At 48.4% G+C, this 57487-nt stretch carries 56 protein-coding genes and 1 riboswitch (1 of these 57 cut by a window edge); of the genes, 39 read left to right on the top strand and 17 right to left on the bottom strand.

What is annotated here, in order from left to right:
- Both H9L42_RS09555 and H9L42_RS09550 read right to left on the bottom strand, forming a co-directional pair.
- A protein-coding gene (locus tag H9L42_RS09555) for an HDIG domain-containing metalloprotein (protein ID WP_187303180.1) crosses the window boundary here: on the bottom strand, nt 1-114 show its 5' portion. It extends 450 nt beyond the left edge of the window; the window shows 114 of its 564 coding nt (coding positions 1-114); it begins with the start codon at nt 112-114; the stop codon falls past the left edge of the window.
- Nucleotides 115-127: 13 nt separating this feature from the next.
- Nucleotides 128-1057, bottom strand: coding sequence for a DMT family transporter (locus H9L42_RS09550; RefSeq protein WP_187303179.1), 930 nt, complete (start codon nt 1055-1057; stop codon nt 128-130).
- A gap of 185 nt (nt 1058-1242) precedes the next feature.
- Here H9L42_RS09550 and H9L42_RS09545 point away from each other — a divergent pair, with 185 nt between their 5' ends.
- From H9L42_RS09545 to cysK, 7 genes are read left to right on the top strand one after another with little or no spacing between them, the layout of a single operon-like run.
- Entirely contained in the window at nt 1243-1644 is a 402-nt protein-coding gene (locus H9L42_RS09545) for a hypothetical protein (protein ID WP_187303178.1), read from the top strand.
- On the top strand, nt 1641-2756 hold the full coding sequence (gene cobT / locus H9L42_RS09540) for a nicotinate-nucleotide--dimethylbenzimidazole phosphoribosyltransferase (protein ID WP_187303177.1): 1116 nt from the start codon (nt 1641-1643) through the stop codon (nt 2754-2756). Before H9L42_RS09545 ends, cobT begins: the two co-directional genes overlap by 4 nt.
- A complete protein-coding gene (locus H9L42_RS09535; RefSeq protein ID WP_187303176.1) occupies nt 2756-3286 on the top strand; it encodes a bifunctional adenosylcobinamide kinase/adenosylcobinamide-phosphate guanylyltransferase in 531 nt (176 codons plus the stop codon). Before cobT ends, H9L42_RS09535 begins: the two co-directional genes overlap by 1 nt.
- A 12-nt stretch (nt 3287-3298) precedes the next feature.
- Complete coding sequence (locus H9L42_RS09530; RefSeq protein ID WP_187303175.1) at nt 3299-4102, top strand: adenosylcobinamide-GDP ribazoletransferase; 804 nt, start codon at nt 3299-3301, stop codon at nt 4100-4102.
- Nucleotides 4103-4104: 2 nt separating this feature from the next.
- Complete coding sequence (locus tag H9L42_RS09525) at nt 4105-4479, top strand: P-loop NTPase family protein (RefSeq protein ID WP_187303174.1); 375 nt, start codon at nt 4105-4107, stop codon at nt 4477-4479.
- 10 nt (nt 4480-4489) lie between these two features.
- Nucleotides 4490-5110 (top strand): histidine phosphatase family protein, encoded by a 621-nt coding sequence (locus tag H9L42_RS09520; protein WP_187303173.1) that lies wholly within the window; start codon nt 4490-4492, stop codon nt 5108-5110.
- Between the two features lie 9 nt (nt 5111-5119).
- Nucleotides 5120-6037: a cysteine synthase A gene (gene cysK, locus H9L42_RS09515; RefSeq protein WP_187303172.1), complete on the top strand. Its 918-nt coding sequence runs from the start codon at nt 5120-5122 to the stop codon at nt 6035-6037.
- Between the two features lie 334 nt (nt 6038-6371).
- Here cysK and H9L42_RS09510 read toward each other — a convergent pair whose 3' ends face one another.
- From H9L42_RS09510 to H9L42_RS09495, 4 genes are read right to left on the bottom strand one after another with little or no spacing between them, the layout of a single operon-like run.
- The gene (locus H9L42_RS09510; protein ID WP_187303171.1) at nt 6372-6518 is read right to left on the bottom strand and encodes a hypothetical protein; all 147 of its coding nucleotides are present in this window, start codon (nt 6516-6518) and stop codon (nt 6372-6374) included.
- Nucleotides 6519-6523: 5 nt separating this feature from the next.
- On the bottom strand, nt 6524-7669 hold the full coding sequence (locus H9L42_RS09505; RefSeq protein WP_187303170.1) for a glycoside hydrolase family 3 N-terminal domain-containing protein: 1146 nt from the start codon (nt 7667-7669) through the stop codon (nt 6524-6526).
- Nucleotides 7670-7715: 46 nt separating this feature from the next.
- Nucleotides 7716-8255: a biotin transporter BioY gene (locus H9L42_RS09500; protein WP_187303169.1), complete on the bottom strand. Its 540-nt coding sequence runs from the start codon at nt 8253-8255 to the stop codon at nt 7716-7718.
- An 11-nt stretch (nt 8256-8266) separates the two neighbouring features.
- Complete coding sequence (locus H9L42_RS09495) at nt 8267-9238, bottom strand: biotin--[acetyl-CoA-carboxylase] ligase (RefSeq protein WP_187303168.1); 972 nt, start codon at nt 9236-9238, stop codon at nt 8267-8269.
- A gap of 172 nt (nt 9239-9410) precedes the next feature.
- Here H9L42_RS09495 and H9L42_RS09490 point away from each other — a divergent pair, with 172 nt between their 5' ends.
- From H9L42_RS09490 to abc-f, 5 genes are all read left to right on the top strand, one after another.
- A complete protein-coding gene (locus tag H9L42_RS09490; protein ID WP_187303167.1) occupies nt 9411-10514 on the top strand; it encodes a response regulator in 1104 nt (367 codons plus the stop codon).
- Between the two features lies 1 nt (nt 10515).
- Nucleotides 10516-10872, top strand: coding sequence for an Hpt domain-containing protein (locus H9L42_RS09485; protein WP_187303166.1), 357 nt, complete (start codon nt 10516-10518; stop codon nt 10870-10872).
- Complete coding sequence (locus H9L42_RS09480) at nt 10872-13400, top strand: hybrid sensor histidine kinase/response regulator (RefSeq protein ID WP_187303165.1); 2529 nt, start codon at nt 10872-10874, stop codon at nt 13398-13400. The genes H9L42_RS09485 and H9L42_RS09480 overlap by 1 nt, the downstream gene beginning before the upstream one ends.
- 14 nt (nt 13401-13414) lie before the next feature.
- On the top strand, nt 13415-14380 hold the full coding sequence (locus H9L42_RS09475; RefSeq protein ID WP_187303164.1) for a P1 family peptidase: 966 nt from the start codon (nt 13415-13417) through the stop codon (nt 14378-14380).
- Nucleotides 14381-14715: 335 nt separating this feature from the next.
- Entirely contained in the window at nt 14716-16185 is a 1470-nt protein-coding gene (abc-f, locus tag H9L42_RS09470; protein WP_187303163.1) for a ribosomal protection-like ABC-F family protein, read from the top strand.
- A gap of 50 nt (nt 16186-16235) precedes the next feature.
- Here abc-f and H9L42_RS09465 read toward each other — a convergent pair whose 3' ends face one another.
- The 3 genes from H9L42_RS09465 to H9L42_RS09455 form a co-directional block, all read right to left on the bottom strand.
- Nucleotides 16236-16511, bottom strand: a complete 276-nt coding sequence (locus tag H9L42_RS09465) for a metal-sensing transcriptional repressor (protein ID WP_187303162.1) — start codon at nt 16509-16511, stop codon at nt 16236-16238.
- 93 nt (nt 16512-16604) lie between these two features.
- Nucleotides 16605-18050 carry a carbon starvation CstA family protein gene (locus H9L42_RS09460; RefSeq protein ID WP_187303161.1) on the bottom strand — a complete coding sequence of 482 codons (1446 nt, stop codon included), beginning with the start codon at nt 18048-18050 and terminating at the stop codon, nt 16605-16607.
- A gap of 217 nt (nt 18051-18267) precedes the next feature.
- Nucleotides 18268-20895 (bottom strand): cation-translocating P-type ATPase, encoded by a 2628-nt coding sequence (locus H9L42_RS09455; protein ID WP_187303160.1) that lies wholly within the window; start codon nt 20893-20895, stop codon nt 18268-18270.
- 384 nt (nt 20896-21279) lie between these two features.
- Here H9L42_RS09455 and H9L42_RS09450 point away from each other — a divergent pair, with 384 nt between their 5' ends.
- Nucleotides 21280-22542, top strand: a complete 1263-nt coding sequence (locus H9L42_RS09450; RefSeq protein WP_187303159.1) for an MFS transporter — start codon at nt 21280-21282, stop codon at nt 22540-22542.
- A 164-nt stretch (nt 22543-22706) separates the two neighbouring features.
- Here H9L42_RS09450 and H9L42_RS09445 read toward each other — a convergent pair whose 3' ends face one another.
- From H9L42_RS09445 to purB, 5 genes are read right to left on the bottom strand one after another with little or no spacing between them, the layout of a single operon-like run.
- Nucleotides 22707-23126 carry a DUF4430 domain-containing protein gene (locus tag H9L42_RS09445; protein WP_187303158.1) on the bottom strand — a complete coding sequence of 140 codons (420 nt, stop codon included), beginning with the start codon at nt 23124-23126 and terminating at the stop codon, nt 22707-22709.
- A 14-nt stretch (nt 23127-23140) separates the two neighbouring features.
- Complete coding sequence (locus H9L42_RS09440; protein ID WP_187303157.1) at nt 23141-23794, bottom strand: TetR/AcrR family transcriptional regulator; 654 nt, start codon at nt 23792-23794, stop codon at nt 23141-23143.
- A 14-nt stretch (nt 23795-23808) separates the two neighbouring features.
- Nucleotides 23809-24945 carry an alanine racemase gene (alr, locus tag H9L42_RS09435; RefSeq protein WP_187303156.1) on the bottom strand — a complete coding sequence of 379 codons (1137 nt, stop codon included), beginning with the start codon at nt 24943-24945 and terminating at the stop codon, nt 23809-23811.
- Nucleotides 24946-24993: 48 nt separating this feature from the next.
- Nucleotides 24994-26283 (bottom strand): adenylosuccinate synthase, encoded by a 1290-nt coding sequence (locus H9L42_RS09430; RefSeq protein WP_187303155.1) that lies wholly within the window; start codon nt 26281-26283, stop codon nt 24994-24996.
- Between the two features lie 16 nt (nt 26284-26299).
- On the bottom strand, nt 26300-27736 hold the full coding sequence (gene purB, locus H9L42_RS09425) for an adenylosuccinate lyase (RefSeq protein WP_187303154.1): 1437 nt from the start codon (nt 27734-27736) through the stop codon (nt 26300-26302).
- Between the two features lie 229 nt (nt 27737-27965).
- Between purB and H9L42_RS09420 the strand changes: the two genes are divergently transcribed.
- Nucleotides 27966-28280 carry a nucleotide pyrophosphohydrolase gene (locus H9L42_RS09420; RefSeq protein WP_187303153.1) on the top strand — a complete coding sequence of 105 codons (315 nt, stop codon included), beginning with the start codon at nt 27966-27968 and terminating at the stop codon, nt 28278-28280.
- A gap of 22 nt (nt 28281-28302) precedes the next feature.
- Here H9L42_RS09420 and H9L42_RS09415 read toward each other — a convergent pair whose 3' ends face one another.
- Entirely contained in the window at nt 28303-28452 is a 150-nt protein-coding gene (locus tag H9L42_RS09415; protein ID WP_187303152.1) for a CDIF630_02480 family spore surface protein, read from the bottom strand.
- A 447-nt stretch (nt 28453-28899) separates the two neighbouring features.
- Here H9L42_RS09415 and H9L42_RS09410 point away from each other — a divergent pair, with 447 nt between their 5' ends.
- Nucleotides 28900-29259 carry a winged helix-turn-helix transcriptional regulator gene (locus H9L42_RS09410; protein ID WP_187303151.1) on the top strand — a complete coding sequence of 120 codons (360 nt, stop codon included), beginning with the start codon at nt 28900-28902 and terminating at the stop codon, nt 29257-29259.
- Nucleotides 29260-29346: 87 nt separating this feature from the next.
- Here the strand turns inward: H9L42_RS09410 and H9L42_RS09405 are convergent, their stop codons facing one another.
- Nucleotides 29347-30501, bottom strand: coding sequence for an FprA family A-type flavoprotein (locus H9L42_RS09405; protein WP_187303150.1), 1155 nt, complete (start codon nt 30499-30501; stop codon nt 29347-29349).
- Between the two features lie 311 nt (nt 30502-30812).
- Between H9L42_RS09405 and prfA the strand changes: the two genes are divergently transcribed.
- The 14 genes from prfA to H9L42_RS09335 all read left to right on the top strand — a co-directional run bounded on the left by prfA (nt 30813) and on the right by H9L42_RS09335 (nt 46341).
- Nucleotides 30813-31874 (top strand): peptide chain release factor 1, encoded by a 1062-nt coding sequence (gene prfA, locus H9L42_RS09400; RefSeq protein WP_187303149.1) that lies wholly within the window; start codon nt 30813-30815, stop codon nt 31872-31874.
- 12 nt (nt 31875-31886) lie between these two features.
- Nucleotides 31887-32891, top strand: a complete 1005-nt coding sequence (locus tag H9L42_RS09395; RefSeq protein ID WP_187303148.1) for an L-threonylcarbamoyladenylate synthase — start codon at nt 31887-31889, stop codon at nt 32889-32891.
- A gap of 13 nt (nt 32892-32904) precedes the next feature.
- Entirely contained in the window at nt 32905-33336 is a 432-nt protein-coding gene (gene rpiB / locus H9L42_RS09390; protein WP_187303147.1) for a ribose 5-phosphate isomerase B, read from the top strand.
- Nucleotides 33337-33432: 96 nt separating this feature from the next.
- Nucleotides 33433-34062, top strand: a complete 630-nt coding sequence (gene upp, locus H9L42_RS09385; RefSeq protein WP_187303146.1) for a uracil phosphoribosyltransferase — start codon at nt 33433-33435, stop codon at nt 34060-34062.
- Between the two features lie 12 nt (nt 34063-34074).
- Nucleotides 34075-35406, top strand: a complete 1332-nt coding sequence (gene tyrS, locus H9L42_RS09380; RefSeq protein WP_187303145.1) for a tyrosine--tRNA ligase — start codon at nt 34075-34077, stop codon at nt 35404-35406.
- 50 nt (nt 35407-35456) lie between these two features.
- Nucleotides 35457-35626: riboswitch (Lysine riboswitch) on the top strand.
- Nucleotides 35627-35741: 115 nt separating this feature from the next.
- On the top strand, nt 35742-37070 hold the full coding sequence (locus tag H9L42_RS09375; protein ID WP_187303144.1) for an APC family permease: 1329 nt from the start codon (nt 35742-35744) through the stop codon (nt 37068-37070).
- 12 nt (nt 37071-37082) lie between these two features.
- Nucleotides 37083-37784: a cysteine hydrolase family protein gene (locus H9L42_RS09370; protein WP_187303143.1), complete on the top strand. Its 702-nt coding sequence runs from the start codon at nt 37083-37085 to the stop codon at nt 37782-37784.
- 34 nt (nt 37785-37818) lie between these two features.
- Complete coding sequence (locus H9L42_RS09365; protein WP_187303142.1) at nt 37819-38385, top strand: DUF6652 family protein; 567 nt, start codon at nt 37819-37821, stop codon at nt 38383-38385.
- Nucleotides 38386-38593: 208 nt separating this feature from the next.
- Entirely contained in the window at nt 38594-39022 is a 429-nt protein-coding gene (gene rplM, locus H9L42_RS09360; protein WP_187303141.1) for a 50S ribosomal protein L13, read from the top strand.
- A gap of 17 nt (nt 39023-39039) precedes the next feature.
- Complete coding sequence (gene rpsI / locus H9L42_RS09355) at nt 39040-39435, top strand: 30S ribosomal protein S9 (protein ID WP_187303140.1); 396 nt, start codon at nt 39040-39042, stop codon at nt 39433-39435.
- Nucleotides 39436-40212: 777 nt separating this feature from the next.
- Entirely contained in the window at nt 40213-41115 is a 903-nt protein-coding gene (locus H9L42_RS09350; RefSeq protein ID WP_187303139.1) for a proline iminopeptidase-family hydrolase, read from the top strand.
- 97 nt (nt 41116-41212) lie between these two features.
- Nucleotides 41213-42673, top strand: a complete 1461-nt coding sequence (locus H9L42_RS09345; RefSeq protein ID WP_187303138.1) for an oxidoreductase — start codon at nt 41213-41215, stop codon at nt 42671-42673.
- 6 nt (nt 42674-42679) lie between these two features.
- The gene (locus tag H9L42_RS09340; protein WP_187303137.1) at nt 42680-45295 is read left to right on the top strand and encodes a response regulator; all 2616 of its coding nucleotides are present in this window, start codon (nt 42680-42682) and stop codon (nt 45293-45295) included.
- Nucleotides 45296-45453: 158 nt separating this feature from the next.
- Nucleotides 45454-46341, top strand: a complete 888-nt coding sequence (locus tag H9L42_RS09335) for a substrate-binding domain-containing protein (protein ID WP_243235736.1) — start codon at nt 45454-45456, stop codon at nt 46339-46341.
- Here H9L42_RS09335 and mutM read toward each other — a convergent pair.
- Nucleotides 46336-47163 (bottom strand): bifunctional DNA-formamidopyrimidine glycosylase/DNA-(apurinic or apyrimidinic site) lyase, encoded by an 828-nt coding sequence (gene mutM / locus H9L42_RS09330; protein ID WP_187303136.1) that lies wholly within the window; start codon nt 47161-47163, stop codon nt 46336-46338. The two genes, H9L42_RS09335 and mutM, sit on opposite strands and share 6 nt — an antisense overlap.
- Nucleotides 47164-47326: 163 nt before the next feature.
- Here mutM and H9L42_RS09325 point away from each other — a divergent pair, with 163 nt between their 5' ends.
- The 10 genes from H9L42_RS09325 to H9L42_RS09280 all read left to right on the top strand — a co-directional run bounded on the left by H9L42_RS09325 (nt 47327) and on the right by H9L42_RS09280 (nt 57380).
- Nucleotides 47327-47626, top strand: coding sequence for a YciI family protein (locus H9L42_RS09325; protein WP_187303135.1), 300 nt, complete (start codon nt 47327-47329; stop codon nt 47624-47626).
- Between the two features lies 1 nt (nt 47627).
- Nucleotides 47628-48671: an alcohol dehydrogenase gene (locus H9L42_RS09320; protein ID WP_187303134.1), complete on the top strand. Its 1044-nt coding sequence runs from the start codon at nt 47628-47630 to the stop codon at nt 48669-48671.
- Between the two features lie 266 nt (nt 48672-48937).
- Nucleotides 48938-49471 carry an RNA polymerase sigma factor gene (locus tag H9L42_RS09315; RefSeq protein WP_187303133.1) on the top strand — a complete coding sequence of 178 codons (534 nt, stop codon included), beginning with the start codon at nt 48938-48940 and terminating at the stop codon, nt 49469-49471.
- The gene (locus tag H9L42_RS09310) at nt 49452-50207 is read left to right on the top strand and encodes a hypothetical protein (protein WP_187303132.1); all 756 of its coding nucleotides are present in this window, start codon (nt 49452-49454) and stop codon (nt 50205-50207) included. Before H9L42_RS09315 ends, H9L42_RS09310 begins: the two co-directional genes overlap by 20 nt.
- Nucleotides 50198-51076 (top strand): ABC transporter ATP-binding protein, encoded by an 879-nt coding sequence (locus tag H9L42_RS09305; RefSeq protein ID WP_187303131.1) that lies wholly within the window; start codon nt 50198-50200, stop codon nt 51074-51076. Before H9L42_RS09310 ends, H9L42_RS09305 begins: the two co-directional genes overlap by 10 nt.
- Nucleotides 51073-52311 (top strand): ABC transporter permease, encoded by a 1239-nt coding sequence (locus tag H9L42_RS09300; protein ID WP_187303130.1) that lies wholly within the window; start codon nt 51073-51075, stop codon nt 52309-52311. The genes H9L42_RS09305 and H9L42_RS09300 overlap by 4 nt, the downstream gene beginning before the upstream one ends.
- A gap of 665 nt (nt 52312-52976) precedes the next feature.
- Nucleotides 52977-54965: an McrB family protein gene (locus H9L42_RS09295; protein WP_346726305.1), complete on the top strand. Its 1989-nt coding sequence runs from the start codon at nt 52977-52979 to the stop codon at nt 54963-54965.
- Nucleotides 54946-56262 (top strand): 5-methylcytosine restriction system specificity protein McrC, encoded by a 1317-nt coding sequence (locus tag H9L42_RS09290; RefSeq protein WP_087345810.1) that lies wholly within the window; start codon nt 54946-54948, stop codon nt 56260-56262. The genes H9L42_RS09295 and H9L42_RS09290 overlap by 20 nt, the downstream gene beginning before the upstream one ends.
- 100 nt (nt 56263-56362) lie before the next feature.
- Nucleotides 56363-56710, top strand: coding sequence for a plasmid mobilization protein (locus tag H9L42_RS09285; RefSeq protein WP_087345813.1), 348 nt, complete (start codon nt 56363-56365; stop codon nt 56708-56710).
- Nucleotides 56711-57023: 313 nt separating this feature from the next.
- Nucleotides 57024-57380 carry a hypothetical protein gene (locus H9L42_RS09280; RefSeq protein WP_187303128.1) on the top strand — a complete coding sequence of 119 codons (357 nt, stop codon included), beginning with the start codon at nt 57024-57026 and terminating at the stop codon, nt 57378-57380.
- Nucleotides 57381-57487 lie beyond the last annotated feature (107 nt).

Genomic DNA, 57487 nt, shown 5'->3' with positions numbered 1-57487 from the left:
GTATTTTTCGGCGAAATAGCGCATAACCGCTTCCACTGTAAGCCCGTGCCGAATATGAAAATCCTCCTTGTTATATTGTTTCAGCAGAGTAAGTGCATCTTCTCTTGTAATCATAAAGCGTACCTCCTTATTTTGAGTCTTCTGCGGCTTCCCGTTCTGTTTTAGACGGCAGCTGCGCGATAATAATGGCCGCGAACATGAGAACGCATCCTGCGAGCTCTCTGGGAGCAAGCTGCTCATGCAGGATAATCGCGCCTGCGATGGCGGCGAAGACCGATTCCAGGCTCAGCAGCAGAGACGCTACAGTCGGATCGGTATGTTTCTGAGCAAGAATCTGCAGCGTATAAGCGACGCCGCAGGAAAGAACTCCGGCATATAAAATCGGAATCCAACAGTCCAGAATCGCGGACCAGACCGGCGTTTCCGCCAGAAACATAGGAAAGAGGGAGAGAATCCCGCAGACAAAGAACTGGATGCAGGATAATGCTACGCCATCAGTTCTTGGTGCGAAATAATCGATCACCAGAATGTGGATGGAAAAGGCAAAGGCGCAAAGCAGCACCAACAGATCGCCCTGGCCCAGGGAAAGGCCATCCGTCATACACAGCAGATACAGACCGGCGACAGCAAGTATGACGCATAGCCAGACAATGGGCTTTACTTTTTTTCGGATAAAAACTCCAAGAATCGGAACCAGTACGATATAAAGAGCCGTGATAAATCCGGCTTTGCCGGCGGTGGTATATACCATGCCGATTTGCTGCAGAGAACTGGCCGCAAACAGAACAATTCCGCATAAGATCCCGCCCAGCAGCAGTGTTTTCTTCCCCGCCTTTTTTTCATCTTCCGTCAGTTCCTCTTTTTTCTCCTGCGCTGTTTTATTTTTGGAAAAGAGAAAAATGACAGGAATTAAAACCAGTCCGCCAATCAAAGAACGAATTCCGTTAAAGGTGAAAGGGCCGATATACTCCATGCCCGCGCGCTGCGCGACGAAGGATGATCCCCAGATTAACGCTGTCAAAAGCAGCATCATAGTACCTTGCAGTTTTTTGCCCATAAAACCGTCCCCTTTCCACTAAAGCTGTATTTATTCTACCGAGTTTCACGGAAAGTTGCAAGAGGAAGCGGCGGATTGTAAAGTTGACGAAATCTAATATTATCATATTTGGAATCTGTACTTCCATTCTTTGCTATGTTAAAATGATCCCGTATGTGAAAATATTTTGAAAATGAGGAAAACGGATGAAAGACAGGCTTTATATCGCCAGCGTTTCGCAGAATGCGCCGGACTTGGCAAAAGCGTACGGGATCGGTCTGGAACTGGATTATTACTGTATGGCAGCGAATATGGACGAACCGCTCTTTGAGAAAACCAGGGAGCAGGTCGCCCGAGAGCTGGAAGCTGCGGGCAGTCCGCGGCTGATCTTTCATGCTCCGTTCAACGAGTTGTATCCGGCAGCAATTGATCCGCAGATACAGAGAATTGCTTATAAACGATATGAGCAGGCATACCATCTGGCGAAAGGTGTGTATGGAATTGAGAAAATGGTGGTCCATTCCGGCTATGTGCCGCGGATTTACTATAAGCAATGGCATCATGAAAAGTCGCAGGAATGGCTGGACAAGGAGGGTTATTTAAAATGACAGTACAGGAATTACAAGAGCGGATTCTTCAGATAAAACCTCTGGATGAAAAAGCGATGGAGGAGGCAAAGGTCCGGCAGGATGCTCTGGCAAAACCGCCGGGGAGCCTGGGGCTTTTAGAGGATATTTCCATACAGATGGCTGGAATCACCGGTTCGGTGAAAAATGAGATCAAAAAGCACTGTGTAGTGGTGATGTGCGCGGATAACGGCGTAGTGGAGGAAAATATCGCCTCCGCTCCTCAGAGCGTTACCTTGGCTCAGACCATCAATTTTACCAGAAGACTGACCGGAGTCGGAGCTTTGGCAGAGAGCTTTGACAGCGACCTTCTGATCGTAGACGTGGGGATCAACGGTAAGGTGCCGGAAGGGCTTTACACAGAGGAACCTTTCTCCGATACACATAAAATTGTAAACCGCAGAATCGCGGACGGAACGAAGAACCTGGCAAAGGAAGATGCCATGAGCCGGGAGCAGGCTCTCAGAGCGATTGAAATCGGCCTTGAAATGGCAGAGGCGGTAAAGGCAGGCGGATACAGCGTGTTCGGGATCGGTGAGATGGGAATTGGAAACACCACCACAAGCGCGGCCATTTTATCCGCTGTTACCGGTCAGCCCGCCGCGAAAACGGTAGGAAAAGGCGGAGGTGTCGTGGACAGCAGCTTTGCCCGCAAAAAAGAAATTGTAGACAAAGCATTAGAAAAATGCGGCGGAAAGGATATTCTGACAATTCTTTCCCAGGTGGGAGGTTTTGATATCGCGGCTATGGCGGGAGCCTTTATCGGAGCGGCGATTCACAGAATTCCGGTTGTGATCGACGGGTACATATCCGCGGTGGCGGCGCTGACAGCGGCAGAGCTTGCGCCGGCCTGCAAAAGTTATATGTTCGCGTCCCATAAGTCTTACGAACAGGGATATAATCTGGCGATTGAGGCTCTGGGGCTGACGCCGTATCTGCATATGAAAATGCGCCTGGGAGAAGGCAGCGGATGTCCTCTGGCCTTTAAAATTATGGAAGGAGCCTGCGGCGTGATGAACCGTATGGCAACCTTCGCGGAGGCGGAGATTAATGACGATTATCTGGAAGAAATCCGTAAAGGAGATTGTTTTTAATGAATCTGTTTATCAGCGGCGGCTGCAAAAACGGCAAATCTTTTTTTGCTCAGGAGGAAGCGAAAAAACAGGCAGAGGAAAAGGGCGTGCCTCTGTATTATCTGGCGACCATGATCCCTGCGGATGACGAGGACAGAGCCAGGATAAAGAGGCATCTGGCCGAGCGGGATGGCTGGGGGTTTACAACCATTGAACAGGGGCGGAATATCTGCGGCGCGTTGGAAAAGGGAGAGCCGGAGGGCGTTTTTCTATTGGACAGTGTGACGGCCCTCTTGTCAAATGAGATGTTTCTCCCTTCCGGAGAGGCAGATCTGGAAGCTCCGGCAAGAGTTTGTGAAGAACTCAGGACCTTTGCCCGGCGGACAGGGAGTACGGTGTTCGTATCGGACTTTATCTATTCGGACGCGCTGCGGTACGATTCTCTGACCGAAGCGTATCGAAAGGGCCTTGCCTTGTGTGACAGAGCGCTGGCCCAGGTATGCGATCAGGTGGTGGAAGTATGTTATGGAAACCGGTACTTTTTTAAGTAGAAGGGGGCGGAAATGAAAACAGTAACAGGTTTTTTTATGGCATGGGGAAATTTCTGCGCGATTCCGTGCCCCTGCAAAAAATGGGATGAAAAAGCGAGAACTCATATGCTCGTAATGTTTCCGATTATCGGTCTGATGATGGGACTTTTATGGAGCGCGTTGTTTTGGGCAGTGCTTTTTTTAGAACTGCCGGTTCCGGTATCCGCGGCGCTGCTGACGGCGTATCCGTTTGTTGTGAGCGGATTTATTCATCTTGATGGGTTTATGGACTGTAATGACGCCATTTTATCCAGAAGGCCTCTGGAGGAAAGGCAGCGTATTCTGAAGGATTCCCGGGTGGGCGCCTTCGCGGTTATCACAGTCGTACTTCTTTTTATGATGGTATTTTCCGGAATGTGGGCAATCGTGGAAGAGGGCGCTTTGTGGATTTCCTGGTGCCTGATGGGAATTCCGGTCTTTTCCAGGGCAATGTCGGCAGATTCGGTCATGGGGCGCAGGCCCCTTTCCACCAGCCAGTATGAGCCGTCTTTTCATCCGCAAAAAAACAGGGGCTTTCGGATTTGTAACGGCGCCATATGGCTGCTGGCAGCATTGCTTCTTGTGATCGCCGGCGCTTTCGCGGCCTCTCGGGCGGGTGAAGCAGGCGCGGCGGTATTTATGAAATCCGCGCTGGTTATGATCGGAGCGCAATTTGCGGCATCGCTTTTAAGCGGTATTTACGCGAGAAAACAGTTAGGAGGAATGAGTGGTGATATTGCCGGATTTATGCTGGTGTGGAGCGAACTTGCGGCAGTATTCGCCCTTGCGGTAATATAGATATGAATTTGATTATTGGAGGCGCATACCAGGGAAAACTGGAATATGCGGAGAAAGTCTTTGGAAAACAGGAAGTCTTTACTTGCAGTCCGGAGCGGGCAGAGCTGGATTTTTCAAAACCCGTTCTGTATCATCTGGAAGATTTTGTACTGGCCTGTGTCAGAGAAGGAATCGAGGCGCGGGAGTACCTGCGGCAGCACAGGCCGGAACTTGATGGTAAAGTGATCATCTGTACGGACCTCTCGCAGGGGATCGTTCCTGTGGAAACGCAGATGCGGGCTCTGCGGGAAATGACAGGAAGAGCTATGGTATATCTCGCGAAAGAGGCGGATACTGTGACGAGAGTTTTTTGTGGATTGGGGCAGAAGTTAAAGTAAGGTAGAAGAAATGAAATCGCAGATACATTTAATCAGACACGGAATTACGGAGGGAAATCAGCGGCGGCTCTACTACGGGGCGGCCGATATTCCTCTCGCAAAAGAAGGAGAGCGGATGCTGAAGGAACTGGTCGCGGAGCATATTTATCCCGAGGCAGAGGGCAGTGATTTTTATACAACGGGGTTGATCCGCACAGAACAGACGCTGACTCTGATTTACGGAGAGAAAGAACATAGCGTCATTGAGGAACTGCGGGAAATGAATTTCGGACAGTTTGAGATGAAAAGCTATCAGGAGCTGAAAGAAGTTCCTGCCTATATCGAATGGGCCGGAGATAAAACCGGGACTTTCGCCAGCCCGGACGGGGAGAGTATCGTTGAATTTCGGAAACGAATTGAAAATGGATTCGACATTCTCATGGGCAGACATCGGCTGAAAGAATTGTCTGTGCGGCACAGTGGAAAGGACGCGTTTTCTACGGTAGTCTGCCATGGAGGAACCATCGCTTCGATTATGGAATTTTATTTCCCGGGAAAGCGAGAGCATTTTTACAAATGGATTCCGGATCCGGGCCATGGGTTTACGCTGGATGTGAAAGCAGGCGATGTACTCAATTATGGAGAATTTTAGGAGGATATTATGAAGATAAGAGAATCTGTTACAGAACTGATTGGAAATACGCCGCTTCTGCGGCTGCGTAAAATTGAAAAGCGGTGCGGGGCAAAGGCGGCTCTGATTGCAAAGGTGGAACTTTTCAATCCCGGCGGCAGCGCAAAGGATCGGGTCGGATGGAATATGATCCGGGCGGCGGAAGAAGATGGTCGGCTGAAAACCGGCGGAACGATTATTGAGCCGACCAGTGGAAATACCGGAGTTGGGATTGCGATGGTCGCTGCGGCAAAAGGATATCGGGCGATCATGACGATGCCGGAAAGCATGAGCGTAGAACGGCGCAATCTGCTGAAGGTCTACGGCGCGGAGCTGGTTCTTACTGACGCGGCGAAGGGCATGCAGGGCGCGGTGGACAAAGCGGAAGAACTGGCAAATGAAATTCCGGGAAGTATTATAGCCGGTCAGTTTGTAAACCCTGCAAACTGGCAGATTCATTATGAAACGACAGGCCCGGAGATCTGGCGGGATACAGACGGCGCTGTGGATATTTTTGTTTCGGCTGTAGGTACGGGAGGCACGATAACCGGTGTGGGAACCTATTTAAAGGAACAGAATCCGAAGATAAAAGTAGTTGCCGTTGAACCAGAGGCGTCTCCCCTTTTATCTCAGGGAAAGGCGGGCCCTCATAAAATTCAGGGAATTGGAGCCAATTTCATACCGGAGGTTCTGGATACTTCTGTCTATGATGAAATTATTGCGGTATCCGATGACGCGGCCTTTGACACCATGAAAGAGTTGGCGGTGACAGAAGGTCTTTTTACAGGGATTTCATCAGGAGCAGCGCTCTATGCAGCCCGAGAACTGGTGAAAAGAGAGGAAAATAGAGGAAAAAATGTAGTTGTGCTGCTGCCGGATACGGGAGAAAGGTATCTTAGTCTTTTTTAGAAAAAGGAAAAAATTTACAAAAATGTCTTGCGAAGATATCCTTAGAGAGATAGAATGGTTCCACAATAAGAGGAAAAGGAGGAATTTTTGTGGAACAGAGAGAATTACTTGAGAGGATTTATGAAGAAGTTCAGGGACTGTCGCAGCGGCAGACTGTAATGGAACAAAGACTGCAGAATATGGAAAATGATCTTCGGGGAGAGATGCAAGACATGGCAAATACTCTTCGGGAAGAAATGCAAGGCATGGAAAAGAAACTCAGGCAAACAAACAGGACAGCCCCGGAACAGAAGGGTAGCTGCCCTGTTTTTCTTTTAAAAGAACACCCGATTGTTCAGGCCCGGATTTCTGTCATCAGAAGTTCCAGCCATTCCTCGGACTCTTCCTCGGTAAGAGGTTTTTTCAAAGGACCGCCGCACTGCGGGCACACATTTTCTTCTGTTTCAAATTCTGTATAGCAGACTGGGCAGTATTTCAGCATTGTTATCACTCCTTTTCTTCAAACAGACCCAGCTTTTCTTTCCAGCGAAGGACGCGGAGAGCCGAATCTGTAATTTGCTTTTCTGAGATTTTGCCGTCGCGGACAGCCTGGACGACAGCGGGGATCTGCTCTGTATATCGGCTGGTACAGAGAAGATCATTTCCTGCCTGAATGGCAGAGACCGCGATATTTTCCTCTCCGCTGTATCCCTGTACGCCTTCCATTGCCAGATCGTCGGTCAGAATCACACCGTCAAAGCCTAACTCCTCCCGCAGGATCTGATGCACATTTTCGGAAAGAGAAGCAGGTTTGCTCTCATCCATAGCCGTTACAATATTATGACTGACCAGAACACAGGGAGCGCCCGCTTCGATTCCGGCTTCAAAGGGAAGGAAATCACGGGAAACAAAGTCCTGGTATCTTCGGGTATCGGTCGCGATTCCGGTATGGGTATCTGCGTTTCCCCCATAACCCGGAAAATGCTTCAAAGCGGATCCTATCTTTTTTTGGTTCATAGCAGAGACAACTTCCCGGACATAGCGGGATGTTTTTTTCGCGTTTTCACCAAGGGTGCGGGGATAAATAAACGCGTTCTGATCCGAAGTAAGATCGCAGACCGGAGCAAGATTTACATTAATTCCCATGGAGAGCAGAAACTCTGATTTTTCTTCCGCGTCCCGCCGCAGACCTTCGAACCCGCTTTGCGCGTAGACCTCCTGCGGGGAAGCAAACGGCTGCGGACGATAGGCGGAATATTTGCTGATTCGGACTACGCTGCCGCCTTCTTCGTCTACGGCCATGAGCATAGGGACGGATGCCGCTTCCTGATAAGACGCAAGATCCGAGGTTACCGATTCCGGAGTCCGAGTTTCAAAAAAATCGGAGAAAAAGAGGTAGCCGCCCAGGCCGTAAGAAGCGATATCCTCCCGGCTGATGGTGCTGTTTGAAACACAGGCAAGAAACATCTGCCCTACCTTTTCCTCCAGTGTCATACTTTCGGCAAGCTCCCGGACATAATCCGGCTTTTCCGGAGCAGCCGTCTCTGAATCTGAATTGGAAGATGCGGTTTTTTCTGGTTCGCCCTGCATGAAAAAAAGTCCTGCCCCAAGGAGAACAATAAGAACCGCGGCGATTCCAAGCCATTTTTTCACTCTGTATTCCCACCTTTCTTAATCAGATCCATTTTATCACAACTGCTCATGTTAGAACAGGTCTGAGTTTTCGAACCAGGATACAGGCCGCGATAATCTTAAGCGCGTCCCCCGGAAGAAACGGAAAAACACAGGCCGCGAGGGCAGGAATCAAAGCGGAGGCGGAAGACGCCATAAACCATGCGGTCCCCAGCAGATAACAGGAAAAAAGCCCGGCAGTCATGCTGAGTGCCAGCGCGGAAAACCGATCCGGATTTTTGCGGTGATCCAGTATCCAGCCGGTAAGAAAGGCCGCCACCGCATAACCGACGATATAGCCGCCGGTCGGCCCGGCGAGAATCCCAAACCCGCCGGTAAAGTTATGAAAGACCGGAACGCCGACAGCTCCCAGAAGTAAGTACACCATCTGACTGATCGTTCCGTATCTCCAGCCTAAAAGCCCGCCCGCGAGAAAGACAGAAAGGGTGGCCAGATTCACGGGAACAGGTGTAAAGGGGAGAGGTATGGAAATAAAGGAGCAGACGGCGGTCAGCGCCGCGAACAGAGCGCTGATCAAAAGCCGTGCTGTTTTCGAATATCTGCGCATGAAAGCCTCCTTTACAAGCGGATGGAAATTTCGCCGGTAGCCAGCGTTTCCCGTTCACCGGAATCATACTGCACAATCAGACCGCCGTTTTCGTCGATGCCGAGAGCGGAGGCTCCGCGGCCCGGAACAGTGCCCGCGTATCCGCCCTTGTAAACCTGTATGTCTTTGCCGATTACCAGGGAGTGGCCCCTATAATCTTCAAGAAATGTACGATCTTCCAGATGCTCGATCAGAGGAAGCAGCTGATTGAGAACTTCGGCAGCCAGTTCGTTTTTTGAGAAGGAGCCTTCCAGCGCGCCTGCGATTTCCAGAAGATCCTTCGGAAATTCGTTGGTGCTGCAGTTGATTCCGATTCCAAGGATTAAATTTTGGATTTGACCGCTCTCAAAGTCTGTGATCGCTTCGGTCAGGATTCCGCAGATTTTTTTTCCGTACAGATAGATATCATTTACCCATTTTATTTCCGGACGCAGACCACAGACTTTTTCTATCGCCCGCACAACGGCAACCGAGGCCGCGGTGGTGACGAGAACAGAACGCCGGATATCAAAAGAAGGCTTGAGCAGAACGCTCATATAAATTCCTGTATTGGCAGGAGAGAGAAAACTGCGCCCCAGACGGCCTCTGCCATGGCTTTGATGGAAGGCAAAGACTGCGGTACCGTGCTCCGCGCCCTCTACCGCAAGCTTTTTAGCCGCGTTATTTGTAGAATCCACCGTTTTATAGACATAGATCGGCAGCGATTTCCAATCCGGCGCCAAATGGGCCTTAATCCCCTGGGCGGACAGCATATCGCTTTCTATGTCAAGCTGATAGCCGCGATTTGTTCCCGCGTGGATCTGGTATCCGTCTTCCCGCAGTGCTTTGATCGCCTTATGGATGGCGGCTCTGGAAACGCCCATCTGCTCTGCCAGCTTCTCTCCGGAAAGGCTTTCTCCTTTCCGCTCTTCCAATTCTTTTAGTACCTGCTCTTTTACGGACATAAAACTTCCTCCTTATCTGTTTCAAAATCAGTTTAAGGGATAGAGAAAAAATTGTCAACCGTAAGAAGTTAACAATCAAAAAATAAATGGAAGGAATACCTGTCCGCGGTTACTGTACTTTCGGAAATGTTCATGATACAATAAAGCCAACAATTTGCGGGGAGGGAAATATATGGATTTTAACAGCCTGCGTACAAAGAACGGCTCTGCGGCGGAGACACTTTTGATTGTAGACGACGACGTGATTAACCGGGGGATTCTGGAAAACATTTTCCTTCCGTTTTATACGATAGAAGAAGCGGAAAACGGGAGGGTCGGACTGGAAAAAATTTTGGCGGAACCGGATCGTCTTTGCGCCATTCTGTTGGATGTTGTTATGCCAGAAATGGATGGAATCGAAGTCCTGAAACATCTGCTGGAGCAGGATCTTCTGAATAAAATTCCGGTATTTCTGATTACAGCGGAGGCCAGCGACAGCACGATGAAAGAGGCCTATCAGATGGGCGTTATGGATGTGATCAGCAAGCCGGTGGTTCCGTATGTGGTTCAGCGGCGGGTGAATTCGGTCGTGGAACTGTTTCGAGCGAGAAAGCGCCTGGGAAATGTGGTTCAGCAGCAGCAGTCCGAACTTCTGCAGCAGGCGCAGCAGATTATCGAACTGAACCAGGGAATGATTGAGGCCCTGTCCACAGCCATTGAATTTCGCAGTGGAGAATCCGGATCCCATGTTCGGAGAATTCATGATATTACCAAATTCCTGCTGACTAATACAAAGCTGGGAGACGGCATGTCGGAGGAAAAAATCGAACAGATCGCTCTGGCTTCCATTATGCATGATGTTGGAAAAATTGCCATTCCGGACGCGATTTTGGAAAAACCGGGAAAGCTGACCGCTGAAGAATTTGATATCATGAAAACTCATACGATTCAGGGCGCGCAGCTTTTGGACAAGATCCCTCAGATGAAAGAACACGCGTCTTATCAGTATGCGTATGATATCGCCCGTCATCATCACGAGCGGTGGGACGGAAAGGGATATCCGGACGGTCTGAAGGGAGATGAAATTTCGATCTGGGCACAGGTGGTTTCCCTGGCGGATGTGTATGACGCTTTGATCAGCAAGCGGGTTTATAAAGACGCGTTCAGCTGTGAAGAGGCGCTGCGGATGATTGCGGACGGGCAGTGCGGTATCTTCAATCCGCGTCTGCTGGACAGCTTTTTTTCGGTAGAAAAACAAATACGTGAACTGTACCGTAAAGAAAAGGAGGAGTTCTGAAATGGATGAGAGTAGAAAACAGATTCTGATATCGGCCGGGATTGACGTCGACGACGCGCTGGAGCGGTTAATGGGGAATGAGTCTTTGCTGGAACGGTTTCTCAAAAAATTTTTAGAGGATGAGAATTACGAAAAGCTGAAATCCGCGGTTTCCGCCGGGGAACAGGACGCCGCGCTTACCGCCTCCCATACATTGAAGGGCGTATGCGGCAATTTATCCATCTCCGGGCTTCATGGTCTTTTGACTCGGCAGGTACAGCTGATGCGGGAAGACAACTGGAACGAGGCAGCCGCTATGATGCCGGATATCTCAAAAGCGTATGAAAAAGCGGCGGATGCTGTGCGGAGGGCGTTCTGATGCAGAAAAAGCAACCCGGGTGGAAGCAGATTTTTTATAAAATGCGGGTTCATATTATTGCGTTCCTGGCGCTGGTACTGATTGCCGGCATCGGATTTCAAATGTTTCGGGTAGAACTTCTGAAAAACGCGCAAAGTCTGGGAAGTTCGCTTTCACGGAACTACGCGTCGGAGGAGAGAAATAACCTGACCGTTTATGAAACGCTGATTTCGATTGGTGTGGCATCCATCGACCAGCGGGTGCGGGATGGGGAGCCGAGGCAGGAGATGATCCAATGGATGCAGGTCTATTTTGAGCGGATCGAGGCTGTTCTGGGAGAGGGAAAAGTGGATCCGTATATTGTGCTGGACGGGGAGATCATTGCTCTGAATCCGTGGGAGGGAGATGAGTCTTATGATTTTCAGGAAACGCAGTGGTACCAAGAGGCAAGCGCCGCGGAAGGTGAAGTGATCTTTACGAATGTTTATACCGACGCGATTTACCAGGAGCCGGTTATTACAGCCGCGCAGAAATGTGAAATTGCGGATGCTATAATTGCGTTTGACATTTTTCCCAGAAACTTTCATGTCCAGGAAAATCCAGGCGAGCTGTCAGAGGGGGATTCCTTTTTTTTATGTGACAGTACAGGTGAGCTGATTTACAGCCAGACGGAACTGAGCGGCATCCGGGGGGAGCTGCAGAATTATGTAGACGATCTGATAAAAGAGATTAAGGCGGGAAATCTTGATTCTTACAACGCGTATATTGAAGATTTGGACGGTGGGCACAGGGCGGTCTATTACAGTCGGATGTCTAACGGGTGGTTTTCTATTATTACAATTCCCTATCAGAATATCCTGGGAAACTGGAATAAGCTGATCCTTATTTTGGGGGCTGTGTTCCTGCTGTTTCTGCTGGTGATCATCTGGATGAGCTGGCGGGAATGGAGACTGAACGCGAGGATGGAGCGCACGAACGAAACCGTCAGAGTCCTGGGGAATTCCTATTACGCGTTGTACCGGATTGATTTCGGACAGAAAACCTATGAAATGATCAAAGGCTCCGATTATGTTCGCAGCAGGCTGGAGCAGAAGGGAAATTATCAGGATCTGCTGAAGGTGATGGGAGAAGTGATCGAAGAATCCGCATATAAGGAATATATGGAAAGCTTCTCTCTGGAAAACATCCGGCGTCTTGTTTCACAGCGCATTCGTGATTTTGGCGGAGATTTTCTGAGAAAATTCGGCGAAGAGTATCGGTGGGTCAGCGTGAGGGTTCTCTTTGATGAGTCTCTGGCGCCGGAAGAAGTCGTATTGTGTTTCCGCCAGGTGGAAGAGGAAAAGCAGAGACAGCTGCGGGAACGCAGCCTTCTTGAAAACGCGCTGAAGGCTTCCAGAGAGAGCGAGGAAGCCAAACAGACATTTTTCAGCAATATGTCTCATGATATGCGTACCCCTTTAAACGCGATTATCGGATTATCCGAACTGATTCCGCAGCATTTACAGGAGCCGGAAAAAATCACGGGATATACAGAAAAAATCAACCTTTCCAGCAGGCAGCTTCTGGCGCTGATCAATGATATTCTGGACATGTCCAGAATCGAACAGGGGAAGATGACCCTGAGTAATCAGCAGTTCCATTTGAAAAAATGTGTGGAAGACTGTTTGGAAACGTTCCGGATTCAGGCGCAGAAGGAAGGGAAAACATTCTCGCTGTCCTTTGATCTGAAGGATGAGGAAGTGATCGGAGATCCGCTGCGCATCAGTCAGATCCTGAATAATCTGCTTTCAAACGCTCTGAAATTCACCGAAGAAGAGGATGAAGTATCGGTATCCGTGATACAGACGGAAGGCGGAGAGTACGCAAAGTATAAATTTGTCGTGCAGGATACCGGAATCGGCATGACGGAAGATTTTCTAAAAGATCTGTTTGAACCGTACGCGAGAGAAATGCGGTTCCACGCCAAAGAGGTTTCCGGTACCGGACTGGGGATGCCAATCGTCAAGAATCTGGTATCCCAGATGAACGGTGAGATTTATGTAGCCAGCAGTCCGGATCAGGGAAGTACCTTTACAATCATCCTTCCGCTTATGACGGTGGCGGGAGACGAAAACAGGGAGACGTCCGGGGAAGCCGCGGACAGCGGACACTTTTCCATAGAAGGAAAAAAGCTTCTTCTGGCAGAAGACAACGCGGTCAATATGGAAATCGCGACGGAACTTCTTTCCGCGGACGGAGCGGATATTACACAGGCATGGAACGGAGAAGAAGCGGTAGAGGCATTTAAAGCCTCCGAGCCGTTCGCGTTCGATGGAATTCTGATGGATATGCAAATGCCGGTAATGGATGGGTGTGAAGCGGCAAAACAAATCCGGGCCCTTAAAAGACCAGACGCGCAGTCAATCCCGATTATCGCGGTTACGGCTAACGCGTTTGCGGAGGATATCGCGGCGACAGAAGACGCCGGAATGAACGCGCATATTTCCAAACCGATTGATTTTCCACTCCTTTATAAGACGCTGGAAAAACTGATGGGTTCTTCCGATTGAAAGAGAGGTATGCTATGAAAGAAATCGCAATCACCGAAATTGAACAGATACGGATTGGAAACGCCCAGAATAGGGAGGCTGCCACCGGCTGTACCGTGATCTTATGTGAAGAAGGCGCTGCCGCGGGAGTGGATGTAAGAGGCGGAGGCCCGGCAAGCAGGGAAACGCAGCTTCTTAATCCTCTGGCCGCGGCAGATAAAATCCACGCGGTGCTGCTCAGTGGAGGCAGCGCTTTCGGACTGGACGCGGCAGGCGGCGTTATGAAGTATCTGGAGGAAAGAGGCGTCGGAGTGGATACCGGAGTCGCCAAAGTCCCTCTGGTCTGTACGTCCTGCCTGTTCGATCTGCAGATTGGCAGCAAGGATATCCGTCCTGACAGGGAAATGGGATACCGGGCCTGCAGCGGAGACTATCGGGACGGAAATTACGGAGCCGGTACCGGAGCTACGGTCGGGAAATTCAAGGGAACGGAATTTATGATGAAGACCGGGATCGGAAGCTTTGCTCTGCAGGAAGGCCCGCTGAAGATTGGCGCTATTGCGGCAGTAAACGCTCTGGGAGATGTCTTTGACTATCAGACGGGGGAGCAGATCGCAGGGCTTCTCAATGAGGAGAAAAACGGACTTCGTTCAACAGAAAAAGAAATGTATCGGCAGTGTCTGGAAGTAAGGGATCTCTTTACCGGGAACACGACCTTGGGAGCAATCATTACAAACGCGGATTTTGACAAAGCGCAGATGAACAAAATCGCGGCTATGGCGCAGAACGGCTATGCCCGATCGATTCGACCGGTGCATACACAGGCGGACGGAGATACCGTGTATGCGCTGTCAACGGGGGAGGTTACAGCGGATCTTAATGCGGTTGGAACTCTGGCCGCGCAGGTTATGACAGAAGCGATCCGCAGCGCGGTGTTTTCCGCGGAACCGGCTTACGGACTGCCCTGCGCCGCGGATTTTATGAAAAAGGATATTATCTGAAATCCACGCTTTCTTGTTTCTGGCAGGTTGACGGCAGTCCTGTGCCTGTGATACAATTCCTACAGAATAAAAAGATTTGAGGTGAAAAGATGCGTAATTTTTCTTGCTAACAACACAGAGCATAATAAACGGAGAAGCGTGAGAAGATCGCTCCGGTTTTGTTATGCAGTCAGCAGGAAAGTTACCAGTTTATTTTCGTTTCATAAGTCCGGCCAGCCCGCAGCAAATGTGTGAAGGCAGGAGGTCAATATGCATATATTCAGATTGTATGTTTATGAACCGCAGGAATAAAAACTTTCCTGCGGATTTTATTTTGCATACAGGAGGTGGTGCATATGTCACAAATTCAGGTCAGCAATCTGACTTTTACGTATGAGGGCAGTTACGATGCTGTGTTTCAAGATGTATCCTTTCAAATTGATACGGATTGGAAGCTGGGACTGATTGGGCGAAATGGAAGAGGAAAAACCACGCTGCTACGGCTGCTTCTCGGAGTCTGCCCGTATCAGGGAACGATCAAATCATCCGTTCCTTTTGAATACTTTCCCATGAAAATTGAGGATGAAGAGGAATGCCCGATGGATCAGCTTCCCGGAGACGTGCCATTGTGGAAAGTCCGCAGAGAACTGTCTTTGATGGAAGCAGACGAAGGTCTGCTGTACAGGCCTTTTTATACATTGTCCGGCGGGGAACGAACCCGGATCATGATGGCGGTTTTGTTTTCCAGGGAAACGGACTTTCTTTTGATCGACGAACCGACGAATCATCTGGATCTGCAGGCCAGAGCCCAGATGGGAGAATATCTGAAAAAGAAAAAGGGCTTTATTCTGGTATCACATGATCGAAATCTTCTGGATCAGTGTGTGGATCATATCCTTTCCATTAATAAGGAAGGACTGGAAATTCAGAAGGGAAATTTTACCTCCTGGAACGAGAACCGAATGAAACGGGATGCGTTTGAGGCGGCGGAAAATGAAAAACATCGGAGAGAGATAAAACGGCTGGAGAAAGCAGCGGGAAAAACTGCTGTATGGTCGGATAAGGTTGAGAAAACGAAAAACGGACAGAAAGTATCAGGGGTAAAGCCGGACAAAGGGCACATCGGAGCGCAGGCCGCGAAGATGATGCAGCGGTCGAAAAATCTGAAACAGCGCAGGCAGGCGGAAATTGAGCAGAAATCCGCATTGCTTAAAAATAAGGAAACCACATTTGAACTTAAGCTGCAGCCATTGGACTATCATAAGAATCGCATCCTTATGATGGATAATGTGCAGATTTACTACGGAGATAACCCGGGGAGTCCGCAGGTAAGCTTTTCTGTGGAACAGGGAGATCGTATCGCGCTTTGCGGCAGAAACGGCAGCGGAAAATCCAGTATTCTAAAACTGATTCTCGGACTGAACCTTTCGCATACCGGACAGGTACAGAGAGGAAGTCAGCTTAAGATTTCCTATGTTCCTCAGGATACGGACGGATTAGCCGGGAAATTAAAGGACTACGCCAGATCGGAGGAAATTGAGGAAAGCCGTTTCCTCGCGATTTTAAATAAGCTGGACTTTCATGGTGCGCAGTTTGAAAAGGATATGAAGGATTTCAGCCAGGGGCAAAAGAAAAAGGTGCTGCTGGCGCGGAGTCTCTGTGAAGAGGCACATCTTTATATCTGGGATGAACCCCTTAATTATATTGACGTGTTTTCACGGATGCAGATTGAAGAGCTTTTGTGCGGCAGTAATCTGACCATGATCTTCGTAGAACATGACCGGGCGTTTACAGAGAAGATCGCGACCAAGCAAGTTCTTCTTTGAGCCGGAAAACAAAGCGTCCTTCCGTCATTGGTGATGGGAAGGACGCTTTGTCATATCATATTGGAAAATCGTTCAACTGCTTTTGTAAAATTGGCAATGGTTTTGTCCGCGTCGCCATGCTCGATTCCGTCTCGAACGCAGTGCTGGATGTGACCTTCTAAAACAATCTGTCCAGCCCGGTGCAGCGCGGATTTGGCCGCGTTAATCTGAGAAAGAATATCTTCACACGGTATATCTTCATCGATCATCCGATCGATTGCCTGCACCTGTCCGATAATTTTTTTCAGGCGGCGGTGCAGATTATCGGAATCCATACATTGTTTCATTGTTTTGAGCCTCCTTATACAGTTAGGGGTATATGTACTTCTATATTATCGGACGCCGCAGACTATTTGTCAAGGGAAAGACTTTGGCAGGTGTTATAAGGGGGTCTCTACTTCTTCCTGAGGTCCTTTTCGATAGACGCGAAACAGAAACACCGCCAGGCAAGCCAGTGCGAAGAGGATCCCCGCCGGATAGGCGATAGACGTTGAAAGCTGAAACCCTTCCGGCGCCTGCAGGATATAGGTCAGGCTTACGGCGGACATAAAGGTGGCGGGAAGCGCCGCCATGAAGCAGCAGATCGGTGGGTAGCCGAATCTGAGAAGGAAGACCGCTCCGGTCCACAGTACCATCATGGCCAGAGTCTGGTTGGACCAGGAGAAGTATCTCCAGAGAATTTCAAAAGGCAGACTGACCGCGGCGAAAGCGCCTACCGCGAGAAGTGGAACGGATAAAGCGGCCCGGTAAGTAACTTTGCTCTGGTTGATGCGGAACCAATCCGCGATCGTCAGCCGGCATGCGCGGAAAGCGGTGTCTCCGGACGTAATCGGACAGGCAATAACGCCGATCATGGCTAAAACGCCTCCGACAGGTCCCATGAGAGTCGTTGAAATGGTGTAGACGACACTGCCCTGTCCGTACTGGGCGAGAGCTTCCGAAAGAGGTCCGACCCCATTGTAAAAGGTGACTCCCGCGCAGGCCCAGATCAGAGCGATGATTCCTTCCGTTACCATTGCGCCATAAAAGACTTTGCGCCCTTCGCGTTCAGATGTCATACAGCGAGCCATAAGAGGCGATTGTGTCGCGTGAAATCCTGAGATTGCGCCGCAGGCTACGGTAACGAACATCATGGCCCATTTGGGAAGACCTTCCGGGTGAACAACATCAAAGGATTCCCACAGCTCCGGCATGTGATACTCGGATTTGAGAATCATGCTCCCGGCGATTCCAACGGCCATAATGATCAGACAAATTCCAAATACAGGATATAATTTACCGATAATCTTATCAATGGGAAGGAATGTCGCGCAAAGATAATAGATTAAAATAACTGCCAGCCAGAAGCTGGTGTTTAACGTTTCCGGTGTCAGAACCGCAATCAAAGCCGCGGGGCCGACTGAAAAGTTAATGCCAATAAGAAGCAGAAGGATGACAGAAAAGACCCTCATAATAAAAGTAACGGCTTTTCCCATATACAGACCTACTACTTCTGAGATTGACGCGCCGTCGTGACGCTCGGACATCATTCCTGCCAGAAAATCGTGGACACCGCCGCCCAGAATCGTACCAAAGACAATCCAGAGGTAAACCTCCGGTCCCCAGCAGGCGCCGGAAAGAGCGCCGTAAATAGGGCCGAGTCCCGCGATATTTAATAGTTGAATTAGAAAGATCCGCCAGGTTTTCATAGGAACGTAGTCAACGCCATCGGGATGAGCGACAGCGGGTGTTTGCCGATCATCGATCCGGAAAACCCGTTCAACCAGTCTGCCGTAGGTAAAAAAGCCTGCGACCAGCAGAATCAGAGCCAGAAAAAACGTAATCATAGAGAAAATCCCCCTTCAGACAGTATAATAAATTAAAAAAATTTGATTTTCCAATTCTCAATTATAACAAACAAAGGGAATATCAGACGGAGAATGGGATAGAATGTCATTTTTTGTCGATGTTTCGCAAAAGCAAAACCACAGGATATTAACTTCATTTTTCCATGAAAAAACGGGCGCAGAACTACTTCTGCGCCCCCTGTCCAATGGCAGGTTATTACTTTTTTATGGTCATAATTTTTTTAATCAGCTGAATGACCGGGATGTTAATAAACGCGAGTCCGTAAACCGTAAAGAGCTGACTGAGGGTCAGGGTCTGCACTTTGAAAATTTCATGAAGCCCCGGAACCATTAACACAACCGTAATCAGAACCAGACCCAGCAGGAAGGCTCCGATCAGATAAGGGTTGTTAAATACTCTGGACGTAAAGACCACAGGTTTGTTGGATTTACAGTTGAACCCGTGGAACAGCCGCGCCGTACACAACGTTCCGAATGCCATGGTGCTTCCCAGCAGCGCGCTTCCTTCACCAGCGGCAGTAAAGACTCCGTGGTAACCGATGAGAAACGCGGCCATGGTTGTAATTCCGATGGAAAGGCCGCCGATGCCGATTCTTCCCAGGAAGCTCTTCGTCAGGATGGACTCTCTGGCAGGACGCGGTTTTTCGTTCATCAGATCCGGGTTATGGGGCTCCAGTCCGAGGGCAATGGCCGGCAGGCTGTCTGTCAGCAGGTTGATGAACAACAGATGAACCGGAGCGAAAGGTACCGGCAGCGCGGTGATGGACGCGTACAGTACCGCTAGAATCGCCCCGAAGTTTCCGGAAAGAAGGAACTGAATCGAGTTCTTGATATTCTGATAAATATTTCTTCCGTTTTCCACGGCTTTTACAATGGTCGCGAAATTATCATCGGTCAGAACCATGGACGCCGCGTCTTTGGAAACCTCGCTTCCCGTAATTCCCATGGCTACGCCGATGTCTGCCTGTTTTAAAGCCGGCGCGTCGTTTACACCGTCTCCAGTCATGGCAACGATATTATCTTTATCCTGCCAGGCACGGACGATCCGGATTTTGTGCTCCGGAGATACCCGGGCGTATACGGAAATCTTTTCTACAAAATCTTTTAGTTCCTCATCGGACATGGAATCAATAACCGCGCCTTCACAGGCTTCGTTTTCATCCTTCAGAATTCCGATGCGCTTTGCGATGGCCGCCGCGGTGATCTTGTGATCACCGGTAATCATCACCGGTTTAATCCCCGCGGAGATACATTCGGCAACCGCTCCCATGGACTCTTCACGGGGCGGATCCATCATCGCGATGAGTCCCAGGAAGGTAAAGTCTTTTTCATCATCAAATCCCGGAGAAAATCCTTCAGGGATCTCTTTATAGGCAAAGGCCAGAACCCGGAGCCCGTCTTTGGAGAATTCCATGTTCTGCGCTTCAATTTTTTCGCGGTCAGCCTCTGTAAATTCACGGCGCTGTCCATTTTCCTGAATGTGTGAAATCCGTTTTAACAGAACGTCCACAGCTCCCTTTGTCACCATAAGAGACGTGCCGTCAATTACATGGCAGGTAGACATGAGCTTCCGATCGCTGTCAAAAGGAATTTCACTGAAACGCGGATATTGGCCGCGTACCGTTTCATAACTGCAGTCTAGCTTCAGACCCAGATTAATGAGGGCTGTTTCTGTCGGATCGCCGATTTCCTTTCCCTCAGCGATGGCAGAGTCGTTGCAGAGCATACTGTCTCTGAGAAGCTGCATCTGCGAAGGCTGGCTGATATCAATATCAGCGGCGGGAATCCTGGTTCCGTCTACATAATAATCTTCTACGGTCATCTTGTTCTGTGTCAGAGTACCGGTTTTATCCGAGCAGATAACCGAGACACTGCCAAGACCTTCCACCGCCTGAAGCTTTCGGATAATGGCGTGTTCTTTGGCCATCTTCTGGGTGCCGAAGGAAAGCACGATGGTAACGATGGAACTCAGAGCTTCCGGAATCGCCGCAACCGCCAGGGCTACGGCAAACAGGAAGGCGTCTCCTGCCGATTCTCCCCGGTATACGCTGATTCCGAAAAGAAGGGCGCAGAAGGCGAGAATCAGAATGGAAAGCTTTTTCCCGAAACTATCCAGGTTGGCCTGCAGAGGCGTCTGCTTCTCAGACGTTGTCTTTAACAAAGTCGCGATTTTTCCCACTTCGGTATTCATTCCTATGGAAGTGACGAGGAAAGAGCCGCGTCCGTAAGTGACGAAGCTGCCGGAGTAGACCATATTGAGCCGATCTCCCAGAGCAGCCTGGCCTTCGATGGGATCCATGTCCTTTTCCACGCCTAGGCTCTCCCCCGTCAGGGCACTCTCATCAATTTTCAGGCCGGCGTTCTCCAAAAGCCGTCCGTCCGCGGGAACCGAATCTCCTGCTTCCAGGAAAACCTGATCCCCTACCGTAACGTCCCGGGAAGGGATTTTGATTACCTTTCCGCCCCGCAGCACTTTTGCTTCCGGAGCGGACATCGCTTTCAGACTGCTGAGGGATTGTTCTGCCTTCACGGTCTGCACGGTTCCCAGAATAGCGTTAATGGTAATTACAATTAAAATAACAATCGCGCTCTCCAAATCATCTAAGATCCCGGAGATAATGGCCGCGGCGATTAGAATGATGACCAGAAAATCCTTGAATTGCTCAAAGAAGATCTGGACTACGGATTTTTTCTTTTCTTCAACCAGCTCATTGGGCCCGAATTTCTCCTGGTTTTTACGGACCTGATCGTCTGTAAGCGGCTGCGATGTGCCATTTACCGCTTCACGCGCCTGCTGGTCTGTCATCTGATAATACTCTTGCATAACGATTCCTTTCCTGCCTTTATTTTGGAGTAATCATCTGTTTTCTATGTAATAAAAAAAGACTTTTATCACATAGAAAATGTAATAAAAGTCTTGCTGTTTCATTACGAACCGGATAGAAACCGAAGTCCCTATCGAGAATGACGATCTCGTAAACGCCGATCAGGCGCCGCTACTCCCTTTCACTATAGATAATAATATCGGGGCAGATCGTTTTTGTCAACGGGGATTTTGTAAAATTTAAGTAAATGATATCAGAAATGCTGAAAGAATCCTCAGTTTTTCTAATACCAGGGCGGCTTGCAGTTTTTCGTATCCGGTGATACGCTTAAAAATAAGGATATAAAAAGGCAGAAGATTATAAGAGAATTGAGGCGAGACGAAATGGAAAAAAAGAAAAATCGTTTTTATTACTGGGTCATATGTGGACTTTGCACTTTGATTATTTTTGTGACAATGGGTGTTATTACCAATGGTTTTTCTATTCTTATGCCCTATATTATGCAGACGTATGGCTTTACAAATTCACAAACATCATCACTTATTACCATCCGATGTCTCATTGCTTTGATCGCGATGCTGTGTATCGGATATTATTATAATCTGATAAGTATCCGGGTGGGAATAGCTATCGCAGTGGCATGCGCCGGGGCCGCATTCTGCATTTTTGGTATGGCAGACAGCTATCCGATGTTTCTGGTCGGCGCTGTTTTTATGGGATTCAGTTATGGACTGGGATCCATGATCCCGATTACGATTCTGATCAGCAGATGGTTCATCAGCCACCGTGCCCTTGCTATTGGGATTTGCGCTTCTGGCAGCGGAATCGCGACGATTATTCTCTCTCCCATTACAACCATGCTGGTGGAAAGCTTTTCTCTCAGGAAGACCTTCTTTATCGAAGGCGCCCTCTGGATTGCCATTGCGGTGATTGTACTGCTGTTTCTCCGTAACAAGCCGTCAGAGATGCGGCTCAGGCCCTATGGACAAAAAGAACTTCATGATAAGATCCGGGCGGAAGGGATCAAAAAAGGAACGGTGGTAACTTATACTCTTTCGAAAAAGGGATGGATCCTTATGGGAGGTGTTTGTGTGTGCATGGGCGCTTTGGCCAATCCGGGTTTTTCACACCTGCCCATTCTGTTTACAACGGAAGGATTTTCTTCTATGATGGTAGCCGCCGTGATCAGCGCGCTTGGAATCGTGATTACGATCGGCAAAATTGTGTTTGGTGAGATTATGGATAAAATCGGTGGATTCAGAGGCAGTATACTGGCATTTTCTATATTTTTAATCGGGCAGGCTTTATGCTGCTTCGCGTTTCTGCAGAGCGTTCCTCTGTGCGTCGCGACGGTGCTTATACTGGGGATGGGGTATCCCATCGCGACCATAGGAATTTCCGTATGGTCAGGAGATATGGCTTCGGCAGATAAATTTCCGGAAGTACTCCGTAAGCTTCAGATTATCTACGCCTGCGGAGCTCTGACATTTTCCAGCATGCCGGGAGTCATTGCCGATATGACTGGCGGATACATTCCGGCGTACATTTTATTTTCAATCCTGATATTCTGCTCTCTCGTGGGGATTATCGCCGCCTATAGGGAAAGCGGGCGGAAAATCGCGAGTTCGCAAAAGACAAAAAAGTAAAACACCCTGGGGGGACCAAGGTGTTTTACAAGTGTGTATTGTGTGTATTCAATAAAAGAAGGAAAGTTCGCATAGAAACGATGTTTCTATGTCCCTATCTACAGTTAGCATTATAGCGATTTTATGTGAAGAAATTATGAAGAACACTTAAAAAAATCGTTTTTTTAAGCTTCAACAAAACTCCATACAATTTCGTCGCCATCTTTTAGCTCCTGATCGGAGATGATCGTTGTAACATCTGTATCATTAAGCATACAGCGCCACATCATATGTTCATCCGCGGAGACATTCCCGATTGCTGCCACCTTCGGGGAGGAAGCGTTTTCTACCTGAATCTGGACTCCTTCCTGACTGGAGTAAGATTCCAGAACCTGCATGACCGTAGCGTTCTCCTCCACCTGCATAGAATAGTTTTCGATCGGTTTCTGGTCGGCATTTTCCGGATATAGGATCGTCAGAGAGACACGGATGGTATGGATATCACTCCCATCTGCCGAAGGATCTCCGGCGCAGCCGTAAACCGATACGATCAGAACGGTAAGAAGCAGAAAAATAAAAAGTTTTTGTCCTGTTCTTTTTTTCATACCCGACCTCCGCTCTATGCGTACTTGTGAAAGTCCAGATTATTTTCAGCAAATAGAGCCATTATTTTTTCATGGCTTTTATCGGAAAAATAAGGGCGCAGCAATGCGTACAAACGCTGTGAAATATTATCGCATACATCTTTGAAAGACGCGTGGTCTTCCAGCATATTGGTGTAAATAATTCCGGTCTGTGACAGCATCCAGCAGTTCTGTACAAGAATATTTTTCGCGATCGGAGTAAGCTTTGGTACCATCATTCCGTTTTCAACCCATCCCTGAATCAGAGAATCCATCTGTTTCATCAGGCGGATAGCGCGTTCACGATACAGTTTTTTTAATTCCGGATCGTTGTTGAGTATAGCCGGAAGTTCCAGATAAAAAAAGCGGAATGAATATGTGTCGTTTGCCAGATGAAGGAAAAAATCGATCAACCCTTCTTCTTTTGTTTTTAAATCTTCCTTATAAAAAAGATCGCTGATTTTCGGAGCCAGCATTTCCTCCCAGATACTGCGGATCAGATGCTCTTTATTATCAAAGTAATAATAAAGATTTCCGGGGCTGATGTGCAGCTCGTTGGAAAGCTTTACAGTACTCACATTTGTGACTCCTTCTTCGTTAAACAGCTTAATCGCTGTCAGCATAATTTTCTCTCTTGTTTCCCTACCCATTTTAAACCTCCGTATTATTCTACATATATTTTCGGGAGACGCTGCCCGAAGGCGCATACAATTTCATAATTAATGGTGCCGGTAGCGTCCGCGATTTCATCGGCCAGAATTGTATTGGTTCCATCGGAACCCATGATGATAACCTCATCCCCTTCCTTTACATCCGGCACGTCGGTCACATCGATCATGCACTGATCCATGCAGATATTCCCCGCGATGGGAGCGAACTGTCCGTTGACGATTACACGCCCGACCAAAGAATAGGGGCGTGGATAACCGTCCGCGTATCCTAACGCCAGTGTGGCGATCAGGCTTTCCCGGGAAGCGGTAAACTTCCTTCCATAGCTGATGGTGCTGCCCGCGGGAACTTTTTTCAGATGTATGATATTGGCCTTTACGGACATGGCCGGCTTTAGATCAAGCTGGCCTTTATCTACTTCCGCGCTGGGATAACAGCCGTACAGAATAATTCCCGGACGAACCGCGTCAAAATGAACGGAAGGAAGTTCCATGACCGCGGCGCTGTTGGCGAAAGTGCGCATCGGAATTTTTCCTCCGGCTGCCGTCAGCTTTTCACAAAAACGGTTATATTTCTTCTCCTGCTCTTTCGCGTATGTTTTGTCCGCCGCGTCAGCGGTCGCGAAATGAGAAAAAATGCCTTTTACCTGAAATCCGGGAAGTGTTTCCATCCGCAGAATTTCCGGAATCGCGACCGGATCCTCTGTCTGGTAACCGATTCGTCCCATTCCGGTGTCAATGGCGACAAAACCCTTTATGATCTTTCCGCTGGTTTCCGCGGCGCGGGAAATGGCGGCCGCGTTGGAAAGGCTGCAGACAACGGGTGTAATATCATACTGGATAATCGTATCCGCGTACAGATCCGGCGTCAGACCCAGCATGATAATCTCTTCCGTAATACCGCCTTCACGCAGCGCGATGACTTCCGATAAGGTTGCCACAGCGAAAGTCTTTACGCCGTTTTTTCTCAAAACTTCGGCGACCCGGACACTGCCGTGCCCGTAGCCGTCTGCCTTGATAACGCCGATAACCTCCACGTCACGGCCGACTTTTTTAATAATATTTTTTATATTATAGTCAAGGTTTCCCAGACTGATTTCTGCCCATGCGGGACGAATCGCTTCTTTGTACATCTTCGTGACTCTCCTGAACAAAATGTAAAGTGGCCGGAACCTCAGCTGTTAGAGCTGAGGTTCGCGTTTTATGATATCGTCTCTGCCGGGACCATTTGAAACATAAGTAATCGGAAATCCAATTTCCTTTTCAATTTCATTGACGTAATTCTGGCATTCTTTCGGCAGATCCTCAAATTTCCGGATTCCGCGGATATCGGACTTCCAGCCCGGGAGTTTTTTCAGCACCGGTTTTGCCCGGTACAGATCCGTTGTGTGAGGAAATTCTGAGGTGACTTCTCCATCGATTTCATATCCGACACAGATCGGAATCTCTTCCAGGTACCCCAGAGGATCCAGAACCGTCAGGGCGACTTCCGTGGCGCCCTGGATACGGCAGCCGTATCTTGTGGCGACTGCGTCAAACCAGCCGACCCGTCTCGGACGCCCGGTTGTAGCGCCGTACTCACCGCCGTCGCCTCCGCGCTTTCTAAGCTCTTCAGCTTCTTCTCCAAACAGCTCGCTGACAAAGGCTCCCGCGCCTACCGCGCTGGAATACGCTTTTACAACCGTCATAACCTCCGTGATTTCGTAAGGCGGAATCCCTGCTCCCACCGCGCCATAGCCGGCCAGTGTGGAGGAAGACGTTACCATTGGATAAATTCCGTGATCCGGATCTTTCAGCGCGCCCAGCTGGCCTTCCAGAAGGATGCGCTTTCCTTCCTTAATGGCTTTGTACAGATAAGCGGAAACATTGCATACATAAGGGCGGACAATTTCACGGTATTCGATGAGGGTTCGCAGCAGCTCTTCCGCGTCCAGCTCCGGCTTGTGATAGAGATGCTTCAGGATTACGTTTTTCTGCTGGCAGATTCCGTCAATTTTTTCCTTCAGATCCGCTTCATCCATAAAAAGTTCACTTACCTGAATGCCGATTTTCGCGTATTTGTCCGAGTAGAACGGCGCGATTCCCGACTTGGTGGATCCGAAGGATTTCCCACCCAGCCGCTCTTCTTCATACTGGTCGAACAGGATATGATAAGGCATCAGCACCTGCGCCCGATCGGAAACCAGCAAGTTTGGAGCGGGAACACCCCGATCGGTAATTTCCTTAACCTCCTTGAACAGGTAAGGAATGTTGAGGGCTACTCCATTTCCCAGAATACAGGTGGTATGATCGTAAAAGATCCCGGAAGGCAGCATATGAAGCGCGAACTTCCCGTAATCGTTTACAATCGTGTGACCGGCGTTGCTTCCGCCCTGAAAGCGGATAATAATATCCGACTCCTTCGAAAGCATGTCCGTGATTTTTCCTTTTCCTTCGTCGCCCCAGTTGGCGCCGACTATTGCTTTTACCATCTGATTTTCTCTCCTTTTATACGTTGATCTCAGCTGTAATGCCGAGCAGTTCCTTATTTTGCTCAAGAACAGGCGCAACCTCCTGCCGCAGGAATTCTTCGGTCTGAGCTGGAGCGCAGCCTACGAAGTTTTCCGGTTTCATCAGAGAAAGCAGCTGTTCTTTTGTCATATTGAATGCCGGATCGGCGGCAATCCGATCGAGAAGGTCATTTTCCAAGCCTTCCTCTTTGACCCGTTTGCCGGCGGCCATGGAATGAGTCCGGATCCGTTCGTGCAGCTCCTGACGATCTCCGCCGGCCTTTACCGCGTCCATCAGGATATTTTCTGTGGACATGAAAGGCAGCTCGCTCATCAGACGTGATTCGATGACCTTTGGATAAACCACCAGGCCGGAAGCCACATTCAGATATAATTCCAGGATTCCGTCAACCGCCAGGAAGCCTTCGGACATGCTCAGCCGCTTGTTGGCGGAGTCATCCAGCGTCCGCTCAAACCACTGGGTCGCCGCGGTGAGAGCCGGATTCATGGCGTCAGACATTACATAGTTGGCCAGCGCGGCGATTCGTTCACTCCGCATCGGATTGCGCTTGTATGCCATGGCGGAAGAACCGATCTGGTTTTTCTCAAAGGGCTCTTCCACCTCCTTTAAGTGCTGCAGCAGGCGGATATCGTTGGAGAATTTGTGGGCGCTCTGAGCGATACCGGACAGTACGTTCAGTACGCGGCTGTCCACTTTTCTGGAATAGGTCTGGCCGGATACCGCGTAACATCCGCTGTATCCCATCTTCTCCGCGATTTTCTGATCCAACTGTTTTACCTTTTCCCGATCCCCGTCGAATAATTCCAGGAAGCTGGCCTGCGTGCCGGTGGTTCCCTTGGAACCCAAAAGCTTCATGGTATCAAGGAGATGCTGCAGATCGTCAAGATCCATGAGCAGATCCTGCAGCCACAGCGTGGCTCTTTTTCCGACCGTTGTCGGCTGTGCCGGCTGGAAGTGGGTAAAGCCCAGAGTCGGGAGTGTTTTGTATTTATCCGCGAAATCGGCAAGCTGGGCGATGACATTGATCAGCTTGCTACGGATGAGCTTCAGGCCTTCCGTCATGATGATCAGATCCGTATTATCTCCGACATAACAGGATGTCGCGCCCAGATGAATGATTCCCTTGGATTTCGGACACTGAACGCCATAGGCGTATACGTGGGACATGACATCGTGGCGGACAACAGCCTCCCGCTCTTTTGCCACATCGTAATTGATATTTTCCGCGTTCGCTTTTAATTCGTCGATCTGTTCCTGTGAGATATCAAGCCCAAGATCTTTTTCCGTTTCCGCAAGAGCGATCCAGAGTTTTCTCCAGGTCCGGAATTTCATTTCCGGAGAAAAGAGGTATTTCATCTCTTTGCTGGGGTACCGCTCCGATAAAGGGCTCGTGTAGTTTTGCGTATTTGGCATGTATAAAAGTCTCCTCCCTTATAAATGGTTGAATTTTATCTGGTTTCAATTTGTTAGCTGAAAAAATACGTCTACAGTATAGCATTTTTAGAAAGGGAATACAAGGAAACCATTAGATAGAAAGCGGATTCAAAGCCTTTGTGCAAAAAAATGAAGACAAGAAATTGTAAGGCTTGTTTTTTAGCGGTATAATGTGGTGGATACTGCTGCATGAAGGAGATATAAAAATATGAAAGAAATTACAGAAGCGCTGCGGAAGTTCAACGAGGAAAGAGACTGGGAGCCGTTTCACACGCCGGAAAACCTGGCGAAATCCATCGCCATTGAAGCGGGGGAACTGCTGGAATGCTTTCAGTGGGACAGCCGGTACGATCGGGAGGCTCTGAGCGATGAGATCGCGGACGTGATGCTGTACTGCCTGATGCTGGCGGACAAAGCCGGCCTGGATATGAAAAAGGAGATGATGCGGAAAATCGAGAAAAACGCAAAGAAGTATCCGGTGGAAAGCTGCCGGGGAAAAAGCGAAAAGTACGATAAACTGTAAAGGCGGGCTGAGGCCCGCCGGTTTACATTTCTTTAAAGTCAACCCATTCTTTGGCCGCTTCCACATCTTCCAGAGAAGGACAGGGCACACGGGGGATCTTTGTTTCAGAATCCGCCTTTTCGGTGCTTTCCAGAGGGAAGGTGCGGAACGCTTTATCCAGCTTTTCTTTCATTTTTTCAATTCCTTTCCTTATAAATCTTTGTAGGACTAGTGTTCGCTGTTTTTCGAATCTTATTCCCCGGAATGGCTGCTGGGCTAGACTGGTGACAAGCGCGAACATTTCCAGACTTTTAGAAATAAAATTGCGAAATTGGGAGTTCCCACCAAGCTATTTAGGAATAAACCAGGGAAATGAAGACTTTTCCGTTTAAAAACGCGGATATCTTCTTCTTTTCAGTGATTTGTTCGCGGATGCCGCCTTCCCTTTGAATTTTTTAAGGCTTTGTTCGCGCGGCGCGTCCTTTGCTTGGAAATTTTGGCCTTTTGTTCGCGCGGCGCAGATTTTCGGACAGAGCTGGCAATCAAGGGCGCCGGGCCGCCAGAGCCCTCTTGCTTCTTTTCAGCAGGCCAAGTATAATACTTCTATAAAATAAATGGCGCAGCAGAAAAGAAGGAACGGATGGAGCAGAAAAAGACAACCGGAATTCCCGCAGGCGATCTTCCCGCGTGCCCGGTGGAAACAACGTTGATGCTCATCAGCAGTAAATGGAAAGTCCTGATTTTGAGAGATCTTCTTCCAGGAATGAAACGGTTTGGCGAACTGAAGAGGTCAGTGGGAGATGTATCCCAGAAAGTACTGACCGCGCAGCTTCGGGATATGGAAGAGCAGGGGCTTGTATGCAGAAAAGTCTACGCGGAAGTTCCTCCTCGGGTGGAATACAGCCTGACAGAACTGGGGTACAGCCTGAAACCCGTGCTGGACGCGATGAAGAATTGGGGAGAAGACTATAAAAAGCTACAGGAAAATGAGTTGAAATAGCAGAAACAGAAACTGAGAAAATACGCAAAAAGAGCCGGAGCAATACCGGCTCTTTTCTATCGAGACTGTTTAAACTGCTGCAGACTTTCAGCGGCAAAGCTCATCCGCAAGAGCGTCTACCGCGGCAGCGCTGGCTTCATTCAAAGCGGACTTAATGGTTACGGTCGTTTCCGTGTAATTCAAATCCTTGCTTCCTTCCAGCATCTTTTTCATTACTTTCGCGGCAACCGGACCCCAGGAGCCGTTTTCGATCATGCCGACAGTCCGCTTCTGATAATTGCGCTCGGTAAGATGGTTAATAAATTCACGCATAAACGGGAAAATTTCTCCATTATAGGTAGTCGTCGCGAGAACCAGCTTGCCATAGCGGAACGCGTCTTCCACAGCTTCCGCCATATCGCAGCGGGCCAGATCATCCACAACTACTTTCGGACAGCCTTTTTCACGCAGCTTATCCGCTAAAAGCTCCACTGCTTTCTTTGTGTTTCCATATACGGATGTGTACGCGATGACAACGCCTTCGGTTTCCACCTCGTAGGAGGACCAGGTATTATACAGACCCACGTAATAATCCAGATTTTCTTTTAAAACAGGTCCGTGAAGCGGGCAAATCATCTGAATGTCCAGATCCGCGGCTTTGGCCAGAAGCTTCTGCACATACGGGCCATATTTGCCGACAATTCCGATATAATAGCGGCGTGCTTCGCAGGCCCAGTCTTCTTCCGCGTCGAGAGCTCCGAACTTGCCGAATCCGTCCGCGGAGAATAATACCTTGTCATAATTATCATAGGTAACGATTACTTCCGGCCAGTGAACCATCGGCGCGCCGATAAAAGTCAGCGTGTGCTGACCGAGAGTCAGAGTATCTCCTTCTTTTACTACCATCTGATTGTCGGCGAAATCTTTGCCAAAAAACTGTTTGATCATGGAAAAAGATTTCGCGCTGGAAACGATTACCGCATCCGGATACACATCCATGAACGCGGCGATATTGGCGGAATGATCCGGTTCCATATGCTGAACGATCAGATAATCCGGCTTGCGGGATCCCAGTTCGGACTTAAGATTTTCCATCCATTCTGGCCCGAAGTGCTGATCGACTGTATCGAATACTGCTACTTTCTCATCCAGAACCAGATAAGAATTGTATGACATTCCATTGGGAACGACATATTGCCCCTCGAACAGATCGATGTCATGATCGTTCACCCCGATATATTTGATATCTTTTGTAATCTCCATTTTTTATGTACTCCTTTTCTTGCGCTTTACGGTTATAAGTTTTTTAGTGAGCCGCTTGTTCCATTGCGGCTAAGCCCTATTATAACACATTGTTAAGAAAAAAATTAACCTTTTTTAAAGAGAATCGCGAGGATAATAAAGGAAATTTTCTCAAATTACAAAAGAGGGTAGCGGCGCAGCAAAAAGCTTTTGCGCCAGTGTCAAGAAACGGCAAAAAATTCGGTTTTTTTTTCCCTGGGTTCATGCTATAATATTAAGTTGAAATAGTGGGGCTATAGAGGCCGAAAATAGGAGGGAAACGGGAGTTTGCTATGTTTGATAAATTAGACTTCATTTTAGAAAAATACGAAGAACTGTCACAGAAGGTGTCGGACCCTGAAATTATTAATAATCAGCCGGTCTGGCAGAAGTATGTGAAAGAAATGAGCGATATGGAGCCTATCGTCAAAAAATATAAAGAATATAAAAAGACAAAAAATGATTTAAACGACGCGAAGGAAATGCTGGACTCCGGCGATGAGGAACTGCGGGAACTGGCAAAGATGGAGATAGGAGAATTGGAAGAGTCCATTGGAACTCTGGAAGAAGAACTGAAGGTTCTGCTGCTTCCAAAGGATCCGAATGATGAGAAAAATGTAATCCTGGAAGTTCGGGCAGGTACCGGAGGTGATGAAGCGGCTCTTTTCGCAGGGGATCTTCTGAGGATGTATACCCGGTACGCGGAACGAAGAGGATGGAAAACAGAGCTGATGGAAGTAAACGAGACTGGCCTTGGAGGAATCAAGGAAGCCGTCATGCTGATCAAGGGAAAAGGCGCGTATTCCAGATTAAAATATGAAAGCGGCGCCCACAGAGTCCAGAGGGTACCGGAAACGGAATCCAGCGGCAGAGTCCACACTTCCGCGGCAACAGTGGCGGTGCTACCGGAAGTGGATGATGTAGAAATCGATCTGAACCCGAACGATGTCCGGGTGGATGTTTACCGCGCGTCCGGAAACGGAGGACAGTGCGTAAATACAACGGACTCGGCAGTTCGTCTTACTCATGAGCCAACGGGCCTTGTGGTAACCTGCCAGGACGAAAAATCTCAGATCAAAAATAAGGAAAAGGCTTTCAAGGTTCTGAGATCCAGGCTCTACGATCTGAAAATGCAGGAACAGGAAGATGAAATTTCCGCCCAGAGAAAAAGCCAGGTAGGAACCGGGGACCGAAGTGAGCGGATCCGGACCTACAACTTCCCACAGGGAAGAGTTTCCGAGCACAGAACGGGCGTAACCCTTTATAAATTAGACTATATTTTGGATGGGGATCTGGATGAAATTATCGACGGTCTGATTACAAGCGATCAGGCGGAGAAAATGAAGAACTTCTAAGAGGAAGACAAAATGGACACGAAATTACTGACTGAAAAAGATATCAAAGAAGCGGCGAAGATTATAAAAAACGGAGGCCTTGTGGCCTTTCCGACAGAAACTGTTTACGGACTGGGAGCGGACGCTCTGAATCCGGAGGCGGTGGCAAAGGTCTACGAGGCAAAAGGACGTCCCAGCGACAACCCGATGATCGTTCATATCGGTAAAGCCAGTAACATTGGGGAATTGACACCGAGACTCAACTCAGATATTGTGACGCTGATTGAAAATTTCTGGCCAGGCCCTCTGACATTGGTGGTAAAGCGAAAGCCGTCGGTGCCGGATCGGACGACAGGCGGGCTTGATACGGTAGGTGTGCGTATGCCGGACAGCCCCATCGCGCTGGATCTAATCAACTGGTCGGGGTGTCCGATTGCGGCGCCCAGCGCCAATCTTTCCGGAAAGCCCAGTCCGACCAGAGCGGTTGACGTGATTGAAGATCTGAAGGGAAAAGTGGACGCGATTATTCAGGGACCGGACTGCCGGGTAGGAATCGAATCTACGGTTCTGGATGTAAGCGGCGAAACACCGACCATTTTAAGGCCGGGAATTATCACGCCGGAAAGCATAGAAGCGGCTATTGGCAAGAAAGTCGCAGTCGACCCCGCCCTTTATATTAATCGTCCAAGAGATGTGAATGATGAAGAATTCAAGCCCAAATCACCGGGAATGAAATACCGGCATTACGCGCCGAAGGCGGATATGATCGTTATTGAAGGCGGCAGAGACAAGGTAAAGGCGGAGATTGAACGGCTGCGCGGGTTAAATGAACGTATGGGAAATAAAGTAGGGGTTATCCTCTTTGAAGAAAAGGCGTTTATTGAAGCTGCCCATGATTTCTTCGCGCGGCTGCGGGATCTGGACCGGGAGGATGTGGATCTGATTCTGGCCGGAGCCTTAAGCGATACGGATGGCGTAGGTTTTGCCGTTATGAATCGGATGCTCAAGTCAGCGGGATATAATATTGTAAGAGTATAAAAGGAGACAAAGGATGAAAATTGCAATTGCCAGCGACCACGGCGGATATCAGTTAAAGGAAGAAGTAAAAAAATATCTGGAGGATAGGGGCATCGAAATTCTGGATCTGGGTACGAATTCGGAGGAATCCGTGGATTATCCGGAATACGGGCACGCCTGCGGAGAAGCCGTTGCAAGCGGAAAGGCAGATCGGGGTATTGTCTGCTGTGGAACGGGAATCGGGATTTCCATTGCGGCCAACAAGGTAAAGGGAGTCCGCTGCGCGCTCTGCACAGATGTAAATATGGCAGTTATGACAAGAAAACACAATGATGCGAATATGCTGGCGATGGGAGGTCGGACAACGGATACAAAGACCGCTCTGGAGATCACTGCCGCATGGCTGGATACTGAATTTGAAGGCGGTCGTCACCAGAGACGCGTGGACATGCTCAATCGTTACTAGGAACAGCAACCAGTGTTAATGATTCCGGAACCTTCCGGACATTAAATAAATGAAGAGACGCAGCAATACGAAAACGCTCTGCGAAGGAGGTAAATTATGGGTAATGTATATGTATTTGATCATCCGTTAATTCAGCATAAAACAGCAATGATCCGTAAGAAGGAGACAAGTGTAAAAGACTTCCGTGAACTGGTAAGGGAGATTTCCATGCTTATGGGCTATGAAGCAACAAGGAAGCTGCCCCTGGAAGAAGTAAAGATTACAACGCCCATCTGCGATACGACGGTAAACATGCTGAAAGGAGAAGACATCGCGATTGTGCCGATCCTCCGGGCAGGGCTGGGAATGGTAGACGGAATGTTGGCTTTGGTTCCGAACGCGAAGGTTGGGCATATCGGACTTTACCGGGATCCGCAAACCCATGAACCGATTGAGTATTACTGCAAGCTTCCAAACGACATTGACAAACGGGAAATTTTTGTTGTGGATCCGATGCTCGCGACAGGCGGAAGCGCTGCTGCTGCCATTGATTTTATTAAAGAACGAGGTGGAAGAAAAATTATCTTTATGTGTCTGATCGCAGCGCCGGAAGGCATTGAAGTGCTGCAGAAGGCACATCCGGATGTTGACATTTTTATCGCGGCTAAGGACGAGCGTCTGAACGAACACGCGTATATCGTTCCGGGGCTCGGAGATGCCGGCGATAGGCTATATGGAACTAAATAATTGGAGGAATGTATGAATTTTATACCTGATAACGTCAGCCAGCATACAAATGTATATGACGTATTAAAGGAAAGAGGCTTTATCGAGCAGACAACTGATGACGAAGCGATTCGGGAGTTGCTGGGGAAAGAGAAGATCAAATTTTATATTGGTTTTGACCCGACTGCGGACTGCCTGCATGTAGGTCATTTTATGCAGGTAATTATCATGATGTATATGCAGAAATTCGGGCATACGCCAGTTGTACTCATCGGCGGCGGTACCGGAATGGTGGGAGATCCGTCTGGCAGAACCGATATGCGGCAGATGATGACGCCGGAGACGATTCAAAATAACTGCGATAACTTTAAAAAGCTGTTCGACCGTTTCATCGAATTTGATGAAGAATGGCAGTACAGCGGGAACAATGGTGTCTACAGTCCTGGAAAGGAAAACAAAACCCCGGAACCGGGCAAAGCGGTATGTGTGAACAACGCGTCCTGGCTATTGCCTTTAAACTATATTGAGTTTATTCGGGAAATCGGAAAGCATTTCAGCGTCAACAATATGCTGAGAGCCGAATGTTTCAAACAGAGAATGGAGAGAGGTCTGTCTTTCCTGGAGTTTAACTACATGCTGATGCAGAGCTATGACTTTATGGTTATGGCAAGGGACTTTGACTGCAAAATGCAGTTCGGAGGAAACGATCAGTGGTCCAACGTCCTGGGCGGAATTGAACTGACCAGAAAAGCCTGTGACAAGCAGGTATACGGTATGACCTTCTCTCTTCTGACCACCAGCGAGGGCAAGAAAATGGGAAAAACCCAGAAAGGCGCCCTGTGGCTGAATGCGGAAAAAACATCGCCTTATGAATTTTATCAGTACTGGCGAAACGTGGCGGACGCGGATGTGGAAAAATGTCTGCGGATGCTAACGTTTCTGCCGATGGACGAAGTTAGAAAACTGGCTGCTCTGGAAGGACAGGAAATTAACAAGGCAAAAGAAATCCTGGCTTACGAAGTGACGAAGCTGGTTCATGGTGAGGAAGAAGCGAAAAAAGCGCAGGAAGGAGCTCGCGCGGCGTTCGGCGGCGGAGGCAGCCTGGACAATATTCCGAAAGTGCAGAAAGCAAGATCGGACTTTGAAGGGGAAGGTATCGGAGTCGTAACCTTTATTCGGGATCTTGGACTTGTGCCGAGCAACCGGGAAGGATTTATGACCATCGAGCAGGGCGGCCTGAAGCTGGATGGCGAAAAGGTGACAGATAAGAAAATGATGGTTACAGTAGATACGTTCAAAGACGGGAAACTGCTAGTTGAAAAGGGAAAAAAGAAAAAACTGGTAGTGGAACTGACAGAATCGTAAAAATTCGACAAAAAAGATTGAAACAGATCCAAAATTTTAGTAAACTAAGACAGGCTGATAGAGGAGCGAAGCGCAAGAAGAACCGGATCGCCGGCGGGCAATGAACCGGTTTGGGGGGCAGTTTCGCCGAACTGGAATTTCGGGCGCGGAATTCTGGTGGACATATAGTGAAGAACTATATGGCTGTCTGCAGAAAACCTGCAGTTGAGCTATCCCTGAACACTTTTTGATTTGTAAAAGATACGAAAAAGAAAGTCGGCGGGAATGCTCCGTCGGCTTTTTCATTTTATAATGTACTGCCCATAAAGGGGTAAATGGAAGAAAAGGAGTGAAACATGGAAGAACAAAGAGGAGAACTGAAGAGAGTCCTGAAGTTAAAGGACCTGGCGATCTATGGGATCGCGTTTATGACGCCGATCGCGCCGGCGTATATCTATGGAAACGCGTCCGCGGTGACAGGCGGCACACTGGCAATGGCCTACGTCGTGGCCATGATCGCAATGCTGTTTACAGCTACCAGTTACGGGAGCATGGCGGGAGCCTTTCCGGTAGCGGGTTCTACATATTCTTATACACAGAGAGGGATTAATCCGCATTTGGGTTTCTTTGCGGGATGGGCGATTTATATTGACTATGTTCTGGTTCCGCTGATTGTATTTATTACAGGCGCGTCCTATGCCAACGCGGCGGTACCGCAGATTCCGTTTTTCGCGTGGGTGCTGATTATCGCGGGTGTGGTTACGGTTGTAAACTGCGTCGGCGTTCAGATGGCGGCAAGAACGAATCTGTTGCTGGTGGCGGTAATGGGCGCGATTGTCGTGATGTTTATCATCGTATGCGCGAGGGCCGTCCTCGGCGGAGCGGGAGAGGGAACGCTGATTTCCTCAAGACCGTTTTATAATCCGGGTGTGACGAATATCAGCGTGCTGGTAGCGGGAGGCGCTCTGGCTTGTTTCTCGTTTTTAGGATTTGACTCGATTACCACTATGGCCGAAGAAGCAGTGCGTCCGAAAAAAGACATCGGCAGGGCAGCGGTAATTGCCTGTATTGGCGGAGGAGTGATTTTCATCCTGCAGGCTTATGTAGCGCAGCTTGCGTGGCCGGATTATACCAGCTTTGAAAGCGCGGATACTTCTCTCTTTGAAGTGGCGCAGATGGCGGGAGGCACTCTGATGTCGGGACTTTATACCTTTGCCGTTATTTTATCCACATTTACCGCGGGAATCGCGGGGCAGTCCAGCGCGGCAAGACTGATGTACGGTATGGGGAGAGACGAAGTGCTGCCGAAAAAATTCTTTACTTATCTGCATCCGAAATTTAAAACGCCGATTTTTAACATTCTGATTATGTGCGCCATCGGCGTAATCGGCTCCCTGACACTGGATATGGCGCTGGTGACAGAATTGATGAACTTCGGAGGACTGTTTGGATTCATGTGCGTAAACCTTTCTGTTATTGTATACTTTTTCTTCAGAAAGAAAGAACGCAATGTGCTGAAATATCTCATCCTGCCGGGATGCGGCTTCCTGATCTGCGGATACCTGTGGATCAGCCTTTCCACGATTTCCTTTATCGTAGGATTTTCCTGGCTGTTTGTAGGTCTGATCGTTATGGCGATTACAACAAAAGGATTTAAAGTAAAACCGAAAATTTATGAAGAATAAGGGGGAACGGAGATGAAACCAAATCCAAAGTATTTATCTTATTATTATGAAACCATGACCGACTGGCCGGATCTGATTGTGGATCCGAAAAAGACGGCGCTGTTGATCGTGGACATGCAGAAAGAATTTATTTCCAGGGAAATCGGAGAATCGATCACCTTCCGGGAAACCGGAGAATGGGAACGCTGGCTGCCGTTCCATGACCGTCTTGACGATATTGTAATTCCCAATAATGTGAAACTGCTGAATTATTTCAGAGACAAAGGACTGCTGGTAACCTTCGGCAGGATCGCCTGCCTGCGGCCGGACGGCGAAGATCGGGAACCGGTGCAGAAAACAGAAGGATGGAACGGCATCTTCCTGTATGTACATACGGAGGAAGCGGAAATGATCGACGAACTGAAACCGCTTCCGGAGGAAATTGTAGTGAATAAGACGACAGACAGCGTTGTGGCGGGAACCAATTACACCAGACTGATCCGCAATCTGGGCGTGGAAACCGTGGTCGTTACCGGAATCGTGACGGATCAGTGTGTCGCGGGAACGGTACGCGGTCTGGCGGATGAGGGATTTCAGGTAATCTGCGTGGAAGACGCCTGCGCGGCGGCCTGCATGGAGCATCATGACGCGGAACTGAAAATCATGAACAAACTGTACTGCGAAGTGCTCAGTACAGAGCAGACAATTGACGTGCTGGAAGGAAAACTGAAATAGAATTCCGGTGGGTTCAGATAGAAAGGAACTGTTTATGGCGCGTAAAGATCGTTTCCTTGTAGTGCTGTATCTTTATCTGTTCAGTATTTTAGCGGAAATTGGAGGCCTGTATTATTTTCTCAAGGCCCCTTCCGCTTTTTCCAAAGGACTGGCGGCCGCGGCGGCTCTTTTTATGCTGTTATGCTTCGCGGCGGTGGTTACGTTGATTATCCTTAATATTTCCTGCGCTGTCAGGTACTTTCGGGAAAAGGACGGTATTCTGCTGCGTCAGGCGATGAAAGGTATGAAGCTGGGTTCGATCCCGTTTTTTATCATAAACTTTCTGGTTTGTCTGATGATTGCTGCGGTTATATTCGGAGCGTCAAGGGGATTTGCGGTTTTTCTGCCATGGGTATGGAACTGGGTTCTTTGCGCGGTAGCATCGACTTATATCATTATGGCGGGAAGCTCTTGTTACGGAATCGCACTGGCACGTTTACTGCGCCAGAATGGTTCCCTTTCCCGAAAGCAGATGTCAGTTCACATTGTTTTGCAGCTGATTTTTGTTTTGGATGTGATAGACACTCTGGAATTACTGAAGTTTTCCGCAAAAAACCTTTGACTTTCAGGGACGGAACGTGTACAATTAGTTCGTGCCGCGTTTTGCGGCACGATATTTTCGCATGAGCAGGATGGAATTTCCGTCCGGAGCGAGTGCGGCTAAACGTTATCAGTTTTAGTTCGTCGAACACGATTCGCCGTGGCGAATCTCAGTAGACAGGGCCGAAGACGATCGGAAACGATCCCAGTAGGTAGAAAGGAAAGAAAAGATGAGTTCATTTATCGCAAAGCCTCATGAAGTGGAACGTAAATGGTACGTTGTAGACGCTGAAGGCAAGAACCTCGGAAGAATGGCTTCACAGGTAGCGGCAATTCTGAGAGGAAAAAACAAACCGACTTACACTCCTCACGTTGACTGTGGTGATTATGTAATCGTAATCAACGCGGAAAAGGTTGAGGTAACCGGCAAGAAGAGAAAAGAAAAGATTTACAAGAGACACACCGGATATCCGGGCGGTCTGAGAGAAGTAACCTTCGAACAGATGATGGAAAAGCATCCGACCGAAGTTGTCCGCCATGCGATTAAAGGCATGATGCCGAACGGCAAGCTGGGCAGACAGATGTACAAGAAGTTAAAGGTTTACGCAGGTCCGGAACATGATCATGCGGCACAGAAACCGGAAGTACTGGATATTTAAGAAGGGAGGGTTACACAATGGCAAAAACACAATATTATGGAACAGGAAGAAGAAAGTCTTCAGTTGCTAGAGTGAGATTACTCCCTGGTACTGGAAACGTTACCGTAAACGGCAAATCTCTGGACGATTACATCGCAATGGAAATCGTAAAGAGAGAAGTAAAGCGTCCGTTTGAAATCGCGGGCTGCGAAGGCAAATTCGATGTAATTGCGACTGTAAAAGGCGGCGGTTACACCGGCCAGGCAGGCGCTCTGAGACATGGAATCGCAAGAGCCCTGTGCGAAGCGGACAGAGAAGCTTACAGACCGGCGCTGAAAGCGGCAGGCTTTTTAACAAGAGACTCCCGTATGAAAGAAAGAAAGAAATACGGACTCAAAAAAGCCAGAAGAGCCAGCCAGTTCTCGAAGAGATAGGGAGACCTATCCCGGCGAGGAACGAGCCGTTGGAAGGTCCCCTGTCAGAAGCGCAGCGCTTCAGCGCGTGGCGCTTTACGACGCAGCACTTGTCCTTGCGATTGCTCAGAAAGAGCAGAGCAATGGAAAGTGCGCCGTCAGGATTGTCCAAGAGCACAGCGATTTGCAGCAATCTACGACGCAGCACCTATCCGAAAAACTCGCTCTTACGAGCATCCTATTCGTGTGGAAACCCCCGAACTCCAACCCTTGGAGTCGGGGGATTTTTACTTTGGAAACCAAAAGATAATAGGCAGATGATAAATTCCTCTCTCGAATGGCGTACAAGAAATGGCATTGGATGCCTATTTCTGATAAACTGTAAAATACAGGACGAGCAAATACAGATTCGGGATACTGAATTTTGGTAAGCTTTAAAAAGTATAAATGTGTAGAGGCGGGCTGTGCTGAGTTTATCAACACATTTCATTTTTCAGAAATTGTTTCTATAAAATTCAGCGGTTTGGAGCGCCAAATAAGCAGATAACAGCTGATTTTGGAAACTCTGGCTTATTCGTGCTCTGTGTCCCAGTAAAATTTATAAACATTTTGCGTTTTTTATCAATTGTTTCTAATATCGTACGGGCTGCTATAGAGGGGTTTTCAGGATTACGGTTCCGATTGCGACGGCCGTGCATATGGCTGTGTTGATTTATCTGATCCTTTGGGAACTGGGAGTTGTCAGCTAGCTGTCAGAAACACAACTGTCGCAATTTGAGAAAAAGAAGGGAGAAAATAATGCGTGAGATTACAATACAAGATGGCAATATAGAAGAAGGATATATACATGGCAGGGAGGGCCGTATCTGGTACCGTATCGCGGGAAGAGACAGAACAAAACTTCCGATGCTGTGTGTACACGGCGGTCCCGGGTGCCCGCACGATTATCTGAAGCCCTTGGAACTTCTCGCGGATGACAGGCCGGTTATTTTTTATGACCAGCTGGGATGTGGAAATTCAGAAAAGCCGGATCGGACGGAGCTTTGGACGATTGATTATTTCGCGGATGAAATTAATGAAGTGAGAAGCGCCCTGGAGCTGGACGAATTTTTCTACTTTGGACAGTCCTGGGGGACTATGGTGGGAGCGTACTATCTTTTGAACCGCACGCAGAAAGGCGTCCGAGCCGCTGTTTTTGGCGGTCCGGTTATGCGGGCACGGAGCCTGGCGGATGACTGCGCGGTTCTGGTTTCAAAACTGCCGCCGGAGCACAGGGAGGCAATTCAAAAGGCAGAGGAAAGCGGCGATTACAGTTCCGTTGACTTCGCGGCGGCGGTCACCGAGTTTGATCGCAGGCATATGTGCAGGCTGGAGGACTGGCCACAGTATGTCATCGATGGAGACAGGAAAACCGGATGGCAGGTTTACAACACAATGTGGGGACCGAGTGAATTTATCTGCTCCGGGAATCTGAAAACGTTCGATTTAATGCCGCGCCTATCGGAAATAAACATTCCGGTGCTGTTTACCTGCGGGGAATTCGATGAATGTACGCCCGCAACAGTGTCAGATTACCATATGGCTGTAAAGCATTCCAAGCTGGCGGTTCTGGCGGACACTTCCCATATGCACCATGTGGAGAAGCCGCGGGAGTATAAAGAACTGGTATCATCATGGCTGGGACAATTTGAGAAAAAATAGAACACACAACATTTCCATGCAAAACTGTGGTAGTATAATCATAGTATGAACTTCCCGGAGAAAAACTCCGGATTACTTAAGAAGGAGAGGGCTGAACATGGAATCTCAAGTATCAAAAGAACTGATCATAACCTTTCTGCCGTCAGAAGAGAGCGCGGTTTGCGTGATTGCGCTGGGGGAAAAAGAGATTGGCCGTTTCCCTGTAAAAAGGCGGGAGGATAAAGCCACAATCAGCAGCGCGTTTTCTGCTATCGCGAAGCAGCTGGGCGTACGCGCGGTTGTAAAAGAAAAAGCTTCCGGGGAAGAAATTTTGTGGAGTCCGGTGAAAATCGGAGCGTTGACCGCGAAAAACCGTTTTGCTGTGCTTCCGATGGAAGGGGCGGACGCGGGAAAGGACGGATCGCTGACTGCCGGCTGTATGGAGCGCTACCATGCCTACTGCGCCGGAGGAGCGGCGGTCATTTGTCTGGAAGCGGTAACCCTGCAGTACGAAAGCCGATCCAGGGATCGGCAGCTTCTTTTCGATGTGAGAGATCCGCAGAGCAGAGCGAGCTGGGAAGCGTTTATCCGATCCCTGAAGATACAGTACCCGGATACAATTCTGATTTTCCAGTTCCATCACGCGGGAGAAACCGCGGACCCTTCTTTTTCACGGCGCGTCTGCGTAAAGCCATTGCCGGGATTCGGCGGCGATGTGATCGATGAATCGTACATAGAGGATTACATCCGGCGTCAGGTAGAAACCGCGGAATTTTTATATGGGATTGGCGTAGACGGAGTTGATTTGAAACTGTGCCACGGATACCTGGGAAGCCAGCTTCTGCGGCCATACAACGACCGGAACTGGAAATACGGGGGAAGCTGGGAAAACCGCAGTCGCTTCGCCTTTGAAACCTGCGAGAAAATCCGCAGCCGAATTCCCGATCACCATTTCCTTCTCGGAGCCAGAGTCAGTATGTACGAAGAAATGCCGGGCGGGCAGGGACATGCGGGAGCGGACAGCCCCTATATCGATCTGAAGGAACCCATTGCATTGATACAGGGTCTGGAACAGCGGGGATGTGACTTTTTCGGGGAAACCATAGGAAATGCGTCGCTTTACTGGGAGAATATGGCGCCGGATCGCTCCTGCGCGGTAAATGTGTACAAGCACGCGTCAATGGCAAAGCAGATGAAGGAGCATCTGAGAACGGAAACGATTGTGATTGGAGCGGGAATGTCTGTTCTCGGAGACGGTACGGAGAACGGCTTGCGGGGAATAGAAGCGGAAAAGAGCAGCTTGCCGGCCTTTGGCAGTTCCTGCATTCGGGACGGAGGCATGGATTTGATCGGTCTGGGGAGACAGTCGCTGGCAGATCCGGAACTGCCGATCAAATTAAGAGATGGAAAAATGGAGGAAATTCACTGGTGCAGAACTTGTAACCTGTGCAGTGAGCTGGAAATGCGCCAGCAATCAATAGGCTGTCCGGTATACCGGGAAACGTACAGAGCCCTTTTACAGAAAGTCCGGCAGGAATATGGAAAACCGGAGCGGATTATCACAGGAGACGGAGAATGATACGTTATGAAAAAAGAATCCTTACAGCTTGCGAAAAATAAAAAGATTTCGGCGATTGCGGGGACAGTACTGATTGTCCTGCTGGCCGTTTTCCTTTTTTCGATTATTTTCAGCGTAACCAACCTTATGTCGAGACTGGATGATATCAGGACACATCCTTTTAAGGTGCTGGATGCCGGAGGGAACCTTCAAAATGATGTTGACAATGTACGTCTCAGCTTTGAACAGTTAAAAAATATTAATACTCCGGAAGTCGTGGCAGATGTCCGTGAGCAGATACAGGTCTTTTACGAGGATGCGGAGCGTCAAATGAATATCATAGAAAAAAGATATCTGGGTGACGACTCCGATGTTGAGGCGCTGCGCGAGTATATGGCCGAAATGCAGCAAGAGCAGGACGCTTTCCTGGATTACGCGGCCGAGGCGGATCGGAGCGAGGAGGAAATCGTATCCTATAGCAGCGAGCATCTGGAGCAAGTGAATGAAGCTTTTGACAAACAGTTGGAAGGGATTCTCAAATATGCCCGCCAGCGGTTTGAATATTTTTATAGCGCGGCGGATCGGACCAGTACGAACGCTATTTTGTTCGCGTGTCTGATCTTCGCGGCGGTTTTGATTACGCTGTTTATTTACAGGAGGCTGCTGAGGTGGCAGACGATCCGTTTGCGGAATCAAAACCAGCTGTTTGACCTGCTTTCCAGCACGATTGACCATGTTTTCATGATCAACGAACTGGAACATCCGGAGCGCAATTACATCTCGCGGAATGCGGAGCGCATCCTGGGATTCGCGCCGGATCCGGAAAAGGTGTCACCGGAGGTATTGTTCGATTATATGAGCAGCGAAGACCAGGAAATGATTCGACAGTTGTTCAACACGAGCGGTGAAACTTACTGGAGCGCTATTTTCCATTACCGACACCCGTCCCTTCCGGAAGAGAAAATTTTCGGACTGCAGACTTATCGGATTCAAAATGAGGAACAGGATCGATTTGTGACAATTCTTATCGATCAGACAGAAATGGTTCGCGTGCAGAAAGAACTGCAGACTGCGATTATACAAGCGGAGAAGGCAAACGCGGCGAAAAGCGAGTTTCTTTCACGCATGTCTCATGAAATAAGGACTCCGATGAATGGAATTATCGGAATGGTGATGATCGGACAGCAGAATATCGACGATTCTCAAAAGGTCGCGGATTGTTTCCGAAAGATCAACCTTTCTTCTAAGCATCTGCTTAATTTAATTAATGACGTTCTGGATATGTCTAAAATTGAGAGCGGCCGGATGGAAATCAACAGGACTGGTTTTGATTTTCGCGTCTTTTTAGAATCTCTGAATAACGTGATTTACGGACAGGCGCAGGATAAGGGCATTGAATTTGAAGAGATTTTGATTGGAGATATTGATGAGACGCTGGTAGGCGATTCCCTCAGAGTAAACCAGATTCTGATGAACCTGCTGTCAAACGCGCTGAAATTTACACCGCGAGGTGGAAAAATCACTCTGCGCATTACGAGAACGGACGCGGATGATACGAACCTCTTCCTTAAATTTGAAGTAATTGATACCGGATGCGGTATCGCGCCCGAGAATTTCGATAAAATATTTAAGGCTTTTGAGCAGGAAAACTCCAATGTAAGTCAGGTATATGGCGGAACGGGCCTGGGACTGTCTATTTCCAAACGCTTTACGGAGATGATGGATGGAAAGATTACCGTTTCCAGCCAGCAGGGAAAAGGATCTAACTTCACAGTCATGCTTCCTTTCGGACGCATAAAACAGGAAGAAGGAGAAGCTCATGATTTCAGCCGCATTCGCGTCCTTGTAGCTGACGATGATCCGGACTCTCTTGCTCATACAAAACTGTTGCTCCGTAAAGTAGGCGCGCAGGCGGATGTTACAGATAACGGATATGAGGCCGTGGCAAAAACAGAACAGGCGCAGACGATGGGGGATCCTTATGACTTATGTTTGATTGACTGGAAAATGCCGTTCATCGACGGAATTGAAACGATACGCAGGATTCGATCCGCGTCTGTTTCAGAAAGGCCGGCCGCGGTTCTTATGACCGCGTATGATTCCAGCGAAATTCAGGAAAAAAGCAGAGCCTGCGGTGCGGTACAAATTATTACGAAACCTCTGTTTGAATCTTCCCTGACAGCGTTACTGTCCGAGTTGTTTGAAAAGAAGTCCGGGGCGGAAGAGGAAGGCGGCACGGTTAAAGGCGATTTTCGCGGAAAGCGGTTTCTGATTGCGGAAGATAATGAACTGAACCGGGAAATCGCGCAGGAACTTTTGTCTACCACCGGAGCGCTGATTGAGTGCGCGGTCAATGGAAAAGAGGCAGTCGACAAATTTGCGGCTTCTCTGCCCGGGTATTTTGATTTGATCCTTATGGATATCCAGATGCCGATTATGAGTGGCTATGAAGCGACAAAGGCGATTCGCGCCATGGAGCGCAGGGACGCGGATGTCCCGATTCTGGCTATGACAGCAAACGCCTTTGCGGAGGACGTGGAAAAAAGCCTGGAATGCGGAATGAACGGGCATATTAATAAGCCGATTGACCTGGAAGAAGTCTTTACCAAAATCGCGAGAGAACTGGAGAATAAAGGAATGTAACTCTATTAGGCGTTAAGGAAGAACGTATGATGGATGAGGCGGAACATCGTTTTTGCATTTCTGGTGTTTTTGATGCTGATAAATTGATTATGAACTGCAAGAAGAAAAAAGTTGATGTATTACAAAAAAGTTGATGTATTTAAGAAAGGAAACAAACTATGTATTTTAAGAAAAGAAGTCTTTTTTTCCTGATGCTGCTTTGCTGTTTGGTTCTTTCCGCATGCGGCGGGCAGGAGTCGGAGAACGGTACGGAAAAGGTGGAAGGCCTTGCAGAACTTGGTGAAATTCAGGTCATTGCCAGAGAAGAAGGCTCTGGAACACGGGAAGCCTTCGCGCAGATGGTCGGGCTGGAAGCAGATGGTGCGGAAAATGCCAACGCGGATCAGACGAGAGAGGACGCGCGGATTGCGGATTCCGGAGAGGCAGTTACAGAAGAGATCGCGCAGACACAAAATGGGATCGGATATGTTTCCGCTGCCGCAGCGGAGGAAGACGGCGTGAAAGTTCTGCAGATAGAAGGGGTTTCTCCCGGTGAAGAGGCCGTTGAAAAAGGTGATTATCCGCTGAGCCGATCTTTTTATCTTGTCTATTCGGGAACTCTCAGCGATCTGGATCAGGATTTTGTAAATTATATTAATACCGCGGGCCAGGAAGTGGTCGCCCGATCCTATGTGCCGGTGAAAGAGGCGGGAACCTTTTTATCTAATAAGGAGCCGGGAAAGATTCACCTGACTGGTTCTACGTCCATCGCGCCGCTGATCGAGGAACTGGTAGAGGGTTACAATGAATACAACCCCAACGCGCAGATTGAAGTGACGGAGACAGACTCCACACAGGGACTGAACGCGGCTATGCAGGGAAAATGCGATCTGGCGATGAGTTCCAGAGAACTGGAAAGCTATGAAAAGGAATTGCTGGAATATGAGGCATTTGCAAAAGATGGGATCGCGGTGATTGTAAATAAGGAAAACCCTCTGGAGAATCTGTCGCTAGAGCAGTTAAAGGAAATTTTTGACGGAAGCCTGAAAAATTGGGATGAGTTATAGCTTTTGACAGCAAGGACAGAAAACACTGCTCCTTCCACCGATCACCATTCGTTGGAGGCATTCGCCGCAGATTGGGCAGAGAGAGCCTTTCCTGCCGTAAACCTGCAGAAAAGGCGTATTGCGGTATTCCTTTCCTTTCGAAGAAAGGTATTCTTCCGCCGATATTTCATTTTTGGCGATAAAAAAGGATAAGCGCTCCGGAATCGCCGCGGCAAGACGCTGCCATTCTCCCAAAGTCAGGCTGCTTGCGGAGCGTGCCGGATGAATCCGCGCCGCGAACAGAATCTCATCGGAGTAGATATTACCAATGCCGGCGATTACCTTTTGTTCTAGCAGGCATTCTTTAATGGATTTCTTGCGCTTCCCCAAACGCTCCATTAGATATTCCGAAGAAAATTCCGGGTCAAAGGGTTCTTTTCCCAGCTTCTTGATTCCGCTGAAGGTATCGGTTTCTCCTTTTTTCAGGAACCAGAACCGGCCGAATCGGCGGGTATCGGAATAACGCAGCTGTCTGCCGCCGGTTAATTGGAATGTAAGGTGGGTATGGGGCTCTTCCGGGAGATCCGCTGATGTCAGCAGAAGGCAGCCGGTCATACGCAGATGCAGGATCATGCGATCGCCGCTGTCCAGCAGAAAAACTAAAAATTTCCCCCTGCGCTCCATCCTGGAAATGATTTGCCCGATAAGCTGGCTGTGGAATTCCTCCGTTGCCGGGTGGGCGATAACAGCCGGCTGGCGTATGAAAATGTTTTCAATAGAACGCCCCTGAATCTGCGGCTCAATCACCCGTTTTATGGTTTCGACTTCTGGAAGCTCCGGCATAGATTTTTAACCTCCTTTTGTGATTGCTTATACGGTACTATAGAATTGTGATTAATGTCAAGAGAATTGAGGGCGGTATGGAGCGGTCAGGTGTTCCGGTTATAAATTTAATATCTGTATTTTCTTCGGAAATATGATAAAGTAAAGGCAGGGAGGTTATAGGATGAAATACTATTTTTTAGAAGGAACTTTTAAAGAAGGGCGCCCCGAAGGGCTGGAGTTTAAAAAAGCGCTGGACGCGCATCACACTTACTTGAAACCGTTTTTTGAAAGCGGAAAGATCCTGACATCAGGCCCGAAAGCATCCGGGGACGGCGGCATCATTCTGATTAAGCTGGAGGACTCGGAAAAAATCGAGGATTTCTGCGACAGCGATCCGTTTGTGAAAGCCGGTGTCCAGGAGTACAAAGTTGTGGAGTTTAAGGTATTTGATATACAGAAATACGCGAAAGAATGGGTGTAGTATGAAAGCGGTTGTTTATAAAGGGCATGGGGATCCGGTGCTGGAAGAACGAAAAAAGCCGGAGATTCTGGATCCCCGGGACGCCATCGTCAAAGTGACACTTACCACCATCTGTTCCAGCGATATTCATATTTTGAATGGAGCGGTTCCCAGGGCAAAGGAAAATGTGATCCTGGGCCATGAATTTGTGGGAGTGGTAGAACAGACAGGCTCGGCGGTAAAAAACATGCGGCCAGGGGATCGGGTCGCGGTCAACGTGGAGACCTTCTGCGGGGAGTGCTTTTACTGCCAGAACGGATGGGTCAACAACTGTACCGATCCTCAGGGCGGCTGGGCGCTGGGATGCCGGATTGACGGCGGACAGGCGGAATACGCGCGGATTCCCTATGCGGACTGCGGACTGACGTTCATCCCTGATTCGGTTTCCGATGAACAGGCGCTGTTTACAGGGGATCTTATGTCCACCGGTTACTGGGCGGCCCAGCTTGGAGAAATCAGAGAAGGAGACTGTGTGGCAATCATCGGAGCCGGTCCTACCGGTCTTTGCGCCATGATGGCGGCGAAATTGAGAAAGCCGGGCAGGGTAATCGCTATCGATTTGAAGGAAGACAGGCTGAATTTCGCAAAGGGGCACGGTCTTGCGGATGTGGTTGTAAATCCGTGGAACGAAAACGTGGAGGAAACGATCCGGGAATGGTCCGATCATGGCGGCGCGGACGTTGTAATTGAAGCAGCCGGCGGAAAAGATACGTTCCAGACCGCGTGGAAACTGGCTCGCCCTGCGGCAGTGGTCTGCCTTGTGGCGATGTATGAAGAAAACCAGACATTGCCTCTTCCGCAAATGTACGGAAAGAATCTGGTGTTTAAAACAGGGGGCGTGGACGCTGCCGACTGCGGGGAGATTATGAGCCTGATTGCGTCCGGTACACTGGATCCTTCAATCCTCATTACCCACAGAGCATCCTTTGGGCAGATTCTGGAAGCTTACCAGGCGTTTCGCAGGCAGGAAGCGGGTATGCTCAAGTGGGCGATTCGAATGGACTAGAAACAAATACTAATTTTCTTAATTTGTTTCTATTTTTTCAATGATCTGACGGGGAAGGCTGAACTGACAGCCTTCTTTTTTTCTTTTTTTGCGAAAAAAGAACGTAAATCCGTTGAAATTAGTGAAACAAACTTTGAATTTGCGGAATTGTTGATAAAGCGATCAAGGGGGATTTCAAAAAATTGTGTTCGGGTAAATCATTTGGCGTGTCTCAACCCGTCATATAATATAGTAAGCGCTTACAAAGGATACAGGGGGAAAACAGGTTGACCAGAGAAAAGGCCTTGTTGGAAAAAAGAATAGAAGAAGACTTCAGCCTGAACGAGCTGATTGAGCGGTACTACGCGGATATTTTCCGGTACTGCCTGTGGCATACAGCGGATCGGCAGACGGCGGAGGATGCGGCTCAGGAAACCTTTCTTCGGCTGACGCGGCATTTTTCTTCCCTGCGAAACCGAAAACAGGTGAGAGCCTGGATTTACAAAATCGCGGCAAATGTATGTGTGGATTTGTACCGGAAACGCAGGTGGGAAGAGCCTCCGGGCGAGATGCTCTACATGGAGAGGGGTTACGAACAAGCGGAAGGGCAGGTGGATTTTCTGAAATTAATCCGCACATTGCCTCCGGAGCAGCGGGAAGTGGTAATCCTGAGATTCAGCCAGGATCTGACGATGCGGGAAATTGGAAAGGTGCTGGAACTCCCTTTGCGTACCGTTCAGTCCAGACTGCGGAGCGCGCTGAAAAAATTAAAGAAAATTTATCAGCAGGAAGGAGAAGGGGATGAAGAAAGAGTTTTATGACAGGCTTGAAAGCAGCCTGCGGACATACGGGAATGAATGGATACGCCGGGAAGCACTGGAAGAGACCCGGAAAGCATGCGGGCAGATAGAAAAACGAGTGCGTCCGGCTATGTCACGGAAGGCGTTTCTTCTCAGCCAGCTTCGTTTTGCGGGAGGGAAAATCTGGGCTTTGGAGGCGGGGGTTCTGCTGATGCTGCTTCTGATGGTAAACGGAATTTTGCGAAGTCCGGCACTGGGACTGGAGCACGGCGAGGTTTGTTTTCTCCTGGGCGCGGCAGCAGTTGTTTCCGCTATGGCGGGGATTCCGCATCTGTACCGCTCCCAACGGTACCGCATGTATGAAATGGAACGCGCGGCTCGTGTGTCGTATCCGATACTGCAGGCGGCTCGATTTCTCATGGCAATGGCGGGCAATCTGGTTATGCTGGCGGTGCTGTTCGCTGCCGCCTATGTAAGGGAGATGATTCCGGTGGCTTCCGCGGTCTATATGCTGCTTCCCTTTTTCTGTGTCTGGACAGGGAGCCTTCTGATCCTGCGGACATCCGGCAATTCCCGCAGTCCGTTTTACTGTATGAGCTTCGGTGCAGGCTTGATCGCGGCACTGTTTTTCCTGAATAAAACAGCGCCGCGGGTTTTCGAGCCGGAGGTGGCGGCAGTCTGGGGAGTTTTATGTGTGATTGTGTTTGGAATCCTGCTGGCGCAGGTGGGAATATTTAGGAGGAAATTATGGAACTGACGATTAAAAATCTTACAAAATCCTTTAAAGATAAGATGGCGGTGGACGATGTCAGTCTTACGATTATGCCGGGCGTATGGGGCCTTCTCGGAGCTAACGGCGCGGGAAAGACTACGCTGATGCGCATGATCGCGGGGATTTTGACACCCAGCCGGGGAAATATTTACTATGACGGAGTGAAAATCGGAGATTTGGGAGAAGCGTACCGGGATGTTTTCGGGTATCTGCCCCAGACTTTCGGATTTTATCCGGAGTTTAAGGTGATAGACTATCTGCGGTACATGGCGGGGCTGAAAGGGCTTTCCAGGAAAACCGCGGAGCGAAAAATCGATGAGCTGCTGGAACAGCTTTCGCTGGAGGAGGTACGTGGAAAACAAGTGAGAAAGCTTTCCGGCGGTATGCAGAGACGGGTTGGAATTGCCCAGGCGCTGCTTAATGATCCGGAGATTCTGATTCTGGACGAGCCTACCAGCGGGCTGGACCCGGGAGAACGAATCCGCTTCCGGCGGCTTATTGCCGAATTTGCCCGGGAACGTATTGTGGTTATTTCCACCCATATCGTTCCGGATGTAGAATATATTGCCGCCTGCAACGCAGTCATGAAAGATGGAAAAATTATTGATGTCGGCACCACGGAAGAGCTGGTAAAAACGGTGGAAGGGAAAGTCTGGGAGGCAGAGCTGACAACGAGGGAGCTGGCGGAATATGAAGGCCGGGTTCCCATTGTCAATGTGCGAAGCGAGAAGGGGGAAAAGGTACTGCTGCGCTACCTTTCGGAAACAGGCGAGGTGCCGGGTTCCAGGCCGGCGGCGCCTCATCTGGAAGATCTGTATCTGTGGCTGTTTTCAGAAAGGGGCGGAGAAAAATGAGAAGAATGTTAGGATTGGAATTAAAGAGGCTGTTTAAAGCCCGTATGGTGCGGATTCTGCTGGCGGCCTCTCTGGTACTGGCGGTTGGGATGGCGATGCTGGTTGTCTCCTTTACCGAATATTATTATCTGGACGAGCAGGGAAATCAGGCAAGAGTCACCGGATTTACCGCGGTTCGGGAATGGAAAAAAACGCTGAAACCCTATGAAGGAGATCTGACCGCGGAGCGGATCGCGCGGATGGTAAAGGAAAACCGGGTTCTTGAAGAAAAATACGGCGAAGATACGCCGCTGAAAGAATATATGGAAATCGAGTATCCTGTCGGGTGGGCCCTGGCTCTGGTGCGACAGGTATTTGTGGAACATGACGGATCTCCCACACCTCTGACGGAGATTACAGACAGGGAAGCTGCTAATTTTTACAAACAGAGAGAGCAAACCATTGCCGCGGAGCTTGCGGCGAAATATCCGGAGCACCCCTCTGTTCAGAAAAAAGTCGCCGCTCTCAATGAAAAGCTGCAGACGCCCCTGCATTTTGTATATGGATACGCCAAAAGCGACGCCGGCGACTATCTGCTGCTCTGCCTGGTACTATTGGGATTTTTCTGCGCGGTGCTGGCAGCGCCCGTTTTTTCGGCGGATTATCAGAATGGATCGGATGACATCCTGCGCTGCACAAAAAATGGGAGACTTAAGCTGGCCTTTACCAAGATGCTGGCCGTTATGCTGATAAGCACGGTAATGTTCTGCCTTTTTATCGGTATTTACCTTGCCATTGTAAATACCGTTTATGGCTGGGACAGTCTGGCGGTCTCCTTTCAGTTTACCAATAATTATATTACTTCGATCGCGCCTCTGACCTCCGGCCAGGCTCAGGCCCTGACGGTGGTCGTCGGCTTTATCGGTCTGACAGCGTCTGTTACATTCGGGATGCTGGTTTCTTCCAGATGCCGGACCGCGATGGTTTCGGTTGTCGTGGGACTGCTGATGTGTCTGCTTCCTACGATTCTTTCCATAGCTGGCAGCGGAAACCTGATTCAATGGCTCTGCTGCCTGCTTCCGGCAGGCGGGTTTGGTATTCAGCACAGCTTTTACTACGAGCTTCTGGGAAATACCTTTCTGCTGGCGGGACCTTTCAGCGTCTGGTCGCCCTATGTGATCGCCATCGCGGCAGCAGTTGAGATTCCGTTCTTTTTCTTCCTGGCGGCTCGGAGTTACTGCCGGCATGAGGGATAAAAAAGAGCGGGTTGCCGTGGCCCGCTCCGCTGTGCTATACTTTATTTGAGAGGCGGTGACAAGCCCGTCTCCGTATTTTTTGCTTAGGCCTGCCGGTTAGATGGGTGCTCGTAAGACAGTAATTCATCAAAATTACTATTTATAGCATCTGTCTGGCAGGATTGGATAACAAAACAGGTGGCACTCAACTTCGGTTGGGTGTCATCTGTTTTTGTACGTTTAAGGGGAGAAAACTGCCTGTTTTTTGCTCTGTACGGCAAGGAAAGTGGAATGGATGATATAGATGCCGTTGTCACGGTGAAATCTATACAGAACACTAACTCCGCAAAGAATGCTGCTTGCTGCGGAGAGATGATGCTTGTGATTCCATGAATAACCTCATTAGACCGTAAAGCTGACAGATACACATTTCAATGAAAGGTACGTCTACTGCTATAAATGCCACCTCAGTAGCCTTTATTCATGGAAAAGATACATTTTGATACGATATATTTTGATAAGTTACTTGAAACCACCCACTCCATACGCTATAATGTGTGTACACACCATTGAGGAGGTGCAGCATGGCTATACCAAAACTGAAAAAACAGGATATCATTGATGCCTTAAAATTTGTCGACGAGGACGGCGTTCCCGAACACAATGTAAGTACAAAGTATGTGCTCGTGTCTGAAGATGGGAAAAAGTATCCGCCGAAGTATGTGGTGGCCGTGGCTGACCATTTGGCAAACGGCATGGATATTTCAACGGAATCCTTTAACAGCGTTGAAGCAAAGAGCTATCTGGAAAGTCTGGGTTTCACTATTGAGACAAAACAGCAGGAAAAATTCGAGTTGTCTATTACTGCTGAAAGCATTGAGTCAACGGATGAACGTTTTACAATGGACAATCTGGGCCTCGGCGATAATTACAAACCTCTGGATGTCTATTTTAAGAGGGCAAACGGGGATATAATCAAACGATCCTACAGCAAAGGTGAAAGAAGAAATTCTAATCAGACTATGCCACGCATTGCCTGCCAGATATTCGAGAAGCAGCTCGCTACCCTGTCTGTTGAGGACAAGGAGAACTTTCCTGTTTGTAAATACAATCCGGACAGCAACATAATCAGAGGTATCTTTGCGAGCGTTGATGAATTCAAGAAGCACCGCAATACGATAGAGTACCTGACATACGGATACGACAACGGTCGCCAGTTCGTTATCTATTGTTGGAATATTTTCTCCACGATTATCTTCGTTCAGGAGTGCTTGAAGCGTTTCGGTGAGCCGGGAGATCAGTTCGTTCTGATATACCGTGAAAAAGATGAAAAAGAGACAACAGCGGCAGAAACGGAAGCCGCTGTTCAGGAAGAGCTTGTTCAGCAGTTCAAAGGATATCGTAATCCTTTCTCTTCTATGCTGATTGAATCAAAGAATCTGATTTTCAGAGGTGCGCCCGGTACAGGAAAGTCCTATCTTGCTAAAGAAATTGCTGCGGATATTATCAGCAATGGGTACTTTGACGATTATACGCTACTCACTGACGAGCAAAAAAAGCAGGTAGAGTTTGTCCAATTCCATCCAAGTTATGACTACCCCGATTTTGTTGAAGGGCTGAGGCCAAAGGTCAATGACGACGGGTCGATGGGCTTTGAATTGCAAGACGGCATTTTCAAGAAATTTGTTGCTCGTGCCAGAAAGAACTATGAGGATTCACAAAAATCCAGAGAAACGGTGGAAAAGGAAGCCTCAGTTCAGGAAACTATGACGGAATTTTTCTCCGGCATTGAGTTTGGCGTTGACACATTTAAGACAATCAACGGAAATGAATTTACCATTACAGGCGTGGATGACGGACATATTAATATTTCCATTCCCGGAAATGCGACTGCCAACAAACTCGCCCTAAATTTAGACGAAGTTAGAAAGATGCTGGAGTCCGGGCAAAAGTTCGACAAAATAAAGGATATTACAGCTTTCTTCGGAAAGTCCTTTGCCACTCAGGGGTATTCATATGACTTTGCTATCTATAAAGCGATTAGAGCAAAGAAAAGCACAGCTCCAAAGGTAAAGGTGAAACAGGAAGAACTAAAAAAATATATATTTATCATTGATGAAATCAACCGCGGCGAAATTTCAAAGATTTTCGGTGAACTGTTCTTTGCAATAGACCCCGGATATCGTGGCAAAGCCGGAGAAATCTCCACGCAGTATTCCAATCTGCATTCCGACCCTGGCGAAAAGTTCTATATTCCTGAGAATGTCTATATCATCGGTACGATGAACGATATCGACCGTTCTGTAGACAGCTTTGATTTTGCTATGCGCCGTCGTTTTCGTTTCGTGGAACTCAAAGCGGATGAGCGTCTCGAAATGCTTGCATTGTTAGAAAACGAGGAATTGGAGTCCGAAGCAATTAGAAGAATGGCTGCTCTCAACAAAGAGATTGCGGGTGTTGAGGACTTGAACGATAATTATCAAATCGGTGCATCTTACTTCCTGAAGCTGAAAACACTTGACTTTGACCAGCTTTGGACAGATTACCTACAGCCGCTCCTACAGGAATACATTCAGGGAATGTACGATGAGGATGGCCTTATGAATCAATTCGCAAAAGCATACGGTTATCAGAAACCTACCCGAGGTGATGCGGATGAAGTTGCTCAAGATTAAGGATAATTCGCAGCAGAAAAAAGATGTATTTTCTCACATTGGAAAGTTGGTCGGCAAAATTGCAGACAAAACATTGGAGCAGCTTGAGCACGAAGGTGTATTCATATTTCCCGAAATCGTAAAGGACGCAGAGGATATTTCACGAGATCAGATGATTCTGCAAAGTGTCAATGACACCTATCGCTCTGGCAATGTGATGGGGGTTCTTGGTTGCGGTGATGAGCGTCTTATTATCGAGTCCCGCTTCTGTGGAGAGGGAGAGGATTACTTTTTCCAATATCTTTTGGACAAAGTTCTGGACTTTCCAAACATCGTAGACTTGGAGTCTGATGCCAATCAGGATAATCGTCTGTTTAATTTCTTGCTATTCCTGTTTCCGTATTACCTCAAGACGGCCATGAGGAAAGGTTTGTTCAAGAAGTATATCTGTCACAGATACAATGATGCGCATGTAAAAGGCACTATTGATGTCGCAAGGCATATAGAGAAGAACATTCCATTTATAGGGAATGTTGCATATAGCCAGCGTGAGTTTTCTTTTGATAACAGTCTGATGGAACTGGTGCGACACACCATAGAATTTATCAAGAGAAAGCCTTACGGAAACAATCTCCTTATCAAGGTGAAAGACGAGGTAAAGCTCGTAATAGATGCAACTCCGGGATATGAGCCTTATGACCGACAGAAAATCATTGAGCAGAACAAAAAGAATACTGTCCGCCATGCTTATTTCAGGGAATATCTTGCTTTGCAGAGATTGTGCCTCTTGATTCTTCGGCATCAAAAGCATCAAATCGGTTCGGGGTCGAGACAGATATACGGTATACTGTTTGACGGTGCATGGCTATGGGAGGAGTACATCAACTCGCTTGTTGAGGACATCTTCTATCATCCGATGAACAAGAGCGGCAAAGGTGCTCAAAGACTGTTCAATAGAAATGTCGGACTTATTTATCCCGATTTCATTAGCCGAAATAGCGAGGCTCGAGTCATTGCAGACGCCAAGTACAAGCCGATTGACAACATTGGCAATCGAGACTATTTACAGGTACTTGCCTATATGTTCCGTTTTGATGCTAAAGCTGGCTACTATCTCTATCCCGAAGCAGAAGGCTCTGGCGATCTAAAATTATGGATGAATCGTGGCTCTACCTATGAGGCAAATGTTACTCCGCGTGACGATATCAGCATCACCAAGCATGGATTAAAAATTCCTATGGACGTGTGGGATTATGCGAGTTTTATCGCAAAAATGAAGATTTCTGAGCAAGAGTTTATATACATATTCTCTACATGATTTTATAGAAGTACATAGAATAATGGATTCTCGATAAACGATTATTTCAATTTTGAGTAGATTAAAATAATCTGCAAAAATAACAAGGAGTTTTCCTCTTATGCCAGATAACAGAAACCGGAAGCGACCAATACAAGTCAAGTTTTTTGTAGACGAAAAAGAGCTTAACCTGATAAAACAGAAAATGGCACAGATGGGAACGGAGAACATGAGTGCCTATCTCCGCAAAATGGCAATCGACGGATATGTTGTGAATCTGGATATGCCTGAACTCCGTGAGTTGACTTCCAAAATGAAACGAATATCCAACAGCGAAAACCAGATTGCCAAACAGCTCAACACAACGGGTAACATCTACGAAGCTGACATTGAAGAAATCAAAAAGAATCAAGAGGAAATTTACGAAGGCATTAAAAAAATTCTGCTTTCTCTCTCCCATCTGAAGTGATGTCAGCTCCGCAGGAGCGTAGCCGATTTTGAAAAAATCGTCAAAGGGTTTGGGATGCTTCCCAACAAGCTTTTGCAAAAATCAGCTTCGCTGAAATTTGCAAAACGCACGATGTGTGTACACACGTGCACTGCTTGCAAAGTTTGTTTTGACCTTTTGTAAGCAAATTGAAGATTTTCATTTTCCACCAAATCGGCAACGCTATATTTTGTAAAACATCGCAGTGTACAGCTACACCTGCGGTACTTGCAATCCCAACAATACTTTGAATAAATCGAATTGAAGTGAATGAAAGAAAAGGAGGCTCGACAGGATGGATGAGAAACGAACAGAGGAAGAAGCCCGTGAGCTTACTCCCGAAGAAATAGATGATATGATTTTTGAGGAACAGATTGCGAGTGGAGAGCATAACGAGAAAGTTCCCGAATACTACTTCTCCAATCCCGACCCGTATGCCAAGGTCGAGCCTCGCCCCGATGATGCACCAAAGCGTGACATCAAGTTTGATGAAAACGGTAACATCGTTGTAAAAAATCCGTCTGCCTTTTGGTTGCCCGAAGTGACAATCGTGGATGAAATCGGCGGCGCAGAATACACAGTTACAGGCAGCTACGAGGGCACGGAAACTCTTGATAAAAAGCTCAAACGCATTATGGAGCGTAAACGGTAAATAGCCCATGCATAGATTGAGCACACAAAAAGTATTAAAATGCCTTTAAAGGATTTTTAGTACTTTTTAGGTTTTTGAGGGGAAAATATATGAACATCAATGAAGAA

Source organism: Zhenpiania hominis, from assembly GCF_014333425.1.
GTDB lineage: Bacteria > Bacillota > Clostridia > Peptostreptococcales > Anaerovoracaceae > Hominibacterium > Hominibacterium hominis.
Note: the sequence above shows the minus strand (reverse complement) of the source record. Positions and strands in the feature narration are given on the sequence as shown.

Excerpts from the sequence above, each read along its gene's own strand:
- H9L42_RS09550 (WP_187303179.1), bottom strand. The coding sequence starts at position 1,057 with ATGGGCAAAAAACTGCAAGGTACTATGATGCTGCTTTTGACAGCGTTA.
- H9L42_RS09545 (WP_187303178.1), top strand. The coding sequence starts at position 1,243 with ATGAAAGACAGGCTTTATATCGCCAGCGTTTCGCAGAATGCGCCGGAC.
- cobT (WP_187303177.1), top strand. The coding sequence starts at position 1,641 with ATGACAGTACAGGAATTACAAGAGCGGATTCTTCAGATAAAACCTCTG.
- H9L42_RS09535 (WP_187303176.1), top strand. The coding sequence starts at position 2,756 with ATGAATCTGTTTATCAGCGGCGGCTGCAAAAACGGCAAATCTTTTTTT.
- H9L42_RS09530 (WP_187303175.1), top strand. The coding sequence starts at position 3,299 with ATGAAAACAGTAACAGGTTTTTTTATGGCATGGGGAAATTTCTGCGCG.
- H9L42_RS09525 (WP_187303174.1), top strand. The coding sequence starts at position 4,105 with ATGAATTTGATTATTGGAGGCGCATACCAGGGAAAACTGGAATATGCG.
- H9L42_RS09520 (WP_187303173.1), top strand. The coding sequence starts at position 4,490 with ATGAAATCGCAGATACATTTAATCAGACACGGAATTACGGAGGGAAAT.
- cysK (WP_187303172.1), top strand. The coding sequence starts at position 5,120 with ATGAAGATAAGAGAATCTGTTACAGAACTGATTGGAAATACGCCGCTT.
- H9L42_RS09510 (WP_187303171.1), bottom strand. The coding sequence starts at position 6,518 with ATGCTGAAATACTGCCCAGTCTGCTATACAGAATTTGAAACAGAAGAA.
- H9L42_RS09500 (WP_187303169.1), bottom strand. The coding sequence starts at position 8,255 with ATGCGCAGATATTCGAAAACAGCACGGCTTTTGATCAGCGCTCTGTTC.
- H9L42_RS09495 (WP_187303168.1), bottom strand. The coding sequence starts at position 9,238 with ATGTCCGTAAAAGAGCAGGTACTAAAAGAATTGGAAGAGCGGAAAGGA.
- H9L42_RS09490 (WP_187303167.1), top strand. The coding sequence starts at position 9,411 with ATGGATTTTAACAGCCTGCGTACAAAGAACGGCTCTGCGGCGGAGACA.
- H9L42_RS09485 (WP_187303166.1), top strand. The coding sequence starts at position 10,516 with ATGGATGAGAGTAGAAAACAGATTCTGATATCGGCCGGGATTGACGTC.
- H9L42_RS09480 (WP_187303165.1), top strand. The coding sequence starts at position 10,872 with ATGCAGAAAAAGCAACCCGGGTGGAAGCAGATTTTTTATAAAATGCGG.
- H9L42_RS09475 (WP_187303164.1), top strand. The coding sequence starts at position 13,415 with ATGAAAGAAATCGCAATCACCGAAATTGAACAGATACGGATTGGAAAC.
- abc-f (WP_187303163.1), top strand. The coding sequence starts at position 14,716 with ATGTCACAAATTCAGGTCAGCAATCTGACTTTTACGTATGAGGGCAGT.
- H9L42_RS09465 (WP_187303162.1), bottom strand. The coding sequence starts at position 16,511 with ATGAAACAATGTATGGATTCCGATAATCTGCACCGCCGCCTGAAAAAA.
- H9L42_RS09460 (WP_187303161.1), bottom strand. The coding sequence starts at position 18,050 with ATGATTACGTTTTTTCTGGCTCTGATTCTGCTGGTCGCAGGCTTTTTT.
- H9L42_RS09455 (WP_187303160.1), bottom strand. The coding sequence starts at position 20,895 with ATGCAAGAGTATTATCAGATGACAGACCAGCAGGCGCGTGAAGCGGTA.
- H9L42_RS09450 (WP_187303159.1), top strand. The coding sequence starts at position 21,280 with ATGGAAAAAAAGAAAAATCGTTTTTATTACTGGGTCATATGTGGACTT.
- H9L42_RS09445 (WP_187303158.1), bottom strand. The coding sequence starts at position 23,126 with ATGAAAAAAAGAACAGGACAAAAACTTTTTATTTTTCTGCTTCTTACC.
- H9L42_RS09440 (WP_187303157.1), bottom strand. The coding sequence starts at position 23,794 with ATGGGTAGGGAAACAAGAGAGAAAATTATGCTGACAGCGATTAAGCTG.
- alr (WP_187303156.1), bottom strand. The coding sequence starts at position 24,945 with ATGTACAAAGAAGCGATTCGTCCCGCATGGGCAGAAATCAGTCTGGGA.
- H9L42_RS09430 (WP_187303155.1), bottom strand. The coding sequence starts at position 26,283 with ATGGTAAAAGCAATAGTCGGCGCCAACTGGGGCGACGAAGGAAAAGGA.
- purB (WP_187303154.1), bottom strand. The coding sequence starts at position 27,736 with ATGCCAAATACGCAAAACTACACGAGCCCTTTATCGGAGCGGTACCCC.
- H9L42_RS09420 (WP_187303153.1), top strand. The coding sequence starts at position 27,966 with ATGAAAGAAATTACAGAAGCGCTGCGGAAGTTCAACGAGGAAAGAGAC.
- H9L42_RS09415 (WP_187303152.1), bottom strand. The coding sequence starts at position 28,452 with ATGAAAGAAAAGCTGGATAAAGCGTTCCGCACCTTCCCTCTGGAAAGC.
- H9L42_RS09410 (WP_187303151.1), top strand. The coding sequence starts at position 28,900 with ATGGAGCAGAAAAAGACAACCGGAATTCCCGCAGGCGATCTTCCCGCG.
- H9L42_RS09405 (WP_187303150.1), bottom strand. The coding sequence starts at position 30,501 with ATGGAGATTACAAAAGATATCAAATATATCGGGGTGAACGATCATGAC.
- prfA (WP_187303149.1), top strand. The coding sequence starts at position 30,813 with ATGTTTGATAAATTAGACTTCATTTTAGAAAAATACGAAGAACTGTCA.
- H9L42_RS09395 (WP_187303148.1), top strand. The coding sequence starts at position 31,887 with ATGGACACGAAATTACTGACTGAAAAAGATATCAAAGAAGCGGCGAAG.
- rpiB (WP_187303147.1), top strand. The coding sequence starts at position 32,905 with ATGAAAATTGCAATTGCCAGCGACCACGGCGGATATCAGTTAAAGGAA.
- upp (WP_187303146.1), top strand. The coding sequence starts at position 33,433 with ATGGGTAATGTATATGTATTTGATCATCCGTTAATTCAGCATAAAACA.
- tyrS (WP_187303145.1), top strand. The coding sequence starts at position 34,075 with ATGAATTTTATACCTGATAACGTCAGCCAGCATACAAATGTATATGAC.
- H9L42_RS09375 (WP_187303144.1), top strand. The coding sequence starts at position 35,742 with ATGGAAGAACAAAGAGGAGAACTGAAGAGAGTCCTGAAGTTAAAGGAC.
- H9L42_RS09370 (WP_187303143.1), top strand. The coding sequence starts at position 37,083 with ATGAAACCAAATCCAAAGTATTTATCTTATTATTATGAAACCATGACC.
- H9L42_RS09365 (WP_187303142.1), top strand. The coding sequence starts at position 37,819 with ATGGCGCGTAAAGATCGTTTCCTTGTAGTGCTGTATCTTTATCTGTTC.
- rplM (WP_187303141.1), top strand. The coding sequence starts at position 38,594 with ATGAGTTCATTTATCGCAAAGCCTCATGAAGTGGAACGTAAATGGTAC.
- rpsI (WP_187303140.1), top strand. The coding sequence starts at position 39,040 with ATGGCAAAAACACAATATTATGGAACAGGAAGAAGAAAGTCTTCAGTT.
- H9L42_RS09350 (WP_187303139.1), top strand. The coding sequence starts at position 40,213 with ATGCGTGAGATTACAATACAAGATGGCAATATAGAAGAAGGATATATA.
- H9L42_RS09345 (WP_187303138.1), top strand. The coding sequence starts at position 41,213 with ATGGAATCTCAAGTATCAAAAGAACTGATCATAACCTTTCTGCCGTCA.
- H9L42_RS09340 (WP_187303137.1), top strand. The coding sequence starts at position 42,680 with ATGAAAAAAGAATCCTTACAGCTTGCGAAAAATAAAAAGATTTCGGCG.
- H9L42_RS09335 (WP_243235736.1), top strand. The coding sequence starts at position 45,454 with ATGTATTTTAAGAAAAGAAGTCTTTTTTTCCTGATGCTGCTTTGCTGT.
- mutM (WP_187303136.1), bottom strand. The coding sequence starts at position 47,163 with ATGCCGGAGCTTCCAGAAGTCGAAACCATAAAACGGGTGATTGAGCCG.
- H9L42_RS09325 (WP_187303135.1), top strand. The coding sequence starts at position 47,327 with ATGAAATACTATTTTTTAGAAGGAACTTTTAAAGAAGGGCGCCCCGAA.
- H9L42_RS09320 (WP_187303134.1), top strand. The coding sequence starts at position 47,628 with ATGAAAGCGGTTGTTTATAAAGGGCATGGGGATCCGGTGCTGGAAGAA.
- H9L42_RS09310 (WP_187303132.1), top strand. The coding sequence starts at position 49,452 with ATGAAGAAAGAGTTTTATGACAGGCTTGAAAGCAGCCTGCGGACATAC.
- H9L42_RS09305 (WP_187303131.1), top strand. The coding sequence starts at position 50,198 with ATGGAACTGACGATTAAAAATCTTACAAAATCCTTTAAAGATAAGATG.
- H9L42_RS09300 (WP_187303130.1), top strand. The coding sequence starts at position 51,073 with ATGAGAAGAATGTTAGGATTGGAATTAAAGAGGCTGTTTAAAGCCCGT.
- H9L42_RS09290 (WP_087345810.1), top strand. The coding sequence starts at position 54,946 with ATGAAGTTGCTCAAGATTAAGGATAATTCGCAGCAGAAAAAAGATGTA.
- H9L42_RS09285 (WP_087345813.1), top strand. The coding sequence starts at position 56,363 with ATGCCAGATAACAGAAACCGGAAGCGACCAATACAAGTCAAGTTTTTT.
- H9L42_RS09280 (WP_187303128.1), top strand. The coding sequence starts at position 57,024 with ATGGATGAGAAACGAACAGAGGAAGAAGCCCGTGAGCTTACTCCCGAA.